The sequence below is a fragment of the Paraburkholderia sp. MM5496-R1 genome, from assembly GCF_050436205.1.
GTDB classification, from domain to species: domain Bacteria; phylum Pseudomonadota; class Gammaproteobacteria; order Burkholderiales; family Burkholderiaceae; genus Paraburkholderia; species Paraburkholderia tuberum.
This window is the reverse complement of sequence record NZ_JBNDLT010000001.1, coordinates 798,788-854,233: the sequence shown is the minus strand read 5'-3', so window position 1 is coordinate 854,233 and position 55,446 is coordinate 798,788. Positions and strand designations below refer to the sequence as shown.

Sequence of the window (55,446 nt, the reverse complement as noted above, 5' to 3'; positions counted from 1 at the left end):
ATTCGGGCAACTCGAGCCCGAAATGACCTTCGCGCGACCATTGCCGCGTGTCCTTGTCGAGCCAGAGAATGGCGAAGGCCATCGGGTTGACACGATCGAACGTGTCGAGATGAACAGTCAAACGCATGACATGTCTCCGCAATGTATACAACTGATTCGCATTGCCGACGCCATCGCGCGTCGGCAGCCGGCCCGCTGCGTGCGCATCGAGTCCTTATTGGCTAAGCGCACGCCGAGCACACGAGCAGACAGTTTCGGATTCGCGCAATCACGGCACGTACTCCGGTATCAGGAATAAGATCAGTGTACGGGCGGCGAAACGCCCCTTATTGACTTCGATCAAACGGTCTGCGGCGCGGGCCGATCGCGCGACACAATGGCGCGCCTACGCTGCTGAGAACGGCGCGCGCCTCGCTGTCTGCCATGACGGCAGCTTGTCGCTACCGAAGCATCTGAAGGAGAACCCGATGCGAGCGATGGTGTTCGACGGCAGCTCGGCGACGCTGACCGAGCGGGAAGTGCCTGATCCGCGGCCCGGTGCCGGGGAGATCCTGATCGACGTTCATGCGTGCGGCGTGTGCCGCACGGACCTGCATCTGGTCGACCGCGAGCTCGAGCATCCAAAGCGGCCGGTGATTCCCGGCCACGAAATCGTCGGCGTGGTGGCCGAATTGGGCGCGGGCGTCAGCGGTTTCACGGTGGGCGAGCGGGTCGGCGTGCCGTGGGTCGGGCGCACCTGCGGCCACTGCCGCTACTGTCTGTCCGCCCGCGAAAATCTCTGCGACGACGCTGGCTTCACCGGCTACACGATCGACGGCGGCTACGCCGAGCGCACGGTCGCCGACAGCCGCTACTGCTTTCATCTGCCGCCGCACTACAGCGATGTCGAGGCCGCGCCGCTGCTGTGCGCGGGTCTGATCGGCTATCGCACGTTGAGCATGGCGGGCGACGCCGAACGGATCGGCATCTACGGTTTCGGCGCGGCCGCGCATCTCGTCGCGCAGGTGGCGCGTCACCAGCAGCGCACCGTCTATGCGTTCACGCGTCCCGGCGACCACGCGGCCCAGCAACTCGCGCTGCGCCTCGGCGCGGCATGGGCCGGCGGCAGCGACGAGGCACCGCCCGGCGAACTCGACGCCGCGCTGCTGTTCGCGCCGGTCGGCGCACTGGTGCCGCTGGCGTTGCAGGCGGTCGCGAAAGGTGGCGTGGTGGTGTGCGGCGGCATTCATATGAGCGACATTCCGTCGTTCCCGTACGCGTTTCTGTGGGGCGAGCGGCGCGTGGTGTCGGTCGCGAATCTGACCCGCGACGATGGGCTTCAGTTCATGCGCAGCGCCGCCGAGACGCAGCTCGCGATCGAGACCACGACTTACGCGTTGCGCGACGCGAACCGCGCGCTCGACGATCTGCGCAACGGCAACCTGACCGGCGCGGCCGTGCTCGCGGTCCGCCCGTGATCCGCTAGCGAGCCGTTGGCGCTTGATACAGATCAAGCCGCGCGCCGCGTCGGCGTTCATCATGTAAGCGCGAACCGTTGGCGTCCCCGTCACGGGCCGAGGTGTGAAGCGACGCGGTTGACGCGCCGCCTCGCGGTGCGACGATCCGAGGAGAGCCGATGAACACTGCTGCCGGGCGCAACACCTTCCACCGCGTGATGATCGCGTCCGCGGGCGGCAGCGGACTGCCGCTCGGCACGCGCGTCGCCCGGCAGTTGGTCGCGGCGGATGCGCGCTTTCGTCTCGTCGATATCGTTTGCAATCCTGCCGCGCTTTATCCGACGCTGATGCTCAGCTATCCGGACTGGTGCGAGGCGCATCGCGCGATGCTGCACGGCGCGCAGGCCGCGCTGCGCGACGCGGTGATCGCGTTGCACGGCGTCGTCGCGGCGACCGACGCCGAGATCGTCGATCTCACCGCGCTGCATCAGGGCGCGGCCGAAGCGCTCGCCCACACGGCGACGCAATGGGACGCGGATCTGGTCGCGGTGGCCGCGCATCCGCGTGAACATCGCTGGGACAGCCGTATCGATCCCGAGGAACTGGTCGCGTCGATCGGGCGTCCGGTGCTGTACATGCCGGCGAGGTCGACCGACGCGAGCGATGCCTCGGCGGTGAGCCGCGTGCTGGTCGCGATCGATGGCAGCGACACCGCGCTCGACGCGCTGCGCACCGCGCTCGCGGTAGCGCCGCCCGACGCGCGCATCAAGGTCGTCTACGCGGCCGACGACCGCTTCGCGTGGTGCGAATGGCTGCCGTTCGAAGTCGTGTCGCAGCATCGAATCGATGTCTTGCGGCGCGGCGCGGCGATGCTCGAACAAAGCCGGCGCGCGGCCGAAACCGCGTTGCTCGAGTTCGACGATGATTGCGGCGATGCGTCGAGCGCGATTCTCGACGAAGCGCAACGCTGGCACGCGGACCTGATCGTGATGGGTTCGCACGGCATGCGCGGCGCGCCGCACCCTTTGCCGGGGCACGTGACGTCGCGCACGCTGCGCGACGCGGCGTGTCCCGTGCTCGTGTGTCCGCGCGGCGCGTCGTCGTTGCGGGCGGACGACGTGCCGCACGGCGAGTGGCGGGAGCCGTATCTGGGCAGTCCGGGCGGGCCCTTTTATCTGTAGCAGGGGCGCGCCACGCGCGTTGACAAATCCAACCTCAGTGGAGAATCGGCATGTACCAACATATCCTCGTCGCGCTAGACGGCAGTACTTTCTCGAAACGCGCGCTGAAAGAAGCGGTGAATCTCGCCGCGTTGACGAAGGGCGTCGTGCATCCAGTTTATGTGGTCGACAAGACGCCGCTCTTTTCCTATGCCGGCTATTACGACCCGCTCACGCTCGTCGAAGCCTTGCGCCAGGACGGCCAATTGGTGCTGGAGGAGGCCGAACAGGCCTGCGCCGCCGCCGATGTGCCTTGCCGCCCTGAAATGATCGAGTCGGAGAGCCTGTCCGACGACGTCGCCGCGATCGTGCTGCGCCACGGCGAGCAGATCCACGCCGATCTGCTTGTGCTGGGCACGCATGGGCGACGCGGCGTGCGGCGCCTCGTGATCGGCAGCGTGGCGGAGCGGGTGCTGCGTTTCTCGACCTGTCCGGTGCTGCTCATGCGCGAGCCAAGCACCGAGGATGCGCCAGCAGAGTAACCCGCGACAGCGGGGCGCGGCAGCGCGTGAGCATTACGCGAGCGCGTCGGCCGGTATCTGGATCGAGATCCTGAAGCCATGGCCCGGCGAGCTGGTGAACGACACGTTGCCGCGCAACTGCCGCACGCGTTCGCGAATGCCGAGCAAACCGAATGAATCTGTTCCCTGCGACCGATCCAGCGCGACACCCACGCCGTCATCCTCGATATCGAGCGATACGATGGGGTCCGCGCAGGTCATGTCGATGCGTACGCGGCTGGCCTTGGCGTGCCGCGCGACGTTCGTCAACGCCTCCTGAACGATGCGAAACAGCGCCGTCGCCGCGAATTCGCCGCACACCGGCTCGGCCGGTTCGAGATGCACGCTCGAGCGCACGTCGTAGCGTTTCGTGAAGTCTTCGGCCAGCCAGTCGAGCGCGGCGGCGAGCCCGAGGTCGTCGAGCAGCGGGGGCCGCAGATCGGCGGCGATACGCCGCAGCGAAGCGGCCATCCAGTCGATCTGCTTTTGCAGTTCATGCGTCTGCGCGGCCAGCGGCTCGGTGTCGGCCTGGCTTTTCAGCTTCGCTTCGAGCAGCGCGACGCTCATTTTCAGCGCGGTCAGCCGTTGGCCGAGATCGTCGTGCAGTTCGCGCGCCATACGTTTCTGCTCGTTTTCGCGGGCGATCTGCACGTGGGTGGATACCTGATCCGCGCGTTCGAGTTCCGCGAGGCGCATACGTTCGGTCAGGTCGCGCGTGATCTTGGCGAAGCCGAGCAGCGCGCCCGACGCGTCGTGCACGGCGGAAACGACCACGTTGGCCCAGAAACGCGAGCCGTCGCGACGTACGCGCCAGCCCTCGTCCTCGGTGCGGCCTACGGCTGCGGCGATTTCCAGTTCGCGGGCGGGCTTGCCGGCCGCGATGTCTTCCGGGGTATAGAACTTCGAGAAATGCTGGCCGATGATTTCTTCGGGCGTGTAGCCCTTGATGCGCTGTGCGCCGGGATTCCAACTGGTCACGCGGCCGGACACGTCGAGCATGAAGATCGCATAGTCCTGAACCGCATCGATCAACATGAAATAGCGATCCTCGACGGGCACGTCCGACACGGACGCCGCACTGGTGAAGCAGGAAGACTCGCCGCTCGACAGACCTATCGCTCCTCCGGGTGGTCACGCAAGGTCGCGCACCGCAACGCACCGAGTTATATCAGTTCGGGAGCGCTTGTTCCACCCCGCACGTCCCGCGAACGAACGTGAGGCGAGCGACGCGTCGGCGTTCAAACCCGAGCCAGTCCTTCCGCGTCTTCGATGCGGATCGTTTTGCCGTTCGCCTTGACGAGGCGCTCGCGCTGGAACTTCGAGAACATCCGGCTCACCGTTTCGAGCTTCATGCCCAGAAAGCAGCCGATTTCCTCGCGGGTCATGCGCAAATGAAACTCCGCCGCGGAAAAGCCGCGCGCCTTGAAGCGCTTCGACAGATTCAGCAGAAACGTCGCGACGCGCTGTTCGGCGCTCATCGTGCCGAGCAGCATCATCTGGCTCGATTCGCGCACGATCTCGCTGCTCATCATCTGGTAGATGTGATGCTGCATCGGCTTCATCTCGCGACAGATCGCCTCGAGCTGCGCGAACGGAATGATGCACACGACGCTGTCTTCGAGCGCGATCGCATCGCAATTCTGCTTGCCCTCGCCGATGCCGTCGAAGCCGAGCGAGTCGCCGGCGATCTGGAAGCCAGTCACGTGCTCGCGGCCGTCGCGATGCATGACCACGGTCTTGAACGATCCGGCACGGATCGCGTAGATGCTTTGAAACGCGTCGCCCGCGCGATACAGCGCATCACCGCGTTTGATCGAGCGCGTCGAGCAGATCAACGTGTCGAGTCGGCTCAGTTCGTCGGATGTCAGCTCGGGCGGCATGCAGATCGCGCGCATCGCGCAGGTGGAGCAGCGCGGCACGGCGTAGCGTGTGGCCGCGGTGCGTGGCACGACGTGGATCGGTACGACGTGCGAACTGCGGGGCGCGTCGTGGCGGGGTTCACAGACTGCGGCAACTTGCATGATCTGCTCCTGGCGGTCAGGCCGGATGCGCACGACGCGCATAGGCAATCGCTTCGATGGCACGGCAGGCGAGTTCGAACTCCGAGGTCTTGTCGAAGCAGAAGTCGGCGCCCGCCGCTTCGCACGCTCGGCGAAACGCCGTCGTGCAATGATTGGTCAACACGATGCTGACGATGGACGGCCGCACCCGCGACAGCGCCGCGAGCAGCAGCAGATTGGTCTTGCCCGAGAAGCACGGGTCCAGCACCGCGACATCGGCGCGACTCGCGACGATGTCGTCGAACGTGTGCTCGACGCCGGCGGACTCGCCGGCGATTTCGATGCCGGGAATCAGCGCGATCAGGCAAGCAAGCCGGCGCCGGACCTCGGTCGCATCGTCGACGAGGAAGACTCTCGATAAGGTGGCTGGCGGAGCGGTGTCCATACCGACCAGTATTGGCGACCTCATCTCAGAAATATATCGGCGGGGATTTAAGCGGCGCTAGGAGTTCGGGTAATGTTGTAGGAATATTCCTAGTGCATGGCTGGCGATGGGGTATGTAGCCGAGTGCGAGTACACGGCTACTTTCGACGTGACGGCTTCGAAGGTCGCAGGCATGCAGTTGATTAAGTAATCACGGAACAAGCCGATAAAGACCCATTGACCTGCGTCAAGCCGCGCGGCGGCGCGCGCTTCACACTGTCGGCGCGGACACGCGACGGCACCGCTTCGGTTCATGCCAGCGCTTTCACAGGGAGTCCAACATGTATGCACGAATTCTGGTTGCGCTCGACGACAGTCCCAGCGCGCAGCGCGCCTTTGCCGAGGCGCTGAAGCTCGCGAAGCTGACGGGCGCCACACTCGAAGCCTGCTGCGTGGTAGGGCACGGCAAGTGGTCGGACAATGCCGATGTGGCTTTCGAGCCGGAACCGGCGGCCGCGGCGCAAGAATTCGCCAGCCGCGCGCTCGATGCGCCGCGCGAGCTGATGCGCGAGGCGCAGGTGCCCGGCGGCGTGCGGGTGATCGACGCGTACGCCGAAAGCGTGTCCGCGGTGCTCGCGCGCGTCGCCGACGAAATCGAAGCCGATCTGATCGTGATGGGCACGCACGGCCGCCACGGCGTGCAGCGCTTTCTGCTCGGCAGCGTCGCGGAGTCGCTCGTGCGTGCGACCGACAAGCCGGTGCTGATCGTGCGGCATGACGAACCCGGGCACGCGCGGCCCTGAAGCGCCGCGTCGCGCAGCCGTGGCGCGATCGCGTGGGAGCGGCCGCGCAGCAGCCTGGTTTTCGCGGCTCAGCTCAGGTGAGTTCGTTTTCGGCGCAGGCCGGGACTGACCGATCGCGCGTCGCGCCGTTCGCGTGCGCGGGAACCATCAGCACCGGGCAGCTGGCGCTGCGCAGCACGCGCTCGGCGACGCTGCCGAGCATCAGTCGTTGAACACCACGGCGGCCGTGCGTGCCCATCACGATCGCGTCGGCGTGCCATTCGAGCGCCGCCTCGACGATGCGATGCGCGACGTCTTCGCCGGTGATCGCGGCTTCGACGGTGCGGGCCGTGCCCTTGATCCCGCGCGCGGTCATCCGGCTCTGGGCATCGGCCGCGATCCGCTTGCCTTCCTCGATGAAGGCGTCCTGGATCACGCAAGGGTCGAAGCCGGGCGCGTCGTAGGCGATGACGGGCACGTCGATCACGTACAGCGGCTGCAGCTCGGCGCCCGATTCGGCGGCAAGGGTCAGCGCGGCGTCGAACGCACGGGAGGCGGTGTCGCTGCCATCGAGCGCGACGAGTAGGCGGTGAAACATGGCGGACTCCTTAAGCGGTCACTTCAGTGCGACAACAGCACCGGCACGGTCATCGACTCGAGCATCGTGCGCGTCGCGCCGCCCAGTACGACTTCGTGCAGACGCGAATGCGCGTAGGCGCCCATCACGATCATGTCGCAGCCGAGGTCGGCCGCCTGCGACAGCAGCGCGTCGCCGACCGGCGTGCCGTCCGCGACGCTCAGTTCGCGCACGTCGATCTTGACGCCGTGACGTGCGACGGTGAGTGCGATGTCGTCGCCCGGAACCGTGTCGCGCGGCGGACGATCGCCCGATGAATGAACCGTCAGCAGCGTCACTTTGGACGCGTGCGCGAGGAACGGCAGCGCGTCGTGGATCGCGCGGGTGGCTTCGCGGCTGCCGTCCCACGCGATCAGCACGTGGCGGCCGGGCGCCGCGAAGGTGCCGCCCGACGGCACCAGCAGCACCGGCCGCCCGGCCGACAGCACGACGTGCTCGACGAACTGTTCGGCGACGAACGCCTCGGGATCGGTCGGATCGGTCTGCCCGAGCACGATCAGATCGGCGAGACGCGCATAGGGCGGCACGACGTCGTTCGCGTAGCCGTTCGCGGCGATCCAATGACCGTCGACGTTCGCGCGCGCGAGTTCCGCACGAAACAGCCGCTCGAGCGCGCTGGCACGCTCGTGCCGCAGACGCTCGTGCTCCGCGTAGTAGTCGGCGGTGCCGGCCATCACGAAGAACGCGTGCCGCGGTGGCACGTACGTCGAAAACAGGCCGGTCAGCGTCGCATGAAAGCGGTGTGCGAGCTGCAATGCGATTTCGAGGCGCGGATGTGCACGAACGCTCGTATCGAGGTGAACGAGAATGCTTTTGTAGCTCATCGCCAAAGCTCCGTGACAGAAACGTGGGGAAACGGGCGCAAGCAGGCTCGAGCCCGTCGTCAAATGGAGTCTAAGGGCCCGGCGGCCGCGGCTGTTGATGCAGATCAAGCGCGGGCCGCCGCGCGCTCAGTACAGTGACGGGCACGCTCGACGGTTTGCAACCGCGCCTGGCAATCCTATGCTGTGCTCTGGAGGGCAGCGATCATGATTTCCGAATCCGATGCGCCGCCCGGGCGCCCCGCTTCACCGTGGACCTCGACGGCGTCCGGACCGCCCGAAGGCTGGCTCGACTACGCGGCGGCGTATCAGACCGCACAGGGCGCGGCACACGAGTACGCCGAGCGGTGCTTCGCCGACTGGAGCAAGTCGATCGCTTTCGTCGCGCAGCGCGAGGCGGACTGGTTCGGCGAGGCCAACCGCGCTTGCGCCGCCTGGTATGCGTGGTGGCAGGCGGGGTACGGCATCGCGCCAGGCGTCGCGCCGCTCGCGGGCGGCCTGAGCGCATGGTGGTGGAGCTCGCAGAACGCGCTGCCGTTCGCGGGCGTCGTTTAGCCGCGCGAGCCGGCAAGGCCGGCGCGCGCACCGTCAATGGCAGACACGGCAAGGAGGAGTTCAGATGGGAACGGATCGCGTGGCATTGGTCACAGGCGGGATGGGCGGTTTGGGCACGGCGGTCAGCCGGGCGCTTCATGACGCGGGCATGACGGTCGCGGTGACGCACTCGACGCACAACGATCACGTGTCGACATGGCTGCAGCACGAGCGCGACACGGGGCGCGACTTTCACGCTTACGAAGCCGACATCGCCGACTTCGATTCATGCGCGCGCTGCGCGCAACGCGTGCTGACCGAACTGGGCGGGGTCGACGTGCTGATCAACAACGCGGGCATCACGCACGACACGAGCTTCGCGAAGATGAGCAAGGAGCACTGGGACGCCGTGCTGCGCACCGATCTCGATGGCCTGTTCAACATGAGCAAGCCGCTGTTGCCCGGCATGCTCGAGCGGCGCCACGGCCGCATCGTCAACGTGGGGTCGGTCAACGGTTCGCGCGGCGCCTACGGGCAAACCAATTATTCAGCGGCCAAAGCGGGCGTGCACGGCTTCACGAAGGCACTTGCGCTCGAAACCGCGAAGCACGGCGTCACGGTGAACACGGTGTCGCCCGGTTATCTCGCGACCGCGATGGTCGAAGCGGTGCCGCGCGAGATCCTCGACACGAAGATCCTGCCGCAGATTCCGCTCGGCCGGCTGGGACGTCCGGACGAGGTGGCGGCGTTGATCTCGTTTCTATGCTCAGAGGAGGCGGCTTTTATCACCGGTGCGGACATTGCGATTAACGGGGGTATGCATATGCATTGAGGGTGCTCGCCTTCACCGCGCTTGACCCACGTCAATGACCGCCTTTCTGGCAAGAACAAGATAAGCCCCATAGCAGGCGCCTGGACCCTGAGTCTGCGCGGAACAGGTTCGATCGACACTCGCAAGGGGAGGCGAAGATGGGCATCGACATGCAGATCGTCTACCTTGGCTTTGCGGGTGCCGCTCCGCTCGAAGCGGAAGCAGGTGCGCAACTGGTGCGTCTCGCGCGGTTTGGCGCGCTCGTGTCGCACTGCCATCTCGCCATCGAGGCGTTGCGTCCGGGATCGGCGCATCCGCTGTATGACGTGAGGCTGGATCTGGTCACGCCCGCGCGCGAGTTCAAGCCCGTCGCGCACTGCACTGACGACGACGCCAAAGCGGCGATCCGTCGCGCGTTCGATGCGGCGGAAATGACCCTCGAAACAGCGATCGGCACCGAGCGTGGGAACTGACGAACTTGCGTCGTGACGTGACGCTCGGCGTTCGTCAGATGCGGACTGCTGACGTTTTCCCGGCCACCTCACGCCGATTTGCGGTTTGCCGAACCTCTGGCCGCGCGGCGCGGCCGGCAAACCTTCAACGCGGCGTGCTCGACATCGCGCCAGAATTCGCAGAGCCCCGGATGAACCGCATCGCGCCAACGCGGCCCGATGAAGAGGTCGTAGTGATTGCACTGCTCGATGGTGAGCTGCCGCGCGGCGCGCATCGGCGATGCATCGCACAGCGCATGCGCGCAATGCGTTTGCCCCGCGCCCGTGATCTCGTCGCTGTCACCCTCGATCGAGCACAGCGGGGTATCGCGCAGCGCGGCGATTCGTACCCGGCGCCCGGCGACCGACCACAGATCGCGCGGCAACAGATGTTCGTGAAACACCACACGAAGCATGTCGAAGAAGTAGCACTCCGCCATGTCGAGCACCGCGGCATATTCGTTTGCCGAGCGCAGCGCCTGCTGCGCACCGGGCATGTCGCCGGCGAGCCATCGGGACCAGTAATCCGCTTCGAGTCGCAACTGCCGCTCCGGATGCGCGGCAAAAATCGCGGTCTGCTGGATGAAGCCCGGATACACGAGACGCCCCGCGCCGCAATAGGGCGGTGGAACGATATCGATCGCATGGTCGTGAAACCACTCGAGCGAATGGGAACTGGCGAAGCGGTCGGTGATGGTCGGGTTCAAACGGGTATCGATCGGGCCGCCGAGTAGCGAGAGGCTCGCGATCGGCGCCGCCTCGTCCATGGCGAGCAGCGCCGCGGCGCCGAGCGCAGGCACGCTCGCCTGACAGATCGCGATCACATGAACCGGCGAACCGAACGCGCGGGCGGCGCCGACGAAGCTTTCGAGCGCCTGCACGTAGTCGTCGAGCGATAGCGGGCCCGCTTCGCGCGGCACGTCGCGCGCGTCGGCCCAATCGGTCACGAACACGTCACGTTCCTCGAGCAGCGTTTCGACGGTCTCGCGCAGCATGACTGAGTGATGTCCGGCGAGGGGCGCGCACAACAGCACCGGCAGTTTTGCGTCGGTAGGGGGTGTAGAGGGGTTGCGCTTGAACCTGAGCAGCGCGCCGAGCGGCAAGGAGGCGACGACGCTTTCGTCGACGGTAACGCGGCTACCGTTGCCGGCAACGGAGTGGATCGCGAATGTCGGCGTTCGTTCGAAAGCGCAGGCGGATCTCAGCAGCCAGTAGCTGAACGCGTCGGCCGCCTGCTCCGGGCCGAGCCAGCCCGCTTGCGGGCGCGGCCCCGACTCCGGTTCGGACAGAACTCCTCCGACCATCGCGCGCGCGAGGCGTTGCTGTGCATCGATGAAGGCGTACCACATGATGAACTCCGACGTTCGTCGATCATGAGGGCAGCGTGGCCGCACCGGCACGAACTCGTGACGCGGATACCGTCGCAAAGCTTACCGCGAAACGTCGCGGCGAGGGGCGCGAAATCGGTGCGCGCGGCGCGCCAAGCACGCCGCGTGCAAGAGGCATTGCGCGTTTTCCCGGCAGGGTTTTCACGCGATGGCGTGCGTCTGAAACGGAGCTGAAAGTATCGGGGAAAGCGAACGACGTCGAGCGTGACTCATGGTTCGTGTCGACGGTTGACGTGGATCAACGAGAGAGGCGTTGCGGGCCATTACGCTGACGATGGCAGTCGCTCGCGACAACCCCGAGGAGCATCCAATGGCCATATCAGCAAACGCGCAGGAAGGAACCTGGTCCGTGAGCGTCGAGACGCGGGAGGCGCAGGAAGGCGGGTTCCTGTCGACGATCCATGTCAAACATGTGTCGCCCGAGGGTGACTTCGAACGCACCTTTCATCAGTCGCAGGTGTTCGCCGTGGAAAGAGAAGCGGTACTCGAAGGCTTGCGCGAAGGCATGACGTGGATCGCGCTGAAGACGACGCGGACCATCGGGGTGTAACAGCGCACCGCGCCTCGCGTGCTCGCCGCAACAGGCAACGCGTGCGAGGTAGCGGTGCTCGAGCGTCGCGATGCGTGTCTTCAGATTCCGCTCGTCGGATCGACACGTGTCGCGGGATCGCTTTCGACGACACTGCGCGTCGCTTCCCAGTACGGTTCGCGATGATAGAACTGATGGACCGACGTCCCCCATGCGTGATCGGCCATTGCCGGCCAATGGTCCTTGTCGAAGCCCGGCGAGCTTTTCACCTGCTCGGCCGTGGCGTCCAGCTGGAAGCACTTGCGGTCCGTGTCGAGCGTCAGCGAACGCCACGGGATCGCGTGCAAGGTCCCGCCGATGCCGAGGAAAGCGCCCTCCGTCAGCACCGCATACGCGATGCGGCCGCTGCGCACGTCGAGCATGATGTCGGAGATTTTGCCGAGGTCCTGGCCATCGGAAGAGATCACCTTGTTGCCGTCGAGCGTCGCGGCGGCCATGACCTCGGGTCCGGGACCGTCGCCGACGCCGCTGCCGGCGATACGTGCGCCGGCGCTGGGCTGTACGGGAGTCGCGGAGGCGTTCGGGTCGAGAGGATCGAGCGGGTTCATGTCGAAACTCCTGATTTCCACGGAATACCTGCCGTTCGCAAGACCCGTACCCGAGACCGGATTCGAAGACTAGAATAAAAACACGCCGTGTCGAGACGGCTGCGCTGCGCCCGGATAGGGGGAGCGATCATGCGTTGTGGAATCGTTGGTCTATGCACTGGCGTGGCGGGCGTATGTGTGTTGTCTGGCTGCGTCTATTACGGTCCTTATTCGTACTATCCGGGAGCCGGTGGCTATTACGCCTGCACCAGCGCCACTGCCACCGGCCCCGCGCAAGCATCGTCTGGCAACGCGCCTGTGCCGGCGAGCGGTACGGCGGCCGCGAATCCGGCGCCAAACGACTTGCCGTTGTCGGGACAGAATTGCACGTACGTCGCGGTACCTGCGCCTGCTTATTACGGCTATCCCGGGTATTACGGTTACGGTTATCCCGGCTATTACGGCTATCCCTATGGCTATTCATGGCCGGGCTACTACGGATGGTGGGGACCGTCAGTGGTGATCGGAGGCTACTGGGGCGGTGGCTATGGCCGTGGCGGCTATTACGGCCGCTGGCACGGAGGACATGGCGGGCACTGGCATTGAGCAGCCATCACGCCAGCGAACTACGAAAACGTCTCCGGATAAAGATCCTCGCTCATGTCGAGATTGCCAGTCTGCGCGTAGATCAGCGGGTCGCCGTCCGCGCCGGCTAGCGCGCCATCGACGACGCGCCCAACTATCAGCCGATGATCTCCCGCCTCGATGTCGCCGGTCACCCGGCAGTCGAAATGCGCGAGCGCATCGAGTAACAGCGGCGCGCCGGTCACGCCGGTACGCCAGCGAGCCACCGCGAGCTTGTCGACGGCTCGGCCCGACTGCGTGCCGAAGTGCTCGGCGAGCCTCTGTTGATCCGCGCGCAACACGCTGATCGCGAACACCGCGCCGCTGCGCAGTAGTTCGTACGACTCATGCTCGGGACTGATGCCGAGCGCGACCAGCAATGGTGAAAACGAAACCTGCATCACCGAGCTTGCGGTGAACGCATTGCGGCGCTCGCCGTCCGCTACGCCGATCACATACACACCCGCAGTCAAATGCCGGAAAAGCTGCGCAATCGAATTGCTCATAGGGCCTCCTGGATAAAATTTCGTCGCGTGTTGCATGCCTGTGCGGCTGCTCCGGAACATGCAAAACTTAAATATTGAATCGATATAAACATATCGAAATAGAATGAATCTCAGCGCGGTTGTTCGTCGATAGAGCGTGCATGTTCGGGGCGACCAAAAGCGTTGCACCAAGCGAGTGCAGCCGGCACCAGCGCGTGCACCGATTGGCACTTTCATCGGCTCAAAATAGACCACTCCTGTTCTCTTATAGGGACGTAAAAAAATCTTCGCGATAATCCCGCCATTCACCTGAAGAATTAGAGCGTATTGCCGATAACCAGTTATGTCCGGTACTGCGTTTCGCGTCGGTATGGCCTTGTGTTATAGCGGGCGCCAAAGCGGTGATGTACCTGCTTATCCGTTCGGGTTCTTACATTCTCAACAAAGCGAACTATGAATTTCGGCAATATGAAACTCGGCGCCAAGCTGATCAGTGCGTTCATCCTGGTTTCGATCATCAGCGCTGTTGTCAGCGGGATCGGCCTGCACAACATGGCGGAGATCAGTGCGAACGCAGACAAGACGTATCGGCAGGACCTTGTCGGGCTCAACCTGATACAGCAGGCTAACGCCGACGTACTGAGAGTCGGCACCTATCTGCGCAACGCGGTTCTGGCCACGACGGCCGCACAGCGGGCTGGCTCGCTCGATCAAGCTGACAAGGCCTTTGCCTCGTCACGTGAGCACCTCAATCAGGCGGAGCCGCTCATCTATACCGACAAAGGCAAGGCTACGTTCGCCGACCTCGATCAAGGTTGGCAGGCCTACATCCAGGCCTTCAATGAAATGAAAGGCAAGATCAACGCGGCGGCGTTAGGGGACCGGGACAGCCTGACCGAATACATGCTGGGCGAGTACCACGACAAAGGCTTCAAGACCCTCGTGCTGATGGGCAATCTGGTTGCCCTGAAACAGGCCGACGCGCAACGGACAGCTCAAGCCAACGATGCCGTGTACGAGGAAGGTCGAACTTTGATGCTGGTCTTCGTGGCGATGTCCGTGTCGATCGGCGTGGGAATCGGCATATGGATGATGCGTAGCGTAACGCGGCAACTGGGTACGGAGCCGGCGACGGCTGCTGCTGTGGCCAGAAGCGTGGCGGCCGGCGACCTGAACATCAGTATCGCCCTGCGGCCCGGCGACACGAACAGCCTGATGGCGTCGCTCAAAGCCATGTGCGACGCCCTGGTGCAGGTCGTATCAGAGGTGCGCGAGAACGCCGAAGGTGTCGCGACTGCGAGTGCGCAGATCGCACAAGGCAATCTGGATCTGTCGAGTCGCACGGAGCAACAGGCGGCGTCGCTCGAAGAAACGGCTTCCAGCATGGAGGAACTGACTGCGGCGGTCCGCCACAACACGGACAATGCAACCCAGGCTGCCACGCTCGCGGGTACCGCCTCGAGCGTCGCGCAACATGGCGGCGAGATCGTCGGGCGCGTGGTCGACACAATGCGTGACATCTCCACCAGCTCGGCCACGATGTCCGAGATTATCGGCGTCATCGAAGGCATCGCCTTCCAGACCAACATCCTCGCGCTGAACGCAGCGGTCGAAGCGGCCCGCGCGGGAGAACAGGGGCGGGGCTTCGCTGTCGTTGCGGGTGAAGTCCGCACGCTCGCGCAGCGCAGTGCGACTGCCGCGAAGGAAATCAAGGAGTTGATCTCGGACTCTCTCAGCCGGGTGGAGGCAGGCTCGATGCTCGTCGAAGAAGCGGGCGGTGCGATCAAGGAAATCGTGCAGTCAGTGAAGCGCGTGACCGACATCGTGGGCGAAATCTCGTCGGCATCGAGCGAGCAAAGCACCGGTATCGAACAGGTCAATCAGGCAGTCAACCAGATGGACCAGGTCACACAGCAAAACGCTGCGCTTGTCGAAGAGGCGTCGGCGGCAGCCCAGACAATGGCCCGGCAAGCGGAAAGCCTGCGCAAGACGGTCGCTTTTTTCAAGGTCGATGGCCAGAAGGCTGCTTCATCGCGAGCGACGACGCAAGCGGCAGTACCGCAACGCACGGCCCTGAACCGCGCCCCGTCCTCTGCTGTAACACCGGCAAAGGTTGCGAGGAGACCAATCCCCTCTTCAGAAGGTCCGGTAGTCGTCGCCGCCGCGACTGAGACGGACTGGCAGAAATTCTGAGCGATTCCGACCGGTTCCGGGTGCTGGATGACGTCGATTCATACCGTCGGCGCGTGCCAGCCCCGCGGGAGTCGAGCGGGCGAAGATCCGCGATACACGTGCGCCGGATGGCTATCAATGCGGCGCGGCGACTGCCTCAGGCACGCAGGCAGCGTGGATGATCAACAGTGCAGCCAGGGCGTGTGATTGTGGACGGAGACACCCGGGCCCGCCGGTCAAGCGGGTTCGAGGAAATAGCGCGATGCGCGACTGCACTCGACGTGCAGCGCCTTGAATGTCGTCTCGCCGTCTCCGCGCACTGGCCATCGCTGATCTCGTCTCGCGCCGCTCCGACATGCAGCGCGTGACGGGCAGATGCGCAGCGGTGAGATTCGATTAACGGTAACTCGTGAGATCGTAATCAAAACTATGGGATCAAACGCTCCGCTCAATGTCTCGACAATGGTTGTGAACTCGTTGGAGTCCGCCGGAATAGACCACGTGTTCCTGGTCCCGGGAAAACTGATCTATCCGCTGCTGGACGCAATCGACAACTCCCCTTTGATTCGCGGAATCGTAGGCGCTCATGAGACTGGCAGTGCTTTCATGGCCGATGGCTATGCCCGCGCCAGCCGGAAATTCGGCGTTTGCGCAGGGATTTCCGGCCCAGGCACGATGAATTTCGTTCCCGGCATGGCGGCCGCTCACGCAGACCGGATTCCGATGCTCTATATTGCCGGCGGGATCTCGTCGCACGCGGAAGGCAAAGGGGCGTTCCAGGATGCCACGCCCGGAGGCATTTTTGAAAGCGGCGTGGTCAGAAGTCTGGTGACGGATATCGTCGAGCTAAAGAACAAGGAAAATACTCAGGCCGAGATGCGTCGTGCGATCGAAGGGTTGAACTGGATGCGTCGAGCGCAGTCATTCATCAGTATCCCCGTAGACGTTCAAAAGCAGGATGTCCTGCCCGGTCAGGAGGTGGCACGGCAACCCTACGCTCACCGCGAATTTAACGCATGCGAAGTGCCCGCGAACCGCGCCGCTCTCGATGCCCTGTGCGATCAGTATCTGTTTCAGTCGAAGAGAGTCGCGTTTCTGGTCGGAAGTCGCGGCAATGATGCGGAAACTGCAAAGCTTCTTCTCGAGGTTGCCGAAGGCTTTCACATTCCAGTCGCAACGACACTATCGGGAAAAGGTGCATTTCCTGAGCAACATGCCCTTGCACTGGGTGTGTACGGATTTTCAAGTCATTCGCGCGCTGCACGGGTGATCAACTCCGACGAACTTGACGTACTAGTCGTGTTTGGTAGCGACCTGAACCAGCGAGACAGCATGAACTGGAGCAGGAGGCTGACAGGGGGGAAGGAGCTATTCATCTTTGATGACAGCTTCGATTCACCGGCGATGGGGCACATTTCGCGTCAAGGAATCTTCTCCGGAATTTCCGCGAGCTTCCGGTTGCTGGCCCAGAAAGCCGCGGACAACCCTCCCGGGCTGCCGCAAGCACTGCAAAGAAGAAAGGGGTGGATTGCCGAGATCAACGAGACTCCCCTGTACGACCACCGGTTCGAGCAGTTAGGAGACCGAGTTTCCAGCGGTGACGAAGCGCTATATCCTGGAGACGTAGTTAAGCACTTGTGCCGGATTCTGCCGAAGGACAGCAACGTCGTGGTGGATTCCGGAGCCCACCGCATCTTCATGGCCCATTACTGGCTGTCGTCAGGTAAGGGCAACTACTTTTCGTCGAGCTCGCTCGCCCCGATGGGCTGGGCCATCGCAGCCGGAATCGGCGTCAAGCTTGCGGCCCCGGAACGCCCGTGTGTCGTGGTGACCGGCGATGGGTGCATGATGATGCACGGCATGGAGATTCAGACCGCGGCTCGATACCGAGTCAAGGTGATCTATGTGGTTCTGAACAACGCCGCACATGGCGCAATCCATATCGACGCTATCAGGAGTGGTTCGATTTCAGAGCAGTTCTCCAAATTGCCCTGTCATAGCTGGTCGGCTTTTGCATCGTCGATCGGTGTGGCCGCGCGCGCGGTTGAGCGCATCGACGAGCTTGATGGTGTACTGAGTGAAGCTTGTCAATATGACGGCCCCTTTCTGATCGAAGTCATCACCGGAGTTTTTCCCGCGCCGAACCGGTACTATGCAGAAGCCGAAGCCTGTCCGTGAGATTCCATCCTTCAACGCGGCAAAGCCAACCGCATTGCTGAACGACGCCGCAATCAGACCGTCTGAACGCCGCGCCGCAGTTGTCAACAAAATGTCATTCGAACCGCCTAAGTTTAGACGTTCGAGCCGATGGCAAGGCTCGACGCGGCGATGGGCACGCCGGGCCTGCGGAATGCGCAAGAGAGGGATCGCGGCGCGTAGCTTGCTGCAACCATTGAACCGGTCAGTCAATCTCGTGGAGGCAAACCATGCTGTTCAAACGAGGAATTGCAGTTCTTGCCGTTGCTCTACCGCTCGCGGCCGCGCAAGCGCAAACCGTCAACATCACCGGCGCGGGCAGCACTTTTGCGGCCCCGATCTATAACAAGTGGGCTGACGCCTACCAAAAGGCGGGAGGCGGCAAGGTCAACTACCAAGGCATCGGTTCAGCGGGCGGCATCAAGCAGATCATCGCGAAGACCGTTGATTTCGCAGGTTCCGATGCGCCGATGAAGGAGGACGAACTGGCGAAGACTGGCCTGTTCCAATTCCCGACCGTGGTCGGCGGCGTCGTGCCGGTTGTGAACCTGCCCGGTGTGAAGCCGGGTCAACTCATTCTGTCGGGTGCCGTGCTTGGCGACATCTATCTGAACAAGATCAAGAAATGGAACGATCCGGCGATCGCCGCGCTGAATCCGGGTATGAAGCTGCCAGATACGGACATCGCCGTGGTGCGCCGCGCCGACGGTTCGGGCACGAGCTTCATCTGGACGAACTTTCTGTCGAAGGTGAACCCGGAGTGGAAGTCGAAGGTCGGCGAAGGCACGACGGTGAACTGGCCGACCGGTACGGGCGGCAAGGGCAATGACGGCGTTGCCGCGTTCGTGCAACGCCTGCCGGGCGCGGTCGGTTACGTCGAGTGGGCATATGCGAAGCAAAACAACATGATCTACACCAGCCTGAAGAATTCGGCCGGTATCGTGGTTGCGCCGAAGACCGAAACCTTCAAGGCGGCCGCCTCGGGCGCGGACTGGAAGACGACCTTCTACCAGATCCTGACGAACGAGCCCGGCAAGGACGCGTGGCCAGTCGTCGGCGCGACCTTCGTGCTGCTGCATGCGACGCAGGACAAGCCGGCGCAAGGCGCGGCAACGCTGAAGTTCTTCGACTGGGCGTTCAAGAACGGCGGGCAGGCTGCCAGCGATCTCGACTACATTTCGCTGCCGGATTCGGTCGTGGCGGAAATCCGCGCGCAATGGAAGACCAAGGTCAAGGACGCGTCGGGAAAACCGGTGTTTCAGTGAAGGCCTCGATGCCACCCGCCTCAAACAGCTTGTAATCGATCATGGACGAAGTCAATTGACGCAGGTCCAATTGACTGACGCATAGAGGCGGGTAACGTGTGTGACGGTCCTTTATCACCGCACGCTCATCACACGCCACGGCACGCTCGCGATGTACCATGTCTGCGTGAAATCTCGCGCTGGATATCGTGGAGTACATCATGGGAAGCGCATGGAAACGCCGCTTCAAACTGTTTATCCAGCGTTTCTGGCAGCCAACCAGCGCGTGCATGACCTGTATGCCGGGGAGCTGGGGCAACATCATGAGCCTCACGCACTGGGCGATCGCATTCAAAACCGGGCTGCTCACCGGTGTGCTCGCCCTGCTGCTCACCTTCACGCCGGCGGCGAAGTGGTACGGGAATCGCTATAGCAACGCACTGCTCGTCGGTTGCCTGACCGCTATCGGCGATGCCTACTCTCATTTGAGCCAGTACCGCTTTCATGTTCTCGAACACGTCGCGACGGGGGTCATGTCAGGCCTGTTCGCGCTCGCTGCGTCGTACCTGTTCGAGGACCGCGCGCGCCGCATACGCGCGGCGTGGTCGCGCTTGTTCGGATAATAAGACTTCGATCTCGAACATCGTGAGACCTCACGATGAGTGTTGCGCGTGACAGGTTCGTGCCCGGATACATCGCGGTGAATTGTTCGCGTCAGTGCGGTGACGAAAGCAGTTTGAAGCGCTTCCACAGCTTCTTCAATGTCTGATGATCGGCAGCGACGCGTGACGCGAGGAAGCCGCGTGCGAAGGCCGCGCCCGAGGCTGCTTCCGGCGACGTTTTCAACAACGACTTCAGAAGCTGATCGGCGACGACGGCATCGTTGCGCCAGCCGAGATCATCCTGAAGCGCGGTGAGCGCGTCGACATAATGGCGAACGGCCTGCTTCGGGCATAGCGACGCAAAGAACTCGGTGGCGTATCGAACTTTTTTCGCCGCGATGCGGGCGCGGTGACGACGGTGATCGTCCAGATCGGCCAAACCCTTGCCACGTTTGATCAGTTTCTTGTGCCGACGACGCAGGACATCGGCGGCGAATGACTTCACCGGGCCGCTGATTGCGTTGCGCTGTTCGTCGGACATCTCATCTCGCCAACCTTTGCGGTTCATCCAGAGCGCGAACTGGAGCGCGAGCCGCGTGTAGCGAACCGACTCGACCGCGGCAGCCGCGCGCTGCCGGTTGTTGACGGCAATCTGCTCGCACGCCTGTCTGACGGGCCGGATCTCGTCCGCATTGCCGTCGGCGCCGGCATGGTCGAGCGTCGATCCCGCAAGCACTTCCCAGTCGCGCGCGCCACCGAGTTCCGAGGCAATCCAGCGCAACTCCTCGTCGAATCCGGACGAGGCGGGGATGACCTTCGCAAACAGGTCGAGAGCCGAACGCAAGCGACGAAGTCCCACGCGCATCTGATGGACGCTCGATGGAGCGTGGCCCGACACGACGCCCCGTTCATTCGCGTGGACCTGGTCCAGACAGTTGCGCACAATCACGCAGAACGCATCCTCGACCGAGTCGCGTTTGTTCAGTCGCACTGGTTGCGCTTTCACCGCCTCGCTGTGCTCGTCAATGAGCAGTGCATACCCGACATCTGCCTTGCTGCGATGATCGATACGCAGCGGCACAGTTTCGAGCATTTCCAGCGCGACGCGGTACAGCACATCCGGATTGCCCTGTTTCAGTTCCAGTTCCACCGCGGCGATCTGCACTGATCCCGAATCCGCTTCGACGCTTCCTTCGTCGAGAGCAAGCTCGAGTTCGTCTCCGGACGGCTGGCGCAGCACAAACGCTGACCGGTTGATCCGCGTGACGAACACCGGCTTCAGTTGGGCCGCAACGGTCTCGTCGCGAATCAGCTTTCCGCAGTCGCTGTCGTCGGGGATCTGGTCGTACAGCAGCGTTAGATCGGGCGCGTCGCTATTCACGGGCATCTCGAACTCGTCCCGGTCGAACAACCCCGCCTTGGCCGATCCTTCGCGCTTCAGCGTCTGGATTTTCTCGTTGCCGACGGTGCGCACGCGCAGCGAAGCCCCGCACCAGTGAAATGAAAAATCGGGCGTATCGAAATAGGTGCTCGTCAGCAGGTGAGGCGTTCCCGCCGTGGCTTCTGATTGCGCAAGCATCGACGCGTTACGCAATTTGACGAGATCTTCGTTTGCAACGCGCAGCTTCAGCTCCCGTTCCATGCCGCCTCCGAAATGAGCACCGGACTGTCAGACTACACCGGATTGGCTGGACCGCGTCACGGCAGAACGTCCCCAGTGGCCTCAGATAAAAGTCGTACACGGAAAAAGTGGATGAGACGGTGGACGAGCCTGGCGCGAATGCCTGTACACGTTGGGACATCTTGATTAGGAAATGATCATTTCCTATAATCGCCGTATGACTACACGCAACCATGCTGCCAGACAGCCACGTGCTCCAGGTCGTCCACGCGAATTCGACATGGACGTCGCGCTAAACGGCGCAATCCAGATTTTTCGTGAGCGCGGTTATCAAGGGACGTCTCTTGGCGACCTTGGGTCCGCGATGGGGCTCACGGCCGGCAGTATCTACAAGGCGTTCGCCGATAAGCGAGCGGTATTCCTTGCCGCGCTCGAGCGCTACATCCATCTACGAAATGGCCAGTTGCAGCGCCTGCTCGACGCGGAGCAGACCGGCCGCGACAAGGTACGGGCCATTCTGCGGTTTTATGCTGAGTCTGCAATTGGCGATGAGGGCAAGCGAGGTTGTCTCGTAGTCGGAAGTGCAGTCGACCTGCTGGCCTTCGATGATGAGATCGCGAGTCATGTGGTCGCATCTTTGCAGCGAACGGAGCGTCTGTTGTGTCGTTTGATCCGAGCGGGCCAGACAGACGGTTCGATCGCGTCCGCCGTGGATCCGGACGCTACCGGCCTCGCACTGCTGAGTCTGACGCAAGGTTTGAGAGTCGTCGGCAAAGTCGGGCGATCCCGGGCACACATGATGGCGGCGGCGGATCAGGCCATGCGTCTGTTGGACTAAGCACATCAAGACATAGCATCGCATGACCTCCGCGTGCCGGTCACCCTATTAGGAAACGTACATTTCCTAACATCATCCGCCAATGAGAAAAGCCGCTCAACGGTGTCATCCCCCAACCCAGAGGAGTTTCGTTCGTGAAAACACATCACTCGCCGGTGCCATCAGGGAGTTCCGGATTCGTAAGCACGTTGCCAGTAGCAAGGCCCGTTGCGGGGCTAGCAGGATTCGAGCACAAGTTCGCGACAGTCGACGGACTGAGGCTGCACTACGTCACCGGTGGAAACCCACAGGGCGACGTGGTCGTGTTGCTCGCGGGCTTTCCCGAGAGCTGGTTCGCCTGGCGCAAAGTGATGGGACTGCTCGCAAAGACCTACCGAGTCGTCGCACCGGACCTTCCCGGACAAGGTGATTCGGATCGTCCGATGGACGGCTACGACACACAAGCCCTTGCGAGCCATGTTCACGGTTTGCTCCAGCAACGGGGGATGACCCGGTACTTTCTTGCTGCACACGACATTGGAGCGTGGGTGGCTTTTCCTTACGCCGTAATGTTCGGCGACGAAGTCCGGCGACTCGCGCTGCTGGATGCGGGGATCCCCGGCGTGACGTTGCCTGATGCGTTGCCGAGCGCGCCCGAGCGTGCATGGCGCACCTGGCATTTCGCATTTCACGGGCTACCGGACCTGCCGGAAGTGCTGCTCGCCGGCAAGGAACGTGAATACCTCGACTGGTTCTTGCGGCGAAAGGCGGCCAATAGGCCGCACCATCAGTCACTGCGGGCACTTCATTCCAGAAGAACAACCGCGCGCGGTCGCCGGCGAACTCACTGCGTTCTTTGGAAGCGCAGAGGGGTAACGGGGCTACGTGGGCGCAAGATGCCGCGCATGGCTCAGGCGATGCGGGCGTGCTGTAGGACGATCCATGCGGACCACACAAGCAACGCAATGCCGAGCGGCTTGCCGATGGACCTGCCCCAGCTGAAATTCTTCTCGGCCGACATGATCGCGCCGAGCGCCAGCATCCAGCCGACGCTGCCAGTGCCGACCGCGAACATCAGCAGCATCAGGGCCCAACAGCAGCCGATGCAGAAAGCGCCGTGACTGATGCCGAGCGCAAAGCTTTCGCGGCGCGCGCTCCTGCCGCGCCAATGCTCGGTGATGAACATCAGCGGCGAGCGGCATTTGTCGAGACATCGGTGCTTGAGGCTGCTGAACTGATAAAGGCCCGCGAGCGCGACGATCGCGGCGCCGATCAGCCAGCCGTTTGCAAGCAAGCTCGCAGACTGGTCCGCGACCAGATGGAGCGCCGCGTCGAAGCCGTGCGCGAGCACGCCGAACAGCGCCCACATCGTCGCATAACCGACGATCAGAAGCGCCATCAGCGTGCGCCGGTTTGAGTGCGCGACGGTCATCCGCCGGAAGGTGTCGAAGAGCGGGAAGGCGGTCGGCAGCATCATCGCCGCGATCATCAGCAGCCATGCGACGCTGTGCAGCAATGCCGCAATCGTGAGGCTCGCGCCGGGCACCTCACGGCATATCGGGCCGACGAGCGGCAGTTCGGTCCAACTCGCATGATGCAGAAAACGCGCATAGGGCCCCGCGTCCCATATCCATAACGCGATCCACGCGCTGCCCGTCAATGCGACGAAGAGCGGCGCGAACAGCCGCGAGCGTGCGAGCATCTTCACGACGCGAAGCTGAACGATCCCTGAATGGCGTTATGTCCGGTCAAGGCGAGGTCGAGATCGAGCTTTTCGTGCCGCAGTCGGAATGCGTTCGCCTTGCCGACGAAAGCAGGGGAGCCGGGTATCGTCGAAAAGATGCTTTCGACCAGTTTGGTCGGCTCGCCGGTCGGGCCGCGATAGGGCTCCAACTCGGCCTCGATGGCTTCGCCGACTTTCATCCTGCCCTTGCCGTCGACGACCGCGTATTCGATCGGCGCGCGTTCCACGGACACGACTTCGCCGATCAACTGCACGAGATCCGCGATGGGGCCACCGCGCTCGCCACGGTGCACGCTAACCAGGGCGTCGAATTGCGCGTCGCTCGCGCGCTCGTCGACGAACATCGCGACGCGCCAGCCGCCTTTGAGCACGTTGCCGGGAATGAACGCCGCGAACGCGATCGTCAGGCCCGATACATCGACGCCGTCGATCATGCCTTGCTCGTAGTGGTATGCAAGCGCGCTGCGGCAAATGCCGTTATCGGGATCTTCTCCGATCCAGCACGGACACAGCACCTTGCATTCACACACTTCGAGGATGCTGCCCATCAGTTGATAGCTCATTCACGCCTCCGCTGCCGGTTGGCTCCGGCCGGGAAGAACATCGCCGGACATCCTCTGTTGTAGCCGCTAAGCGGGCAGGAATCAAAGTGTTCGGGGCACTGCGAATGATTGAAGCGGCTTACACAGTCGGTGCTTTTGCGGTGCAGGAGGGGCGCAACTCTTATATAAGACATAAGACATTTGACCTTGCATGGGTATTGCAATTAAAATCGCGATCGAAGCAGTGCCCGGCACAGCTTGGAGTGCCTTAAAAGCCTTTCCCTGAAACGCAAATACCAGCAGGTCCCCCATGCTTGAAAATTTTCGTGCTCACGTGGCCGCACGCGCCGCGCTCGGCATTCCTCCCCTGCCGCTGACGGCTCAGCAGACCGCCGAGCTGGTTGAACTCCTGACGAACCCGCCCGCTGGCGAAGAGCAGACGCTGCTCGACCTGATCACCAACCGCGTGCCCGCCGGTGTGGACGAAGCCGCCCGCGTGAAGGCAGGCTTCCTCGCCGCCGTGGCCAACGGCCAGACCGCCTGCGCGCTGATCTCGCGCGCCCGTGCGACGGAACTGCTCGGCACGATGCTGGGCGGCTACAACATCCAGCCGCTGATCGAACTGCTGTCCGACGCCGAAGTGGGCACCGTGGCCGCCGACGCGCTGAAGAAAACCCTGCTGATGTTCGACCAGTTCCACGACGTCAAGGAACTGGCCGACAAGGGCAACGCCAACGCGAAGGCCGTGATGCAAAGCTGGGCCGACGCCGAATGGTTCACGAGCCGTCCGGAAGTGCCGCAAAGCCTGACCATCACCGTCTTCAAGGTGACGGGCGAAACCAACACCGACGACCTGTCGCCGGCCCCGGATGCGACCACCCGTCCGGACATCCCGCTGCACGCACTGGCAATGCTGAAGAACGCGCGTCCCGGTATCACCCCGGAAGAAGACGGCAAGCGCGGCCCGGTCAAGTTCATCGAGTCGCTGAAGGAAAAGGGCCACCTGGTCGCGTACGTGGGCGACGTGGTCGGCACCCGGCTCCTCGCGCAAGTCGGCCACCAACTCGGTGCTGTGGTTCACGGGCGAAGACATCCCGTTCATCCCGAACAAGCGCTTCGGCGGCGTGTGCCTCGGCGGCAAGATCGCCCCGATCTTCTACAACACGATGGAAGACGCCGGCGCTCTGCCGATCGAACTCGACGTGTCGCAGATGGAAATGGGCGACGTGGTCGAACTGCGCCCGTACGAAGGCAAAGCCCTGAAGAACGGCGCAGTGATCGCCGAGTTCCAGGTCAAGTCCGACGTGCTGTTCGATGAAGTGCGCGCCGGCGGCCGCATTCCGCTGATCATCGGCCGCGGCCTGACCGCCAAGGCACGCGAAGCGCTGGGCCTCGCCCCGTCGACGCTGTTCCGCCTGCCGCAGCAGCCCGCCAATAGCGGCAAGGGCTTCTCGCTGGCGCAGAAGATGGTCGGCCGCGCTTGCGGTCTGCCGGAAGGCCAGGGCGTCCGTCCGGGCACGTACTGCGAACCGAAGATGACCTCGGTCGGCTCGCAGGACACCACGGGCCCGATGACCCGCGACGAACTGAAGGACCTGGCGTGCCTCGGCTTCTCGGCCGATCTCGTCATGCAGTCGTTCTGCCACACTGCCGCTTATCCGAAGCCGGTGGACGTCAAGACCCACCAGACGCTGCCGAACTTCATCAGCAACCGTGGCGGCATCGCGCTGCGCCCGGGCGACGGCGTGATCCACTCGTGGCTGAACCGCATGCTGTTGCCCGACACCGTGGGCACCGGCGGCGACTCGCACACGCGCTTCCCGATCGGCATCAGCTTCCCGGCCGGTTCGGGTCTGGTCGCCTTCGCGGCCGCCACCGGCACGATGCCGCTGGACATGCCGGAATCGGTGCTGGTCCGCTTCAAGGGCAAGATGCAGCCGGGCGTGACCCTGCGTGACCTCGTCAACGCAATCCCGCTGTACGCGATCAAGCAAGGCACGCTGACGGTTGCCAAGCAAGGCAAGAAGAACATCTTCTCCGGCCGCATTCTCGAAATCGAAGGCCTGCCCGATCTGAAGGTCGAGCAAGCGTTCGAACTGTCGGATGCTTCCGCCGAGCGCTCGGCCGCCGGTTGCACGGTGCACCTGAACAAGGAACCGATCATCGAATACCTGAACAGCAACGTCACGCTGCTGAAGTGGATGATCGCCCAGGGCTACCAGGATCCGCGCAGCCTGCAGCGCCGCATCAAGGCGATGGAGCAGTGGCTGGCCGACCCGCAACTGCTGTCGCCGGATGCCGACGCCGAATACGCAGCCGTCATCGAGATCGATCTCGCCGACATCCACGAGCCGATCGTGGCCTGCCCGAACGATCCGGACGACGTGAAGACGCTGTCCGACGTAGCCGGCGCGAAGATCGACGAAGTGTTCATCGGCTCGTGCATGACCAACATCGGTCACTTCCGCGCCGCGTCGAAGCTGCTGGAAGGTAAGCGCGACATCCCGGTCAAGCTGTGGGTGGCCCCGCCGACCAAGATGGACCAGAAGCAACTGACCGAGGAAGGCCATTACGGCGTCTTCGGCACGGCTGGTGCGCGTACCGAAATGCCGGGCTGCTCGCTGTGCATGGGCAATCAGGCACAGGTGCGCGAAGGCGCGACGGTCATGTCGACGTCGACCCGTAACTTCCCGAACCGTCTCGGCAAGAACACGAACGTGTACCTCGGCTCGGCGGAACTGGCGGCGATCTGCTCGCGCCTCGGCAAGATCCCGACCAAGGAAGAGTACATGGCCGACATGAGCGTGCTCAACGCCAACGGCGACAAGATCTATCAATACATGAACTTCGACCAGATCGAGGACTTCAAGGAAGTCGCCGACGCCGTGACGATGTAAGTGTGCTGCCGGGCTACGGCGTGTGGTTCGCGTCGTAGCGCCACGAAATGGCGCCGTGGGCTGAATGCCTGCGGCGCCATTTTTTTTGCGGCGTTCGAGTCGAGGTCCGCGCGGGCCAGCCTCGCCGGGATCGCAGCGGAATCTCAGGGCCTGGCGATAGCCGATCCGCATCGCAAGACAAACCCCGCGACCTGGTCCAACGCGTATCGGGCGCTTGCAAGCTCGTCGGTCGAGCGCTGGAACGCGTGATGGAGTCCCTCGTAGATTTCCAACTGCACCGTGTTTCCCCGCTGGGCAGCGGCAGCCGCGTAGCGACCGAGACGGGACAATCGGTCTATGAAGCGGGTTTGCGCATCATTGGAGATTTCACGGAGCTCGAATCGTCCGTCGGGCGCGGTCAGGTTTCGCTGGCGGGGATGGTCCGGGTCACCGTGGCGCCGGTTTTTGGCCGGCTGTATGTGGTGCCGCGCCTGCCGGCATTTTTCGCCAGGTATCCGAACGTGTCCGTGGACCTGTCGGCCACGGAGCGAACCGTCAATCTGGTCGAGGAGGGCTTCGACCTTCGCCCATATGGGACTGGTTCAAGCGCCGGCGTGGCTCTTTGCGCCGGAGATCGCGAGCGGTGCGGTCGTCAGCCTGTTGCCGGATTTCGCGCCGGCGCCGATGCCCATCCACGCCGTTCATCCTGCCGGCCGACGATTGCCGACCAAGACTCGCGTATTTATCGATTTCGTTTCGGAAATTTTGACGTCTGATCCCGGTCCGGCCTTTGTCCCGGTCAGGACCTGGCGAGTGTTCCGCCGACACCGGATCATGCCGAACAGGGATCGCGGTCCGGCCTTACCGCGCCGCAGCCAATCCCCGGTCGACAAGGCACTTGACCCGCCCGACAATGCTTGGCGAAACACGGTCGAACGGGCTGCGATCCAGGCGTCTTTTTCCAATGCGGCGTGGGTCCCAGGCGGTCGTCCGCGATTTTTTTGACGCCCCCTGTCCGTCAGCATGCGGCCCGCGCGTCATTGTGATGGCGGCCGATGCAATTCATCCGCCTCAACCCCATGACGGAGGCTCAAATGGAATACCTGTTGATGATCTACTCGGAAGAAAACGGCTGGAACAAGATGACCGACAGCGAGCGGCAGCAAGGCGTTGCCGCCTATCACGCGTACACCGAATCGTTGAAGAAAGCGGGGGCTCTGGTGGGGGCCAACCGGCTGCAGCACACGAACACGGCCACCACGGTGCGGCTCGTCGACGGCAAGCCGCAGGTGCTCGATGGACCGTATTCCGATTCGAAGGAGCAACTCGCCGGCTACTACCTGATCGACGTGCCGAACCTCGACGCGGCGATGTCGTGGGCGTCGCGTTGTCCCGGCGCGGCGCACGGCGTCATGGAGGTGCGCCCGGTCTGGACCGCCCCTTACGAGGCACCCACTGCATGAGTGCGTCCGGCGGCGCCCTGGGCGATGACGGCGCCGCGCGGTCGATTGCCGAGGCGGTCGCTCGCCGCAGCTACGGCAAGCTCGTCGCGCTGCTGGCGATGCGCACGCGCGACGTCGCCGCAGCCGAGGACGCGCTCGCCGACGCATTCGCGGCCGCGCTCGCGGACTGGCCGGAGCACGGCTGTCCCGCGAGTCCTGAAGCGTGGTTGATGACGGTCGCGCGCCGCCGGGCGATCGATGGCGCGCGTCATCGCCAGGTTGGCGACGACGTGGCGAACCAGTTGATGATCCTCGCCGACGAGATCGACGAGAGTGAGGCAGGCGCGTTGCCCGACCGGCGGCTTGCGCTGCTGTTCGCGTGCACGCACCCTGCGCTCGAGGCCGCGATTCGGACGCCGCTGATGCTGCAAGTGGTGTTGGGGCTGGAAGCGAAGACGATTGCGTCGGCGTTCCTGATGTCGCCCGCCGCGATGAGCAAACGCCTCGTGCGGGCGAAGACGAAGATCCGCGAAGCGGGCATTCCGTTCAGCGTGCCCGAGCGCGAGGAGCTGCCCGGCCGGCTCGACGCGGTGCTCGAAGCGGTCTATGCGGCGTATGCGGAAGGTTGGACGGACCCGGTCGGCGGCGATACCGAGCGGCGCGACCTCGCCGACGAGGCGCTGTATCTCGCGCAACTGCTCGTCGAATTGCTTCCCGACGAACCGGAAACGTTGGGCCTGCTCGCGCTGATGCTGTTTGCACAGGCGCGGCGTGATGCGCGACGCGATGCGGCTGGCGACTACGTGCCGCTGTCGGCCCAGGACCCTGCAACGTGGAACGCGCCGATGATCGACGCGGCGAACGCACTGCTGCGGCGCGCGAACGCGCTCAACGCAATCGGGCGCTTTCAGCTCGAGGCCGCGCTGCAGTCGGCGCATGTGGATCGCTGCCGGACGCGTCGCCCGAACTGGGACGAGATCGTGCAGCTCTACGATGGGCTGCTCGCCATTGCAGCGTCGCCGGTGGTCGCCGTGAACCGTGCGCTTGCCGTGGCCGAACGCGACGGCCCGCAGGCGGCGCTCGACGCGCTTGCGCCGTATGCGGACGACCCGCGGCTGGCCGACTACCAGCCCTACTGGGCCGCACGCGCCAATCTGCTCGCGCGTACCGGCGCGACTGCGCAAGCACTCGACGCGTACGATCTGGCAATCGGCCTTGAGCGCGATCCGGCCGTGCGCCGGTTCCTGCAGCGCAAGCGAATGGAGCTTGCATCGACGAGCAGTTAGCGGAGTGGGTTGCGTTTGCCTGCTTCGTCAGGTCGGGCGTGGCGGCTTTGCCCCGACAGGCCTGCGCCTGAACCTCACCGCTCCGGCTGCAACAGCCCCCAGCTCACGAGAATCGCCTGGATGCTGCGCGCGTAGGCGTCGCGCTCGTGCGGCGATTCCGAGTGATACGCTCCGATTGCGCGCCATGTGTTGCCGTATCGCACCATCTTCTGCTTGAGCAGCCACGCGGCTACGAAAATATTCACGCACGGGTCCGTGAGCGCGCGGTGCGGAATGCCCCGGCTCTCGAGTTCAGGAAAGTGGATCGAATTGATCTGCAATTGCCCCACGTCGATCGAACCGTTGGCGTTGCGGTTGATGGCGCTCGCGTCGCCTTTCGATTCGCGCCATGCCACGGCGCGCAGCACGTGCGGATTGACGCCCTGGTAAGCGCCGGCCTTGTCGAAGCAATCGTCGGCGGACGGGGCGGCTTGCGCGGCCGAACTGCCGAGCGCCAGCAGCGCCGCCCAGGCGCATAGGGCCCACGACCGCAAAGGGCGGAAGGCGTTGGTCTTGTGCTGGTCCATGGATCGGGGCTCCAGGTCCTGCTTTACTGCGCCAGCGCGGAATCGAGCTGCCGCTCGATGTCCTTGAGATAGGTGCGCGACGCATCGGAGACGACGAGGCGCGGCGTGGGCATCGCGCAGCGGCAATCGTGCTGGTGCGTCTTTTTCTTGTTGTGCGACGTCGAGCGCGGCGCGGGAAGATCGTCGTCGTCGCCGGTGGAGGGCGGCAGCATGGAGAGCGTGGGCAGCGGCGGGTAGACCTTGTCCGCAGAGGCTGTGGTGGCAGCGGTGGCAGTGTCGGCCGCAGTTGCAGGCGCGCTGGTAGCCGGCTGGGCCGCCCACGTGGCCGAACTTAAGCATAGCGATGCCGCGGCGAAAGCAATCAGGCGCATCGTGTCAGCTCCCCGCATGTAGCGGCTGGATCGAGACGCTGTACGTCTGGTTCGTGCCGCTCGTCAGGTTTTCGAGCGTGGGTTTGAGCCCCTGCTGCGGCACGCCCCGCCAGATCGCCTGGTTGATGTACTTGAAGTCCTGGCCCAGCGCCGTTACGCGGATCACAGTGGGCTGCTTCTGCGCGGCGGCGAGCGCACCTGCCTTGGCGAGCACCGTAGTCAGTTGCGGATCGCGCGCGCCGAGTGCATCGGCGGGAATGTCGAACTTCATGATCACGTCCGACACCGCAGGTTTCTCGGCTTGAGCCGTATTGGGCTGCTGCAGTTGTGCGCAGCCTGTTACAAACATTACGGCAAGTAAGAGCACAGCGCGCGTCACGTCGGGGTCTCCAAAGTTTCGTAGCGATGTACGCGTTTTCGGCTTGGGATGCCGAGACTTGATACCTGGGGGCAAACGTTTGCGAAAAAAGAAAGAGTTCGCTCTCGCGGCGCCGCTTCCCGGAAGGTTGCTGCGTGCACCTCCGCCTTCGAGCAGAGAACTTCTTGCCCTGTCGGGTAAAGCCACAACGATTGCTACGCGTACGCTCGTCGGAACGCGATCGACCTGACGCCCCAGTCCGGCAAACCGACTCACGCATACCGCGCGAGAAACATATCCGCCGCCGCTTCCGCGATGCGCTTCTGCTCCTTGGCATCGAGCGGCACTTGCCCCATCGCCACTTGCGGCCAGAAGGCAAAAGCCTTCACGAGCCCCTGCAACTGCAGTGCCGCGAAGACGGGGTCATCGGTCTTGATGCGGCCGTCCGCGGCGGCCGCCCGGACCCACGCCGTCAGATCTTCCTCGCGTTCGCCCATGCGAGCGACCATGTCCCGCGCGCGCTCCGGCGAATGGATGCCAGCCGCGATCGCCACCCGTGCAAGCGACAAAAAGGACTCGTCGTGAAGCAGCCGCAGCTTGCGCTCCAGCAGATCGAGCAACTGCGCGCGCAACGGTTGGTCAGCACGATAAGAGGGTGCATCGCCGTCATGGCTCGCGTCCCACAGTTGATGGAGAATCGCCGCGAAAAGTGCTTCCTTGCTCGGGAAATGGTTATAGACCGTGCGCTTCGAGACATTCGCGCGGGCGGCGATACGGTCCATGCTGGTAGCGTCGTAGCCGGCCGCGAGGAATTCCTCGATCGCGGCAGCGACGATCGCGACGCGCTTTCGGTCAGTCAGACGTTGGGGGCGGGCACAGGATTCCATCCAACGATTTTACACTGAGCAGTTTACTTTTCTTTAAGATAATCTACACTGCCGAGTGTACATTTTCTTCGGAAGATCAACTTCATGACGTCGCTTCCCGCCTTTGTCCGCCGAATGCTCGGCGTGAACGCCGCACAGCGCAGCCGCGCGAGGTTCAGCCTGTCGCCGCAGCATGACGGCGAGCGCTTTCGCAACGTCAAGCCGCGTCCGGCGGAAAGCCTGCGCAAAACGCTCGGCCTCGCGTGGACGGTGCTGTTCAACAAGCCGCGCGGCACCGTGCCGGCCGACGCGTTGCCGGTCGAAACGCTGACGCGCGCGCAACTCGACGCGGCGCCCGACCGCAGCCTGTACCGGCTCGGTCATTCGACGATGCTGCTGAAGTTGCGCGGCAAGTTCTGGCTGACCGATCCCGTGTTCGCCGAGCGGGCGTCTCCGTTCCGCAATCTCGGTCCGAAGCGCTTCCATGCGCCGCCGATCTCGCTCGACGATTTGCCGCCGCTGCGCGGCGTGATCCTGTCGCACGATCACTACGACCATCTCGACCGCGAAACCGTGCTGATACTGGCGCAGCGTACCGAGGTGTTTTTGACGCCGCTTGGGGTCGGCGACCGGCTCATCGAATGGGGTATCGACGCGGCAAAGGTCCGGCAGTTCGACTGGTGGCAGGGCACGGAGGTCGAGGGCATCGAGTTCACCGCGACGCCCGCGCAGCACTTCTCCGGGCGCAGCCTGTTCGACGGCAACCGGACGTTGTGGGCGTCGTGGGTGATCGTCGATCACGATTTGCGCGTATTTTTCAGCGGCGACACCGGTTACTTCGAGGGTTTCAGCGCGATCGGCGAGCGCCTCGGACCATTCGACGTCACGTTGATCGAAACCGGCGCGTACGACGCGATGTGGCCATACGTCCATATGCAGCCCGAAGAAACCGTGCAGGCACATATCGACCTGCGCGGCCGCTGGCTCGTGCCGATCCATAACGGCACCTTCGACCTCGCGATGCATCGCTGGCAGGAGCCGTTCGAAAGGGTGACGGGGCTGGCGCTCGCGCGCGGCGTCGCGCTGTCGACACCGCGCATGGGCGAGCGGCTCGATCTGACCGCGGTGCATCGCGGCGAACGCTGGTGGCGCGACGTTGCGCAAACCGCTGCCGTGCCGAAGGCTTCGTGGCGGATGTGCGCGTCGCGCGGGGTCCAGGAGGGGGAGTCGTCCTGAGGTCGTTGGCACCGCCACGTCTTTGCGGCGCACGAGAGCGCCCGAGCGGACTGTTTCTCGGCGGCGCGCGGGTGCGGCGCGCGCACGTTGCCGTTCCCGCCGAAGCGCTCGCGACCTCGAAGTACGCTCCGTCGGAACTGTCCGTCGCGGCGTGATACGCAACCGTCGATCTGCGGGTTAATTCTTCAGGTCGGCGAGAATGCGTTCCGCGAGAAAATCGCACACAGGCCGTTTCGAAGCGGCACTTCGCGCCAGCACGACTTCAAGTGTGCCGATTTCCGGCAGGCCATTCGCGGTTCCCAGCAGCGAGAAGTGAGCCGGTACCGCGCACTTGGCCAAAGGAGTCACTGCGAGTCCGGCCTCGGCCATCGTCAGCAGACCCAGCAGACTCGGACTTTCATACGAGGTTCGATACGTGATGCGCGCGCGCTCCAGGCTCCGGATGGCTTTCTCCCGCGCGACGCTGCCGGGCAAAAACACGGCGATCGGCAAGGGCCTTTCACGCCAGATCTCGGTCGCGCCTGGCGCGGCGGCCCAGACCATCGGTTCGTGACGCAGGAACTCGCCGTGCAATCCTTTCACGCGCGTGGCGCAGACGAGATCGACCGTGCCGTCTTTCAACATGGGCTCGAGAGCGACGCTTGGCAGGCCCACTACCTGAATCTCCACCTTCGGATAGGTCGCCGAAAATTTCTTGAGGATCGGCGGGAACAGTGACGTCGCATAGTCGTCAGGCACGCCGATCACCACGCGTCCGGTCACGTCGGGCCGTACCACCGCTGCCCACGCTTCGTCGCGCAGGGCGATCATCCGCCGCGCGTAGGTCAACAGCATTTCGCCGTCCTGCGTCGGCACCACGCTGCGAGGCTTGCGCACGAAAAGCGCCTTGCCGAGCGCCGTCTCGAGCGTCTTGATCTGCATGCTCACCGCCGATTGCGAACGATGCACGACCTGCGCCGCGCGACTGATCGTGCCGGCGTCCGCGACCGCGATGATCATGGACAGCACGTCCAGATCGAGCGCTTTCATTTCCGTTGCCATGATGGTTGATATCAGAAAAGTAGATCGATTCCATCAATATTATGCGATTTTCTTTTGCGAGCACACCCTCGATAGTGGCGACAAAGGAGCCCTGTGATGAATGCACGTATCAGCCCATCGATTCTGGCCTCGGCCGTTGGCGCGTCCGCGCCATCGTTTGTGACCACCGCATCGAGTCTTGCGATACCGTATGTCGAGTCCGGGCGCGGCGAGCCGATGGTGTTCGTGCACGGCTCGCTTTGCGACTATCGCTATTGGGACGCCCAGATGGCCTCCCTGTCGGGCGGGTTTCGCTGCTTCGCGCCGAGCTTGAGCCATTACTGGCCCGAGATCGATGCATTTGGACACAGCGACTTCAGTTGGGAGGCGCACGTCGAGGAAATTGCCGGATTCATCACGGCGCTCGACCTCGCTCCCGTTCATCTGGTCGGTCACTCGCGGGGTGGGTGCGTGGCTTTCCATCTCGCGCGCGAATTTCCGCGCCTCGTGAAAACGCTGACGCTAGCCGATCCCGGCGGCCCGCTGCAAACCGAACCGAGGGGGCAGCCCGTGTTCATGCCGCCAGCGACCAACGTGTTGCGCGCACGGGTCGCGGAACTGATCGAGCGGGGCGAGTTCGACGCCGGCTTGTCGATGTTCGTCGACTCGGTGAGCATGCCGGGGTTCTGGAACAAAAGCCCGGAGAGCTTTCGTCGCATGGCGCTCGACAACGCGCTCACGCTGCCAAAGCAGTTGCTCGATCCGCTTCCCGCCTATACGCCGGAAGCCGCGCGCGATATCAAGTGCCGTACGTTGTTGATCGACGGCCAGAAAAGTCCCCGTATGTTCCGCAATACGGTCGACAAGCTCGAACAGTGGATCGAGTTTGCCGAACGCGAAACGATCGACGGTGCGTCGCATGGGATGAATGTCGCGAGACCGGATGCGTTCAACAGGGCGGTTGCGACTTTCGCGGCGTAGCCCGGTTGACGGGAGAGTGCTCCGGCGTGCACGCTGGTTTTCCCGGCCAGCAAGGTATCGATCTTGTGATCCTGGGCCAGCAACTCGGCCGCCGTACTCGAATGAACGACCGATTCGCGCTCGAACACCACGGCGTTGTGCGTGATGCCCAGCGCCTTGCGCGCGTTCTGCTCGACCAGAATCACTGAGAGGCCTTCGCGGATGATCTCCGAGAGGATGCGCATCAAGTCCTGCACGATAATCGGCGCGAGGCCCTCGAGCAGTTCGTCGAGCAGCAGCACCTTGGGATTGAGCATCAGCGCGCGGCCGATGGCCAACATCTGCTGCTCGCCGCCGGAGAGCTGGTTGCCCATATCGGCGCGGCGCTCCTGCAGGCGCGGGAACATCCGGTAGATGCGAGCCAGATCCCACGGACCGGACACGGCGATCGCCGTCAGGTTCTCTTCGACCGTCAGCGACTTGAAGATATTGCGTTCCTGCGGCACCCAGCCGATGCCGGCCAGCGCGCGCTGGCACGGTCGTAGTCCGCGCTTTGCTTCACGAGCCGCGCACCCACTTCGGGACGCGCCAGCGATTTCGACGGCTTCAGCCGAAGCGCGCTGCCTCTTCATTGGGCGGCCAGCGGCAGCCGGACACAGTTCTTGCTCGCGTATTCATCGATTCATCAATTCGGCGGGGCCAGGCGCAAAGCCGGCACGCATAGTGCTGACACGCGAGCGCCGTCGTGCCAGCGGGCGACTCGGGCGCAGCGTCGAGCGAACCCGCGGTCACGACAATGCCCGAGGCCACGCAACCGGGCCCTCGACCACAAGGAGGACTTTCAATGAAAGACATCGATCTGAACCAGCGCGTAGAAGAAATCGAACTGGCTCTTTCCACCCTATTCGAGTCGCCGAAGGCGCCCGCGATCAGCAGCTACGACGACGGCCGGACGTTCTTCATCCAGGCCTCCTGGGTCGTCGAGTCACATGGCGACACGACGCTGGATGCGCGATGCGTGCTCACACTCCACTTTTCGGATTCGCAGATTCAGCGTTACGCGCAGATGGACACGGCACAACGTATCCTCGTGCGCGAACGCCTCTGCCAAATGGTCCGCGATCGACCCCGACCGGAAGGCGGTGAGTTGCCCTTGCGAGGAGAGTGCGCCGAAGACCTGCAGGTGGAGGATCGGCTGCTGGATGTCGACGATCAGCTCTAATCCATCGCGGACGGCGTGCGACCGCGGCCTGGCGATTGGCTGTCCGAGCCGGCAGCCGCCTGCCAATCGAGTTGCGCCCGAATCTCCACGATGTAGCGAGGTCGAAAAGTGACTAGCACGATTCTTCGCTCGGGACCGGGGGCGGGAGCGACTCGAGCAACTTCACGAGCCTTGCCTGCTGCTGCGGAGTCAGTCCTTGAGTAGCGCTCACCTGCTGAACACGCGCGCGCCAGTAGGTCCGGCTGAACAACGAATCCGCGCCATCGGAGGACAGGATCCGTTCGAGATGGGAAATCGCATCTCCAGCGGTCAGGGGTGTATAGGGGCTCTCCCTGTCCGGGGGCCCTTTCTTGATTGTTGTTTTCATCCACTTCTCTCAGGTGGTGACCGGCCGGGTCCGGTCGTATACGTCCGGCTTCAATTGGCCGGTTCGTGCCAAACAACCCATGCGGGGCGCGGGGCGCGCGTGGCGACGCGACCCATTGCTAGCGGCACGGCCCCGGTGTTCAGCAAAGCTCCGCGGCGGCCACCCACGGCATCGTCTCGAACTGCCTGAGAACGGTGTGCAGCGATCCGGAGAGCCTGTCGGCAAACGCGATCGTCATGTCTTCGACGTCACGTTTACGGTTGCTCGTAATCCGTACGTCCTCGATGGCATCCGCGACCGGCATCAATACCTGCCACACTGCGGCGACCCGCATGCAGCCGCGCCTCGCACGAACCGTAATCTGATGGCCTGTGGCCTTTAGTTGTCCGGGGGTTTCCGGTGTCATTCTTCAGCCCTCTCGATGTATCTGATTTGTTATTGGCACGGACGATGCATCTACATTCGCCCGCGCGGTTGATGCCACCACTCATGATGATCCAGATGTCGTAGCAGTCGTGCCCGTCTGCGCTCACGGCGATAGTGATCAATCACCATCAGCATTGCGATGCTGAGGGCCGAGCCCCCAATGATCAGGCCCATCCAGGTCTCACTCATGACACGTTCCTCTCATGGAAGCACAGGGGTGTTGCGTGAATGGTTCACGCCGCTTCGTCCGATGTTCCGGCGCATACCGGCGCGGTGTGTCGCGTTACTGCATGTGCTGGCCACCGTTGATCGCGATGTTGGAGCCGGTCACGAAGCCGGCATCATCCGAGCAGAGATAGAGCACGAGCGCCGCGACTTCCTCGGGCTTGCCGAGACGGCCCATCGGGATATGCGGCAGGACCTTCGTATCGAGAATCTCCTGCGGAATCGCGGTGACCATCCTGGTGGCCAGGTAGCCCGGCGAAATCGTGTTGACGGTGACCCCTTTGCGCGCCACTTCCAGTGCCAGCGACTTGGTGAAGCCGTGCATGCCGGCCTTGGCCGCGGCGTAGTTGGTCTGGCCGACCGAGCCTTTTGAACCGTTGACGGACGAAATATTGACGATGCGCCCCCAGCCTCGTGCGACCATCTCTTCGCACAGCGGCTTGGTCATGTTGAAGACCGAATCGAGGTTCGTGCGAATGACCGCATCCCAGTTCACCTTGTCCATCTTCCTGAGGGTCATGTCCTGGGTGATCCCCGCGTTGTTGATCAGGATGTCGACCGGGCCGACCTCCGCCCGAACCTTGTCCGCGCAACGCTGGCATGAGTCGTAGTCGGCCACATCGACCGGGTAAGCGCGGAAGCTCCGGCCCTGAGTTTCCATGTCAGCCAGCCATTTGTCCGCACCGGTGTTGTTCGGCGAGTGCGTGACTACCACCGCATACCCTGCGTCGTGCAGTTTCGTACTGATCGCTTCTCCCAGGCCGCCCATGCCGCCCGTTACTACTACGATTCGTTCCGTCATCCTTTCCATCCGTGATCGTAATGTCTGCGAGGATCGTGAATACCCAATGGCCGTCTCGCATACCCGCCATCGCTTTGCCACAATGCGCTGCCGCCTCCAGCGTCAAGGGAGGAACGGCTGCGGCATTGATTGAACTGCGCGGGTTTTTATAGGCTTGTGGTATTGCGCGAATGGAGCCGGGTGCGTCAGCTCGCGGCGATATGCCGCGCCGGCGCACTGCTCAAAGATTCCAGATGCCCCGAATGGTGTTTCTCGCCTGCCGGTTCAGGGCGGCGAGTTTCTGCGCCCTTCAAACGCTTCGCTGGCGAGCGAAAGAAAAATCGACGCATTCGTTCGGCAGAATTTCAGCAAAACTTCGGACGAAAGGTCTCTCATTGCTTCTCCCTCGATTGATTTCGAACCCGCTTGCCCCGGAGACGACATGCGCAATGAATGTGCTGAATGTCGGTCGCAGAGGATTCCGGAGCAAAAGTGTTATAAGTAAGACTAAATAAACACCACAAAACCAGTTCGGCCCGGATCGCACTTCTGATCGTCGGTATTCAACAGTCGAATGACGACACGTGTCCATAATCGGGTCGCGGCCAATCGATTGGCCATAACCCTCGTCAATCCTGCCGTGCCACTGACCGGATGCTTCGCCCGCTACTTCAACTGTCATGAAATGACATAACAATCGATTTTAGAAGGTTAATTCTAACTTCGAAATGTTAAATTTTTGAGAAGAAAGGCTAGGTGAATACCCTATCCAGAAAGGTCGGCTGTCAGGGGCGTAGTCGAGCTAAGTCGACGTTTGAACGTCCGAACGAAGGACGCGAATGGCCAGCGATGATGAGTGCGCTCTCCGATTGCTTCGCAGAGCACCCCAACAATGTCACGAAAATGACCGAAATGACAGGACACTGCAGTGAGCACCACCCGGATGCATCATTGCATGTTATGCAAGAAAATGACAATTCAGCCGACCCTGTCAGACACTTCTGCCTGGGCCCGGCCGGCTCGCTCTGCACGAGGGGGCGGCTGCCCAGGGAGCGTCGCTCGTCCGCGGCGCGTGCTGTAGAGAATGACGAACGCTGCGGCGCGGCACGCATAGCGAATGCGTGTCGGCAGCGGTGAACGGGACCGGGTTTCGAAGGGCAACGCAGGCGCACCTAGAACACCGTTCGCACGCGAGCGTAAGATGGAAGCGATTGATCGATGAGTTTCAAGGAGGCGCCATGAAGGCGGTGTGCCCGCTGCACGGGCCAACGACCATCGTCGGCACGAACGCGTATGGGTTTCCGATCTATGCCTGTTGCCGCGACGACGTTCCTTATGTCACGCCGCCGGACGCCTGTACGCGTGAACCGGCGCAACGCGGACAAGAATCGAAGCCGCCACCGCGGCAGCCTCAGGCAAACAAGGAACCACGCTGATGTTCGCGGGCAACGTCATACCCGCAGCGAAACCTTATCGGCTCCAGTTGCAGTCGATCAACGCATCAACGAGGCGCCAGTCCTGCCAGTCGCAAAAGTCGAGCATCAGCGTGCCGCGTGGTTCCGGACGAGCCGCGAGTCGCTCCGCAAGTTGCTCGTGAATGCCGCGATGCCGTGTATCGCCACACGCCACGACGACCGGCGCCGCCGCCATCCCCGTGCCGCTGCAAAAGTTGATGACCCACCGCTCGTCGCACAGAGCGGGGGCGAGGTTCAACAGTGAATCGATGGCGCGCCATTTGTAAGCGATCGATGTCGGCACCGGCACGCGAAACTCGTCCTGAATGGTGAATGGCGCCGGCGCGACGTCGATATCGAACGTCGCGTTCTCGGGCCAAACTGTCAGGTCGATGCCGAGCGGCGCTTCACTCGCGAAGCGCCGCAGTAGCACGATGCTCCCGCGTACCGCCTCCAGCCGCGGCCGCCCGGAAGCAAGGTGCCAGCGCACATCCGCATGTCTTTCCACATACCATTCGAAGGTCGCGGCAAATGCGCGGGCGCAGTCGCGCGCGGGCCATTCGTCCTTGACGGACATGACGATACATTCGCCGCGGTGAAGCGCGAGAAACTGCGCGCATGTCCGCACCACATCGTCGAAAGTCAGATCCAGCGAGATGCCGCCATGATGAATCGCGAAGCGATCACGCACATGGCGGCAGCGGATGTCGAGGACCCGCACGCCATGGTGCAACTGATCGTCGAGCGTGGCATGCTGCGTGCGCGCGAGCCGGTCATCGACCGTGTAGGCGCAGGTGTCATGGCTGCCCGGCAAGGTCAGTGCGGACAGCAAGCGGCTGCTATCGATGGCCGACATCCAGTCAGCCGGCGAAACGGTGTGATCAGTCAGGGCAGGGCGCAAGAGAACCTCTGGATAAGCAAAGCGTCTGCTGCAACGGCGGCGTGAAGTCGGAGCCCCTACTTCAACCCGCCCGAAAAGCCCTGCAGCAGATAGCGCTGCACATAGCCCGCGAGCAGAAGCGTCGGCACCGACGAAATCAGCCCCGCGCTCATCAGTTCACCCCAGTCGATGCCGTTCTCGGTCACATAACCCGCCATGGCGAGCGGCAGCGTGAAATGACTCGGCGACGAGACGAACAACAGCGCCAGCAGAAACTCGTTCCACGCGATGATGAACACGAAGATGGCGGTGGCAACGAGACCTGGCGCGCACAGCGGCACGACGATGAAGACGATGCGCTGCGCGAGGTTCGCGCCGTCGAGCGCCGCGGCCTCCTCGAATTCGATCGGCACGTCGCGCACGAACGGCAGCAACATCCAGATCGCCATCGGCAGCGCGTACAGCTGATAGGCGAGTATCAGCCCAAACAGCGAATCGAGCAGATGGAGCCACTTGGCCAGCGAAAACAGCGGTACGGCCACCGTAATCGGCGGCATCAGCTTCAGTGCCAGCACGAGCAGCAGGAACAGCAGATCGAGGCGCGCGGGAAATGCAAGCCGCGCGAGGGCATAAGCGGCCGGAAAAGCCAGCGCGAGCGCGAGCAACGTGGCGCCTGGCGCGACCCACACGGAGTTCAGCACCGACTGGGCCATGCCGCTTTCCCACACCGCCGCGAAATGCTCGAACGTGGGCGCCGAAGGCCACAACGCGAGCGGATGGGCGAGGCGTTCCAGCGTCGGCGTGAAGGCCGCGCCAGCCATCCATATGCACGGCAGCAGCAACACCGCCAGCGCAGCGATCCGCAACAGCCCTCGCACCGCGGCAGCGGACGAGCGTCGCGCGAAACCCTGTAAGCGTGCGGGAGGCATCAACGGTCGCGCTTGACGGCCGATTTCCATATGTATCCCGAGACCAGCACCGCGCACGTGAGCAGCATCAGTACCGAAGCCGCGCTGGCGGGTCCTACGTTGAAGAACCGGAAACCCGTGTCGTAGATGTACGTCGACAGCGTTTGCGTGGCATTGCCCGGACCGCCGCCCGTCAATGCGTACACCTTGTCGAACAGCTTGAAGGTGTCGATCGAGCGCAGCAGCATCGCGAGGGCGACGTGGGGTGCAACGAGCGGCAGCGTGATGTATCGCAGGCACTGCCATTCGTTCGCGCCGTCAATGCGGGCCGCCTCGGCGATTTCCGGCGGAATCGACTGCAGCCCCGCGAGAATGATCAGGAATGCCATCGGCGTCCATTGCCAGACATCGACCAACATCAGCGACCAGAGCGCGAGGTGCGGATCGGATAACCAGGGCACCGCCGGCAGACCTGCCGCCGTGAGCAGCGCATTCAGGAAGCCGCGGTAATTGAGCCAATTGCGCCAGATGGCGGAGCACACGAGCGTGGAGAGCATCATCGGCAGCACGGCGAGCGGCAAGGCGATGCGCCGGCCCGGAAACGCGCGCACGAACAGCAGCGCGAGCGCGAGGCCGAACAGGACTTCAGCGAGCGAGGCCACGCTCATGAACTGGATCGTATTGACGAAACTCGTGCCGAACTCGCCGTCCGCAATGACCGATCGATAGTTGGCGAGCCCGATGAACGAGCGATGCCCCGACGCGTAATTCACCGAGAAAAACGAATCGATCAGCACGCGCGCCATCGGGTAGAGCGCCAGCACGCCGAGCACGAGCGCGGCTGGGCTCATCAGGACGATCAGCGGCAGATAACGTCGCAACCCGCTCATCGACTCTTTCCCACGCTTGTCTGCGCTGTCACCGCCGCTTTCACTGCAATGCGGCGTTGGCCTGGGCGATCTTCTGCGCCGCCTGATGCAAGGCTGCGTCGGGCGCGGCCTGCCCCGTCAGCGCAAGTTGCAACGCGTCGCCGAGAATCGCCTCGATCTGCTGCCAGTCTTTCACGCGAGGCCGCGCACGGCCCGCTTCGAGCGTCTTCAGCTGGTCCGGGTACCAGCGATACTGTTTGACGAGCGTCGGATTGACGAAGACGCTCTTGCGCGTCGGCGGAATGCCGAGCACGGCCAGTTGTGTTTGCGTGGCCGACGAAGTCAGATAGGCGAGGAAATCCGCCGCCACTTTCGCATGTGCCGCATCTTTCGCAATACCCATTTGCCAGATGCCGAGCATCGGCGCCGGCCCCTTGACCTGACCGGGCGGCGGTTGCAGCGCGACCTGGCCGACGACGCGCGACTTCGCCTGATCGTCGAGCGCGGGCAGCCAGGCGGGCCACACTTCGATGGCCTGCGCGGCCGTGCCGCCTTGCAGGGCGTCTCGCACTTCACCGGCGCCATATACGTCGACGTCCTTCGGCGCCCACTTCTTCAGGGCGAGCAGCATCTTCAGCGCGGCCAGCGCTTCGGGCGAATCGATCGTGACCTTGCCGTTGGTGTCGACGACATCTCCGCCATAGGCCCAAAGGATCGGCAGAAAACCGGTGACGATGGGGTTACCCTTCACGCCGCGAAACACGACACCCGAGACGTCCTTGTCGGCAGTGCCGATGGTCTGCGCGATCTTCAGCACGTCGTCCCAACTGCGCGGCGGCTGCAGGCCGCGACTCGCGAGCAGATCCTTGCGATAAGCGAACATCTCGACATTGCCGACGATCGGCATCGCGTACAAGGTTCCCGCCGACGTGCGTCCGAGGGAGATCGTGGACGTCACCATGTCGGCATCCGCGAGCGTGGCGGGCAGCGGCTGAAGCCATCCGTTGGCGATGAATTCGGGGGACCAGGTGTCGTCCATCATCACCAGGTCATAGGCGCGCGTGTTTTCGCGTAATGACAGCTTCAGTTTCTGATACAGGTCGTTGTTCGGCAGCTTCAGCAACTCGATATCGACGCCCGGGTGCTGTTTCTTGTAGCCGTCCACCGCCTGCGCGAGTCCGCGGCCGTAGATGTCGTCCCGGCCTGCGATCACGAGATCCGCGGCATGGGCACCAAGGGCGGCGATGGACAGGCAAGCCGCGACGCAAGCCGCGCGCAGGCAGGCGAACAGGGTCGTCCGCTGGATCATTGAAGCCATGGCTCTTGAATTCCTCCAGGGGAAAGGCGTATGCGTACGATGAGTCCAGAGCAACCCACCCCGTTTTCTTTGATCGCGCGCAGCGTTGCGAAAAATAGATGCCAGATGCGGCAGCGGGAATTGCAGCAACCTAGCATGACGTACATGTGTCAGCAAGCAGGGTTGCCGCGCAGTGTTCGGACCCGCACGCAGGCACGCTTGCCGCGTGGTCCGTTTCCGCGCCGCGACCGCCCTCGGCTGATCATGGCGCGGATTGGTCCATTGAACCGCCGCACCAACCCCGCAAAGCGATGCGGCCACAATGCTTCGGATCACGAATGAGCGAGAGGACGAAGGCCGCTAATCTCGCGGTCCATAGCCATTCGCTCTCACTATGGACAAACGACAAACCGCGTCCGGCGGCGCGGGCGGCAAAATTTTTTCCGCTCTGCACCATGAAATCCGTAGGGACCCGGTCATCGTTTGTACCGATTGAGCGCTGCGAGTCCCGTGAATATTGTTGTGTGCGCATTCTTCAAATGCTGCGATGTGGCGGGCAAATGTTGCTCAACGATCCTTTCGAATCGGAGATGCATGATGTCCAGTAACAGTGTGTGGCGAAACTTTCATTGCGTCGTCGCGACGGGGATGGTAGCGGCGGGCCTGGGTCTGCCGGCAGGCGCCCATGCGGCGGCAGAGCCGATCAAGATCGGCGTGATCAGCGAAGAATCCTCGGTGGCGGGCGCTTCGATCAGCAAGGCGGCGCAACTCGCCGCGGACCAGATCAACGCCAGCGGTGGCGTCGATGGCCGGCCCATCCAGATCGTCGCGTACGACGACCATTCATCGGCTTCGGACGGCGTGCGCGCCTTCCAGCGCGCGGCGACCCAGGACAAGGTAGTCGCTGTGATCGGCAGCTACATCAGCGAAGTGGCGCTCGCGATGGAGCCGTGGTCGGGACGCCTGAAGATGCCCTTCATTACGCCCGGCGCGGCTAGCAACGACATTTCGAAGCACGTTCACGACGACTACGACCACTACAAGTACACGTTCCACGGCTGGATGACGTCGGCGTTCATCGCACAGTCCATCTGCGACTTCTCACACGACGTTCTGGTCGGCCAGTTCAAGATGAAAACGACGGTCGTCATGAGCGAGGACGCGGCGTGGACCAAGCCGCTCGACGAACGCTACCTCGAATGCCTGCCCAAAGCGGGGCTTCAGGTGCTCGATCACATCCGCTTCAATCCTGACACTTCCGACTTCACGCCGATCTTCAACCAGATCGAGGCGAAGCACCCCGATACGATCACCACCGGCATCAGCCACGTTGGCGTGCAGCCGACCGTGCAATGGCACGACCAGCAGGTGCCGATCCCGATGTCGGGCCAAAGCTCGCAGGCCACGACCACGAGCTTCTGGAAGGACACGAACGGCGCGACGGAAGGCGTGATCACGGCCTCGGCCGCGGCGCCGGGCGTGGCGATCACGCCGAAAACGATACCTTTTACGGATGAGTATCAGAAGAAGTTCGGCGTTTCTCCGGCGTATTGCGGCTTCACGAGCTACGACCTCGTCTACATCCTCGCGGACGCGATCAAGCGCAACAAGGGCTCGACCGATCCGGACCGGATGGTCGACGCACTCGAGAAAACCGACTACGTGGGCACGATCGGACGCTGGCAGTTCTACGGCAAGAGCGATCAGTTCACGCACGCGCTGAAGTACGGGCCCGGCTATATCACGGGCATCGACCTGCAATGGCAAAACGGCAAGCAGGTTGCGATCTGGCCCAAGTCGATTGCCAACGGCGTGGTCAAATTCCCGACCTTCATGAAGGTGCAGCAGGCAAGCGCGAACTAGCAGCGCGACGATCGCGACTGTCCGGACCCGCGCGTAGCGAAGGCCCGGACAGCGCACGCATCGACACCTTAACCAACATGAAAGGCCGGGCATGTTGCTACTGCAGATTCTCGTCGACGGCTTTGCGATCAGTTCCCTCTACGCGCTGGGCGCGATCGGTTTCACGTTGATCTTCGGCGTCTCCGGCATCTTGAATCTCGCGCACGGCGGCGTGATGCTGGTCGCGGCGCTGATGGGCTGGATGCTCGCGGGCGAGGCGGGACTTGGCACCTATCTCGGCACGCTGCTCGGCGTGTTGGCGGGTCTCGTGACGGCCTTCGTCACCTACCTGATGGTGGTGCGGCCCATTCAACGCTCGGCCGCGATTCCCGGCGAAGAGAAGGAAATCTTCGTGCTCACCGGCACGCTGCTGTGGGGCATCATGATCCAGCAGGGCATGGCGTGGCTCTTCACCGACAACCCGGTGACGATGCGCCCGCTGATCAGCGGTGTGGCGATGGTCGGCAGCGTGCGCGTGCCGTTCAACGAAATCATGATCGCGGCGGTCTGCTGGGCCGTGATCGCCATGTTGTGGCTGTTCGTGAACCGCACGCGCGCGGGCAAGGCGCTGCTCGCGGCTTCGATGAACCCTCGTGGTCTCACGCTGCTCGGTTTCGAACTCTCCCGAATCTATCTTCTCGCGTGGAGCATCTATGGGGTGCTGGCCGGTATCGCGGGCGTGCTGCTCGCTTCGTTCCTCGGCGTGAGCACCAACAATGCGGGGCAGCTCACGGCCAGCGCATTCTCCATTGTGGTGCTGGGCGGGCTCGGCAGCGTGTCCGGTTCGCTGATGGCCGCGTATGTCGTCGGTTATCTGGAAACCATTACGGCCTATCTGATCGCGCCGACCCTGCGGCCGCTGCCCGCGTTGCTGCTGCTGGTGCTCGTGGTGTATGTAAGACCCCAGGGCTTCCTGGGACGCCGCTAACAGTGCGAATGGAGCGTACCCCCATGTCCGTTCTTCTCCGTTCGCGTGGCGCATGGATCGCCGTTGCGCTCGTCGCGATGGCGGCGACGTTGCCATGGTGGCTTTCGGGCTACATCCTCGGCGTGCTCACGGTTGCGTATTACTTCGGCGTGTTCGCCATGTCGTGGGACCTGTTGTTCGGCTTTGCCGGCGAGGTCAACTTCGGGCCGACGTTCCTGATCGGACTCGGCGCCTATTCGGCCGCGATCCTCGACGCCAGATGGGGTCTGCCCATACCCGTTTGCGTGCTCGCTGGCGGCGGCGTCGCGCTGGTGGGCGGCCTGCTGCTGGCGGTGCCCGCGCTGCGGTTGCGCGGTCCTTACTTCGGGCTGGTTACGCTCGTGGCCGTGCTGCTGCTGCAGAACGCCATCGTGATCTTTGCGGGCATAACTGGCGGCGAGATCGGCATGATGGTGCCGGACGTGATGTCGGTCGATGCGAACCATAACTACTGGATCGCGCTCGCGTTCCTGATCGTTTGCGCCGTCCTGCTGTTCGGCCTGTCGCGTTCGGCAGTCGGTCTGATCCTGCAGGCAAGCGGCCAGGACGCGACCGGCGCGCAGGCGCTGGGTTTCAACGTCACGCGACACAAGCTCGTGGCCTTTTGCATCAGCGCCGTTTTCTCCGGCGTGGCCGGCGCGATGCTGGTGTTCTACCAGGGCACGGCCTCCGTGAGCACGGTGGTGGATCTCAGCGTGGGAGTACAGATCATCATCGCGGCCGTGCTCGGCGGACGCCGCACGATACTCGGCGCGGTGCTCGGCTCGATCTTCCTGATCGTCGCCGGCGAATTTCTGCGCCCGCTCGGCCAGCTCAACACATTCGTCGTCGCGGCGGTCGCACTGGCGGCGCTGCTGTTCTTTCCAGACGGTCTGCTCGGCAATCTGCTGCGTGCGAGGGAGCGCCAATGAACGACACGCCGCTGCTCTGCGTACGCGGACTGACCAAGCGCTTCGGCGGTCTCGTCGCCGTGAAGGATATCGGCTTCGACATCCGGCCCGGCGAGATTCTTGGCCTGATCGGACCAAACGGCTCGGGCAAGTCCACCGTCATGAAGCTGATCATGGGCATCGAGCGGCCCAACGCGGGGTCGGTCAAGGTGAATGGCGTGGAGATGGCCGGCTGGGCGCCGCACCGGATCGCGCGCGCGGGCGTGGGCATCGTGTTTCAGCATTCGCGGCCGCTCCATCGGCAGACGGTGCTGGAACACATCAAGCTCGCGCTGCTTCCTGATTCGCTCGTCAAGCTGGCCGCCGAACCGCACGTGCACCGGCGCGCGCAGGAAATTGCCTCGCGTGTGGGCCTTGCCGCCGTCATGCATCGGCATCCCGCGACACTGCCATTTGCGGATCTGCGCCGCATGGAGATGGCCAAAGCGATTGCGCGCGACCCGCAGGTCGTGCTGGTGGACGAGCCGTTCGCGGGACTGACGGTGGCGGAATCGGAGGCGTTTTCCGAGCTGATTCGCGGCTTTCGCGCCGAAGGCCGCGCGGTGCTGCTGGTCGATCACAACGTCAAAAGTCTGTCCGCGCTCGCCGACCGCGTGCTCGCGATGTACCTTGGCGAGCATGTCGCCGAGGGCACCGCCGAACAAGTGATGCAGAACGAGACGGTGCGCCGGGTCTATCTGGGCAGCAAGCTGGAGTTGCGCCAGCGCACCGGAGCCGCGGGCATTGCCAGGCCCACGATCCTCGAGGTGACCGGTGTGCGTGTGCTTTACGACAAGGCGTGCGCACTCGACGACGTCAGTCTGCAGGTGCGCGAGGGTGAGTTCGTATCGGTTGTCGGTCTGAACGGCGCGGGCAAGACGACGCTTTTCAACGCGCTCTCGGGCCTCGTGCCGTACAAAGGGACGATTCGCTTCGACGGGCGCGATCTGCGCGGCAGCAGCGGAGCCGCGATCGCGCGCGCCGGCCTCGTGCAATGCCCGGAAACGCGCGAGCTATTCGGCGACATGACGGTACGCGAGAATCTCGAACTCGGCGGATATCATCTCGCCGATACGGTGCGCGTCAAACAGCTGTCGTGGCTGTTCGATCTCTTTCCGATCCTCAAATCGCGCCAGGGCCAAACCGCGCGCACGCTTTCCGGCGGCGAGCAGCAAATGCTCGCGATCGCGCGCGCGCTGATGACCCAGCCGAAGCTGCTGATTCTCGACGAACCGACACTGGGGCTCGCGCCCGTGATTCTCGAGCAATTGTCGAAAGCGCTGGATTCGCTGCAAAAGTCCACGCCCATTACCGTACTGCTGGGCGAGCAGAACGTCAGGTTTGCGCTGCCGCAGGCGGACCGTGTCTACGTGCTCGAACATGCACGCATCATCTGGGAGGGCAGCGCTTCGCGCTTCGAGGCTGAGATGGGGCGCGGCTTTCTCGAGGCAGCGCCTGCCGGTGAGCCCGACGCCACGACCTCAGGCGACGCGCGCAGCTAAGGCCAGCAGCGGCAGGCGAGCCCATAGCGCGGCATCAGGACAGCGACGCAAAGCGAAATCGACCCGCCGCCTTCGTCAACAGACCGGTCTGCTCGGTCAGCGAAATGATCTCGCCCATCCTCTTCGCACCGTCGTGAATGTCGGTCATCGCGGCGATGACCTGACGCACCACGTCCGCACCCGCACCGGCCGTCGCCTTCGTCGCGTCGGCCAGTTCGCGCGCTTCACGCGCGTGCGCGGCGTTCTCCGTGACGGCATTGGTGAGTTGCTCCATGCTCGCCGCCGTTTCCTCGATGGACGCCGCCTGCGTCTCGGTGCGCGCCGACAGGTCCGCGTTGCCGGCCGAGATCTGCTGGGTCGCGGATGCGATCGACTCGCTGCCGCGCGCGATCTGTTCGATCATCGTGCCGATGTCCTTCTGCATCTGCCCGACGCTTCTGACGAGGCGACCCATTTCGTCATCACTGTCCAGGCGCAATTGCTGCGACATGTCACCCTGAGCGAGTCGCTCGACATGGCGCACCGTCATATCGATCGGGCGCGCGATTGCGCGAAGCAGCGTGAAACCGCAGGTGACGCAGGTCAGAAGACCGACGGCGATCGCGATTCCGGTAATTGTCACGAGGGTGTCATACCGGTCCTGTGCCGTCTTGTAACGCACATTGCCCTGCTCGTTGCGAAACTTGTCCAGATCCGCGGTTTTCTGCGTGAGAGCCGCCGACAGCGGTGGCATCACGACCATCGCATCGTGGTCGGCGGCTTCATGGTCGCCACGGCTCATCGCGTCCATCATCGGCTCGAGTGCGCCATGCAGCATCGCTTCCCGGGCGTCGGCCACGGCCTTCGACAAGGCCGCCTCGGCCTCGGAAACGGGAGAGATATCTCTGCATTAACGGCACCCACCCGGAAAAGTTCAGTTCTATTGATGATTCGGCGAGCCGTCGAGAACCGCGGCGGCTTCGGTCGTCGGTGCCGGCGGGATCACCGGTTGCGCGGCAGGACCAGGTGTGCGGAAGTGAGGCGTATTGTCGCGATCCAGCACCGCGCGCGCCAGGTTCCTGTCGAGTTGCCCCTCCCAGCGAGCGACGACGACGGTGGCAACGCCATTACCGATCAGGTTCGTGACTGCGCGCGCCTCGTTGAGAAAGCGGTCCACGCCGAGCAGCAGCACGAGGCCTTCCACGGGAATCTTGTGCATCGAGGCGAGCGTCGCGGCCAGTGCGACGAATCCCGCCCCGGCCACCCCCGCAGAGCCCTTCGACGTGAGCAGCAGTACGCCGAGCACGAGCAACTGGTCCCAGATGCTCAGGTGGACGTTCATCGCCTGGGCGATGAACAAGGCCGCCATCGTCAGATAAATCGCCGTTCCATCGGCATTGAACGTGTAGCCGGTGGGCAAGACCATGCCGACCACTGGGCGAGCGCAGCCCATCGCCTCCATCTTGATCAGCATTTGCGGCAACACCGCTTCCGTCGACGCCGTGCCGAGCGTAATCAGAATCTCGTCCCTGATGTAGCGGAGAAACTTCCACAGCGATAGCCCGCACATTTTCATGACGAGGCCGAGCACGACGAACACGAAGAAGAACGAAGTCAGATACAGACAAAGCATCAACTCGCCGAACGATGCCAAGGTGCCGATGCCGTATTTGCCGATGGTGAAGGCCATGCCCCCGAACGCGCCGATCGGAGCAACGTACATGACGATTCGCACGACGCCGAACATTCCTTGAAGGAACATGTCGAGCATGTCGACGAATGGTGCGGCACGAGGTCCGAGCTTTGCCAGCGAGATGGCGAGCAGGACTGAAAAGAAAATGATGGGAAGCATCTCGCCTTTGGCGAATGCCCCGACGATGCTATTCGGAACGATGCTCATGAAGAAGTCGAGCATGCCGTGTTGCTGCGCCGCGTGCGTGTAGGTCGAAATCGCAGCGGCATCGATCTGCGAGGGATCGATGTTCATTCCGCTGCCGGGTTTGATGACATTGACGACCACCATTCCCGCTATGAGCGCAATGGTCGAGGCCAGTTCGAAATACAGGAGGGCTTTCACGCCTACCCGGCCCGCTTGATGAAGGTCGTTCATGCGCGCAATCCCGACCACGACCGATGCAAAGATGATCGGTGCAAGCAGCATCCGGATCAGCTTGATGAACAGGTCGCCCAGCGGTTTCATCTGCGAGGCGAGCTCGGGGTAGAAGTGGCCGAGCAGGACACCGGCCACGATGCCGATGAGGACCTGAACGTACAGCTTGGAAAGTGCTCTTCTTACTTTCGATACTGGCATGTCTGTCTCCTGTGCGTGGCGTCTTCAAAGGGAAAATGCGGCCCTCCCACGCAGCAGCGTGGAAAGGCCGCATTGAGCCGGCTTCGTTCCGTCTTTATATGAGCCATTCAACCGGGAATACTGGTCGGTGCCGTTGCGCGCGCGCGTTATTCAGCCAACTTGCGCATCTCGGCGATGAGGTCGGATTTGCCTTCGAAGCCGATGCCGGGCAGCTCCGGCATCGTGATGTATCCGTTATCGACACGAACGCCGTCGGGGAAGCCGCCGTATGGCTGGAACAGGTCCGGGTACGATTCGTTGCCGCCAAGTCCGAGGCCCGCCGCGATGTTCAGCGACATCTGGTGCCCGCCGTGGGGAATACAACGGCTGCGCGACCAGCCATGCTGGTGCAGCATGTCGAGCGTTCGCAGATATTCAACGAGGCCGTAGCTCAACGCGCAATCGAATTGCAGCCAGTCGCGATCGGGGCGCATGCCGCCGTAGCGGATCAGGTTGCGAGCATCCTGCATCGAGAACAGGTTTTCGCCAGTTGCCATCGGCTTGTCATAGTAGTTGCGCAGCGTCGCCTGCAACTCGAAGTCGAGCGGGTCGCCCGCCTCTTCGTACCAGAACAGGTCGTACTGCGACAGGGCCTTCGCATACCTGATCGCCGTATCGAGGTCGAAGCGGCCATTGGCATCGACCGCGAGCTTCTGGCCGTCCTGCAGCACGCTGAGGATCGAGTCGATGCGTCGCAGGTCTTCGTCGAGCGAGGCACCGCCGATTTTCTTCTTCACGACCGTGTAGCCTCGGTCGATGTAGCTGCGCATCTCATCCTTGAGCTTTTCGTGGTCCTGGCCCGGATAGTAGTAGCCGCCCGCCGCGTAGACGAAGATCTTGCGGTTGGCCTCGCCATTGCCGTACCGTTGCGCGAGGAGCTGAAACAGCGGTTTGCCCGCGATCTTCGCCACCGCGTCCCAGACGGCCATGTCGATCGTGCCGATGGCGACGGACCGCTCACCGTGGCCACCGGGCTTCTCGTTGATGAACATCGTCGCCCAGATCTTGTGGGGATCGAGGTTGTCGCCGGAGTCGTCGACCAGCGAGGCAGGGGCGGCCTCGAGCAGGCGCGGGATGAAGCGCTCGCGCATCAGCTTGCCCTGACCGTAACGGCCGTTCGAGTTGAAGCCGTAGCCGATCACCGGCTTGCCGTCGCGAATGACGTCCGTGACGACCGCGACGAGACTCAAGGTCATTTTGCTGAAGTCGATGTAGGCGTTCCGGATCGGGGAACTGATCGGAACGGTTTTTTCGCGGATTTCAACGATTCTCACGCCACTGTCTCCAGAGAGTTGAACAGTTATTGAGCCACACCGGCTTCAATGTGGTGCTTAGCTTAGCCGCGAAAGAGCTTGCTAGAATTCACTTACGTTCACTACATATTTCACCAAAAGTGAGTACTGCTCCCGCATCCGACTTTGAGTTCTTCATTCTCCTGGCGAAACTCAGGAGCATGTCCGGCGCCGCCCGGGCGCTCGATCTGAGTCCGCCAGCGGCGACCAAGCGGCTGGGGATCATCGAGCAGCGGCTCGGCGCGCGTCTGGTCAACCGGACCACGCGCAGCGTCAGCCTGACACCCGAGGGCGAGACCTATCTGCGCTACGCGTCCCAGATCGTCGGGCAGGTCCGCGAGATGGAGGAGGCCATATCCGGCGCCAGACGCGATCCGCATGGGCCGTTGCGCATCAACGCGACGCTCGGTTTTGGCAGGACCACCATCGCGCCGCTCGTCTCCGACTTCGCAAAGCGTTTTCCGAATGTCGAAGTTCAGTTCGAGGTGACAGACCGGCCGGTCGATCTCGTCGAAGGGGCCTTCGACATGGCGATACGGTTCGGCGAGCTACCCGACAGTCGCCTGAGCGCGAGGCGCATCATGAGCAATCGCCGTTTTCTTTGCGCGTCCCCGAAATATCTGGAACGTTCTGGAACGCCCGAGCGGGTGGAGGACCTGCACCAGCATCGCTGCATCATTCATCGGCAGAACGATGACGCTTATGGCGTGTGGCGCTACATCGTGAACGACCACATCGAGGCGATCAAGGTGAAAGGCGCGCTATCGAGCAATGACGGCGACATTGTCCTTCGGTGGGCGCTCGACGGTCATGGGATTCTGATTCGCTCTGAATGGGATCTGGCCAAGTATGTACAGAGCGGGCGCCTTAAGCTGGTGCTGCCGAATACCGTGCTGCCGTCCGCGGACCTGTTCGTCTATTACCCCAGGCAGCGCAATCAGACCGCGCGGGCGCGCGCCTTCATCGACTTCCTCGTTGATCATTTTCACGCACCGTTCACACCGGTCGGCGCCACCGTCGAAGTTCCGGAAAGGAAGAAGTGGGTCTCGCGAAAGTGACGTTCATGTCGCGAGGACAGCGCTCGTCAAAAACCGCCGCAAGAATGGCGACCATTACTGGGTATGCGCGAACGTCACACCGGTGATTGAAAGCGGCAAGACCGTCGGCTATCTGAGCGTTCGTACCAAGCCTTCGCGCGACGAAGTGAAGGTTGAAGCGTGAGTCGTCGCTTACGGTCGCTCGATGATCGTTCCCTTTCGGGGCGGACCGCTCGGATCGTAGTGGAGGTCTGGCGCATCACCGCCGGTTTTTTCCAGCGGCTCGATCTTTGCAGTCAACCTAGTTCGAACGAACTCACCCCGAACACGCGTTGCACGGGAATGGCTGGCGGGGCGCGAGTGTACATTCGCGCCGTTTCGAACGCGCTAACCATGCCGTAGCGTTCAGCGAGCGCTACGGCTGCCGTGTTGACCTCCGGCACGTCGAACGCGATGACTTCGCCTGCGACGCTCGCGACCAGTCCGTCGAACAGATCGTTGGCGATCCGTGCGTCGTCGGCAAAGAGCGGACCGATCTTGTAGCCGGTCCCGCAACGGCGCAGCACGCCGTACCCCCTTATCTGAGCATTGCGCACAGCCGCCAGGGCCAGCGCCTGTGGTTGCGCGATCCAGTCCGCCAGGAAGCGGGGACGGGCGGTCGAAAAACATGCGCTGTCGTAGGCAACCAGTTGCGCGAAGGGTACCTCCCGCGCGTTCGTCAGGTTTGGCGTCGACGCAGCTTGCACGACGCCCTGGAAGCGGATGTTGCGATAGGTGAGCTGGAAGCCGGATTTTTTATAGTTCTGCTGCTGGGCAACGACACCATCGAGGCCGATCGTACGATCTCCCAGATAGCGCATCGCGTGCTGCCAGGTGCGCAGACCGAAACCCCTGGCGCGAAACGCCGGCTTGACGATGTAGAGGCCAATGAAACCGAAGCGCTCATCGTAGGCGACCGCCGAGATACATGCCACCGGCTCCCCGCGCCAGGTACCGACGAAAAAGCCGTTGGGGTCCGCATTCCAGAAGCACCTCGCGTCGTCGAGGCCGGGATTCCAGCCCTCTGCCGCAGCCCATTCGACCGCCAGATCGACCTCGCGGAACGACATGTTGCGCACAAGGAAATCGTCACGATCATCCATGATCAAACGCATCAACTTGATTGGCTGCAACGTCTACGCAGGTGTGAAGACGACAGCGCCCTGCTCGGCAACTTGCGCGAAGGTCCGAGCGAAGCGGTAGGCCTGTCCTTCAATGACCAATTGGTTCAATCCTGACCGCGTGGTCTCCAGAAGCGCGTGGACCAGCTTGTTCGGAATGGCCGCGCAGCTTGTCCAGTCCGCGTCTGGCTCGCCAGGATCACCAAGGTAGACTTCGCAATTTTCGCCTTGAGAGAGCACAAAAATCAGGCTCTTTCCCTTGTCTAGCGAAAGCTCCAGGTACTCTGAAAGCGTAGATGCGGGGTCACGAGAGGAAGAGTTCATAAGTGGCCTTTTGTGGGTCGGGCGTGGCATCCAAATAGGTAACAGGACATGGCACACCTCGAAGACGATCAGACCGGCAACTGGCCGGGCGCACCATCGAGAATGCGAAGCTTGTCGTCGATGTCGGGAAGCTGATGGCCAGCCGCGCGAAGCTCGTTCACAAGCCGATGCGCAGTTGCACAACACTGCGCAAGCGTCTCATGCAGTCGCGGTTCGCCCCGCAGACCGGTCACCACCTTTTCCAGCTCGGAGGGGGGCTCGCTTAGCAGGGCGGGAACCACCTCTTCCGCCGGGATCAGCGACCCGTGGCTCAAAAGCTGGGCCGTCCATTCGCATCCATACAGCAGCGTCCGTCGCTCAGCCCGTTTCGCTTCTTCCTGCTCCAGA

At 63.1% G+C, this 55,446-nt stretch carries 55 protein-coding genes and 5 pseudogenes (2 of these 60 only partly in view); 28 read left to right on the top strand and 32 right to left on the bottom strand.

Features of this window, described 5'->3' with window-relative positions:
- On the bottom strand, positions 1-127 hold the 5' portion of the coding sequence (locus tag OKW38_RS04325; protein WP_429360144.1) for a DUF3564 domain-containing protein. 248 nt of this gene lie to the left of the window's left edge; 127 of the gene's 375 nt are visible here — the first part of the coding sequence; its start codon is at positions 125-127; its stop codon lies beyond the left edge, outside the window.
- A gap of 340 nt (positions 128-467) precedes the next feature.
- Here OKW38_RS04325 and OKW38_RS04320 point away from each other — a divergent pair, with 340 nt between their 5' ends.
- The 3 genes from OKW38_RS04320 (at position 468) to OKW38_RS04310 (ending at position 3,138) form a co-directional block, all read left to right on the top strand.
- Positions 468-1,457, top strand: coding sequence for a zinc-dependent alcohol dehydrogenase family protein (locus tag OKW38_RS04320; RefSeq protein ID WP_429332662.1), 990 nt, complete (start codon positions 468-470; stop codon positions 1,455-1,457).
- A 158-nt stretch (positions 1,458-1,615) separates the two neighbouring features.
- A complete protein-coding gene (locus OKW38_RS04315; protein ID WP_429360142.1) occupies positions 1,616-2,617 on the top strand; it encodes a universal stress protein in 1,002 nt (333 codons plus the stop codon).
- Between the two features lie 50 nt (positions 2,618-2,667).
- Complete coding sequence (locus tag OKW38_RS04310; protein WP_429360140.1) at positions 2,668-3,138, top strand: universal stress protein; 471 nt, start codon at positions 2,668-2,670, stop codon at positions 3,136-3,138.
- Here OKW38_RS04310 and OKW38_RS04305 read toward each other — a convergent pair.
- From OKW38_RS04305 to OKW38_RS04290, 4 genes and pseudogenes are all read right to left on the bottom strand, one after another.
- Positions 3,098-3,238: pseudogene (locus OKW38_RS04305) on the bottom strand (hypothetical protein); the annotation flags it as partial. The gene OKW38_RS04310 and the pseudogene OKW38_RS04305 overlap by 41 nt on opposite strands.
- The gene (locus tag OKW38_RS04300) at positions 3,172-4,272 is read right to left on the bottom strand and encodes a PAS domain-containing sensor histidine kinase (RefSeq protein WP_429360687.1); all 1,101 of its coding nucleotides are present in this window, start codon (positions 4,270-4,272) and stop codon (positions 3,172-3,174) included. The gene OKW38_RS04300 and the pseudogene OKW38_RS04305, both read right to left, overlap by 67 nt.
- A 122-nt stretch (positions 4,273-4,394) precedes the next feature.
- A complete protein-coding gene (gene fnr, locus OKW38_RS04295) occupies positions 4,395-5,177 on the bottom strand; it encodes a fumarate/nitrate reduction transcriptional regulator Fnr (RefSeq protein WP_167368790.1) in 783 nt (260 codons plus the stop codon).
- Positions 5,178-5,193: 16 nt separating this feature from the next.
- Complete coding sequence (locus tag OKW38_RS04290; protein ID WP_090810865.1) at positions 5,194-5,601, bottom strand: response regulator transcription factor; 408 nt, start codon at positions 5,599-5,601, stop codon at positions 5,194-5,196.
- 320 nt (positions 5,602-5,921) lie between these two features.
- Between OKW38_RS04290 and OKW38_RS04285 the strand changes: the two genes are divergently transcribed.
- The gene (locus OKW38_RS04285) at positions 5,922-6,383 is read left to right on the top strand and encodes a universal stress protein (protein ID WP_429360139.1); all 462 of its coding nucleotides are present in this window, start codon (positions 5,922-5,924) and stop codon (positions 6,381-6,383) included.
- Between the two features lie 73 nt (positions 6,384-6,456).
- On the opposite strand, the gene OKW38_RS04280 is transcribed toward OKW38_RS04285, so the two are convergent.
- On the bottom strand, positions 6,457-6,960 hold the full coding sequence (locus OKW38_RS04280; RefSeq protein ID WP_090810869.1) for a universal stress protein: 504 nt from the start codon (positions 6,958-6,960) through the stop codon (positions 6,457-6,459).
- Positions 6,961-6,983: 23 nt separating this feature from the next.
- The gene (locus tag OKW38_RS04275; RefSeq protein ID WP_184069548.1) at positions 6,984-7,823 is read right to left on the bottom strand and encodes a universal stress protein; all 840 of its coding nucleotides are present in this window, start codon (positions 7,821-7,823) and stop codon (positions 6,984-6,986) included.
- 204 nt (positions 7,824-8,027) lie between these two features.
- On the opposite strand from OKW38_RS04275, the gene OKW38_RS04270 reads away from it, so the two are divergent.
- From OKW38_RS04270 to OKW38_RS04260, 3 genes are all read left to right on the top strand, one after another.
- Positions 8,028-8,375: a polyketide synthase gene (locus OKW38_RS04270; RefSeq protein WP_429332669.1), complete on the top strand. Its 348-nt coding sequence runs from the start codon at positions 8,028-8,030 to the stop codon at positions 8,373-8,375.
- Between the two features lie 64 nt (positions 8,376-8,439).
- Positions 8,440-9,186, top strand: coding sequence for an acetoacetyl-CoA reductase (phbB, locus tag OKW38_RS04265; RefSeq protein ID WP_429360137.1), 747 nt, complete (start codon positions 8,440-8,442; stop codon positions 9,184-9,186).
- 137 nt (positions 9,187-9,323) lie between these two features.
- A complete protein-coding gene (locus tag OKW38_RS04260) occupies positions 9,324-9,638 on the top strand; it encodes a hypothetical protein (protein WP_429332670.1) in 315 nt (104 codons plus the stop codon).
- A gap of 68 nt (positions 9,639-9,706) precedes the next feature.
- On the opposite strand, the gene phaZ is transcribed toward OKW38_RS04260, so the two are convergent.
- Complete coding sequence (phaZ, locus tag OKW38_RS04255) at positions 9,707-11,005, bottom strand: polyhydroxyalkanoate depolymerase (protein ID WP_429360135.1); 1,299 nt, start codon at positions 11,003-11,005, stop codon at positions 9,707-9,709.
- Between the two features lie 349 nt (positions 11,006-11,354).
- On the opposite strand from phaZ, the gene OKW38_RS04250 reads away from it, so the two are divergent.
- Positions 11,355-11,594: a hypothetical protein gene (locus tag OKW38_RS04250; protein WP_090811852.1), complete on the top strand. Its 240-nt coding sequence runs from the start codon at positions 11,355-11,357 to the stop codon at positions 11,592-11,594.
- An 80-nt stretch (positions 11,595-11,674) separates the two neighbouring features.
- Here OKW38_RS04250 and OKW38_RS04245 read toward each other — a convergent pair whose 3' ends face one another.
- Positions 11,675-12,181, bottom strand: coding sequence for a PRC-barrel domain-containing protein (locus OKW38_RS04245; protein ID WP_429360133.1), 507 nt, complete (start codon positions 12,179-12,181; stop codon positions 11,675-11,677).
- Between the two features lie 129 nt (positions 12,182-12,310).
- On the opposite strand from OKW38_RS04245, the gene OKW38_RS04240 reads away from it, so the two are divergent.
- The gene (locus OKW38_RS04240; protein ID WP_429360131.1) at positions 12,311-12,766 is read left to right on the top strand and encodes a hypothetical protein; all 456 of its coding nucleotides are present in this window, start codon (positions 12,311-12,313) and stop codon (positions 12,764-12,766) included.
- A 20-nt stretch (positions 12,767-12,786) separates the two neighbouring features.
- Here OKW38_RS04240 and OKW38_RS04235 read toward each other — a convergent pair whose 3' ends face one another.
- Positions 12,787-13,290, bottom strand: coding sequence for a flavin reductase family protein (locus OKW38_RS04235; RefSeq protein ID WP_429360129.1), 504 nt, complete (start codon positions 13,288-13,290; stop codon positions 12,787-12,789).
- Positions 13,291-13,722: 432 nt separating this feature from the next.
- Between OKW38_RS04235 and OKW38_RS04230 the strand changes: the two genes are divergently transcribed.
- The 4 genes from OKW38_RS04230 (at position 13,723) to OKW38_RS04215 (ending at position 19,504) form a co-directional block, all read left to right on the top strand.
- Complete coding sequence (locus OKW38_RS04230) at positions 13,723-15,462, top strand: methyl-accepting chemotaxis protein (RefSeq protein WP_429360128.1); 1,740 nt, start codon at positions 13,723-13,725, stop codon at positions 15,460-15,462.
- Between the two features lie 354 nt (positions 15,463-15,816).
- Positions 15,817-17,619, top strand: coding sequence for a thiamine pyrophosphate-binding protein (locus tag OKW38_RS04225; RefSeq protein ID WP_429360127.1), 1,803 nt, complete (start codon positions 15,817-15,819; stop codon positions 17,617-17,619).
- A gap of 248 nt (positions 17,620-17,867) precedes the next feature.
- On the top strand, positions 17,868-18,902 hold the full coding sequence (gene pstS, locus OKW38_RS04220; RefSeq protein WP_090810888.1) for a phosphate ABC transporter substrate-binding protein PstS: 1,035 nt from the start codon (positions 17,868-17,870) through the stop codon (positions 18,900-18,902).
- 200 nt (positions 18,903-19,102) lie between these two features.
- On the top strand, positions 19,103-19,504 hold the full coding sequence (locus OKW38_RS04215) for a hypothetical protein (RefSeq protein WP_090810890.1): 402 nt from the start codon (positions 19,103-19,105) through the stop codon (positions 19,502-19,504).
- A gap of 91 nt (positions 19,505-19,595) precedes the next feature.
- Here OKW38_RS04215 and OKW38_RS04210 read toward each other — a convergent pair whose 3' ends face one another.
- Positions 19,596-21,125: a CHAD domain-containing protein gene (locus OKW38_RS04210; RefSeq protein WP_429360125.1), complete on the bottom strand. Its 1,530-nt coding sequence runs from the start codon at positions 21,123-21,125 to the stop codon at positions 19,596-19,598.
- A 259-nt stretch (positions 21,126-21,384) separates the two neighbouring features.
- Here OKW38_RS04210 and OKW38_RS04205 point away from each other — a divergent pair, with 259 nt between their 5' ends.
- Positions 21,385-21,942, top strand: coding sequence for a TetR/AcrR family transcriptional regulator (locus OKW38_RS04205; protein ID WP_429360124.1), 558 nt, complete (start codon positions 21,385-21,387; stop codon positions 21,940-21,942).
- A gap of 350 nt (positions 21,943-22,292) precedes the next feature.
- Positions 22,293-22,778, top strand: a pseudogene (locus OKW38_RS04200) (alpha/beta fold hydrolase); the annotation flags it as partial.
- Positions 22,779-22,831: 53 nt separating this feature from the next.
- On the opposite strand, the gene OKW38_RS04195 reads toward OKW38_RS04200, so the two are convergent.
- Positions 22,832-23,623, bottom strand: a complete 792-nt coding sequence (locus tag OKW38_RS04195; protein WP_090810896.1) for a DUF2182 domain-containing protein — start codon at positions 23,621-23,623, stop codon at positions 22,832-22,834.
- A 2-nt stretch (positions 23,624-23,625) separates the two neighbouring features.
- Positions 23,626-24,228, bottom strand: coding sequence for a DUF1326 domain-containing protein (locus tag OKW38_RS04190; protein ID WP_090810898.1), 603 nt, complete (start codon positions 24,226-24,228; stop codon positions 23,626-23,628).
- A 289-nt stretch (positions 24,229-24,517) separates the two neighbouring features.
- Between OKW38_RS04190 and acnB the strand changes: the two are divergent.
- The 5 genes and pseudogenes from acnB (at position 24,518) to OKW38_RS04165 (ending at position 29,811) form a co-directional block, all read left to right on the top strand.
- Positions 24,518-27,104: pseudogene (gene acnB / locus OKW38_RS04185) on the top strand (bifunctional aconitate hydratase 2/2-methylisocitrate dehydratase).
- A 47-nt stretch (positions 27,105-27,151) separates the two neighbouring features.
- Positions 27,152-27,607 (top strand): annotated as a pseudogene (locus tag OKW38_RS04180) (hypothetical protein); the annotation flags it as partial.
- Positions 27,561-28,088 carry a LysR substrate-binding domain-containing protein gene (locus tag OKW38_RS04175; RefSeq protein WP_429360685.1) on the top strand — a complete coding sequence of 176 codons (528 nt, stop codon included), beginning with the start codon at positions 27,561-27,563 and terminating at the stop codon, positions 28,086-28,088. The pseudogene OKW38_RS04180 and the gene OKW38_RS04175, both read left to right, overlap by 47 nt.
- A gap of 89 nt (positions 28,089-28,177) precedes the next feature.
- The gene (locus OKW38_RS04170; protein WP_018422516.1) at positions 28,178-28,546 is read left to right on the top strand and encodes a YciI family protein; all 369 of its coding nucleotides are present in this window, start codon (positions 28,178-28,180) and stop codon (positions 28,544-28,546) included.
- Positions 28,543-29,811, top strand: coding sequence for an RNA polymerase sigma factor (locus OKW38_RS04165; protein WP_429360123.1), 1,269 nt, complete (start codon positions 28,543-28,545; stop codon positions 29,809-29,811). The genes OKW38_RS04170 and OKW38_RS04165 overlap by 4 nt, the downstream gene beginning before the upstream one ends.
- A gap of 74 nt (positions 29,812-29,885) precedes the next feature.
- Here OKW38_RS04165 and OKW38_RS04160 read toward each other — a convergent pair whose 3' ends face one another.
- From OKW38_RS04160 to OKW38_RS04145, 4 genes are all read right to left on the bottom strand, one after another.
- Positions 29,886-30,377, bottom strand: a complete 492-nt coding sequence (locus OKW38_RS04160) for a lytic transglycosylase domain-containing protein (RefSeq protein WP_429354337.1) — start codon at positions 30,375-30,377, stop codon at positions 29,886-29,888.
- Between the two features lie 23 nt (positions 30,378-30,400).
- The gene (locus tag OKW38_RS04155; RefSeq protein ID WP_429360121.1) at positions 30,401-30,748 is read right to left on the bottom strand and encodes a hypothetical protein; all 348 of its coding nucleotides are present in this window, start codon (positions 30,746-30,748) and stop codon (positions 30,401-30,403) included.
- Between the two features lie 4 nt (positions 30,749-30,752).
- The gene (locus OKW38_RS04150) at positions 30,753-31,127 is read right to left on the bottom strand and encodes a hypothetical protein (protein WP_429360119.1); all 375 of its coding nucleotides are present in this window, start codon (positions 31,125-31,127) and stop codon (positions 30,753-30,755) included.
- A 251-nt stretch (positions 31,128-31,378) separates the two neighbouring features.
- Entirely contained in the window at positions 31,379-31,993 is a 615-nt protein-coding gene (locus tag OKW38_RS04145; protein WP_429332682.1) for a TetR/AcrR family transcriptional regulator, read from the bottom strand.
- 84 nt (positions 31,994-32,077) lie between these two features.
- Here OKW38_RS04145 and OKW38_RS04140 point away from each other — a divergent pair, with 84 nt between their 5' ends.
- Positions 32,078-33,208, top strand: a complete 1,131-nt coding sequence (locus OKW38_RS04140) for an MBL fold metallo-hydrolase (protein ID WP_187615619.1) — start codon at positions 32,078-32,080, stop codon at positions 33,206-33,208.
- A gap of 177 nt (positions 33,209-33,385) precedes the next feature.
- Here the strand turns inward: OKW38_RS04140 and OKW38_RS04135 are convergent, their stop codons facing one another.
- The gene (locus OKW38_RS04135) at positions 33,386-34,237 is read right to left on the bottom strand and encodes a LysR substrate-binding domain-containing protein (RefSeq protein WP_184069590.1); all 852 of its coding nucleotides are present in this window, start codon (positions 34,235-34,237) and stop codon (positions 33,386-33,388) included.
- 108 nt (positions 34,238-34,345) lie between these two features.
- On the opposite strand from OKW38_RS04135, the gene OKW38_RS04130 reads away from it, so the two are divergent.
- Complete coding sequence (locus OKW38_RS04130) at positions 34,346-35,209, top strand: alpha/beta fold hydrolase (protein ID WP_429360118.1); 864 nt, start codon at positions 34,346-34,348, stop codon at positions 35,207-35,209.
- Between the two features lie 44 nt (positions 35,210-35,253).
- On the opposite strand, the pseudogene OKW38_RS04125 reads toward OKW38_RS04130, so the two are convergent.
- Positions 35,254-35,730, bottom strand: a pseudogene (locus OKW38_RS04125) (ATP-binding cassette domain-containing protein); the annotation flags it as partial.
- A gap of 302 nt (positions 35,731-36,032) precedes the next feature.
- On the opposite strand from OKW38_RS04125, the gene OKW38_RS04120 reads away from it, so the two are divergent.
- The gene (locus OKW38_RS04120; RefSeq protein WP_090810917.1) at positions 36,033-36,410 is read left to right on the top strand and encodes a DUF3022 domain-containing protein; all 378 of its coding nucleotides are present in this window, start codon (positions 36,033-36,035) and stop codon (positions 36,408-36,410) included.
- 112 nt (positions 36,411-36,522) lie between these two features.
- On the opposite strand, the gene OKW38_RS04115 is transcribed toward OKW38_RS04120, so the two are convergent.
- The 7 genes from OKW38_RS04115 to OKW38_RS04085 form a co-directional block, all read right to left on the bottom strand.
- Entirely contained in the window at positions 36,523-36,777 is a 255-nt protein-coding gene (locus tag OKW38_RS04115; RefSeq protein ID WP_090810919.1) for a hypothetical protein, read from the bottom strand.
- A gap of 139 nt (positions 36,778-36,916) precedes the next feature.
- Positions 36,917-37,111, bottom strand: a complete 195-nt coding sequence (locus tag OKW38_RS04110) for a hypothetical protein (RefSeq protein ID WP_244144728.1) — start codon at positions 37,109-37,111, stop codon at positions 36,917-36,919.
- 375 nt (positions 37,112-37,486) lie between these two features.
- Entirely contained in the window at positions 37,487-38,230 is a 744-nt protein-coding gene (gene phbB, locus OKW38_RS04105; protein WP_429332685.1) for an acetoacetyl-CoA reductase, read from the bottom strand.
- 1,449 nt (positions 38,231-39,679) lie between these two features.
- Positions 39,680-40,564 carry a phosphatidylinositol-specific phospholipase C gene (locus OKW38_RS04100; RefSeq protein ID WP_429360116.1) on the bottom strand — a complete coding sequence of 295 codons (885 nt, stop codon included), beginning with the start codon at positions 40,562-40,564 and terminating at the stop codon, positions 39,680-39,682.
- Between the two features lie 56 nt (positions 40,565-40,620).
- On the bottom strand, positions 40,621-41,472 hold the full coding sequence (locus OKW38_RS04095) for a carbohydrate ABC transporter permease (RefSeq protein ID WP_429360114.1): 852 nt from the start codon (positions 41,470-41,472) through the stop codon (positions 40,621-40,623).
- The gene (locus tag OKW38_RS04090; protein WP_090810929.1) at positions 41,472-42,341 is read right to left on the bottom strand and encodes a carbohydrate ABC transporter permease; all 870 of its coding nucleotides are present in this window, start codon (positions 42,339-42,341) and stop codon (positions 41,472-41,474) included. The genes OKW38_RS04095 and OKW38_RS04090 overlap by 1 nt, the downstream gene beginning before the upstream one ends.
- A 40-nt stretch (positions 42,342-42,381) precedes the next feature.
- Positions 42,382-43,638: an ABC transporter substrate-binding protein gene (locus OKW38_RS04085; protein ID WP_429360112.1), complete on the bottom strand. Its 1,257-nt coding sequence runs from the start codon at positions 43,636-43,638 to the stop codon at positions 42,382-42,384.
- 576 nt (positions 43,639-44,214) lie between these two features.
- On the opposite strand from OKW38_RS04085, the gene OKW38_RS04080 reads away from it, so the two are divergent.
- From OKW38_RS04080 to OKW38_RS04065, 4 genes are all read left to right on the top strand, one after another.
- Positions 44,215-45,480 (top strand): ABC transporter substrate-binding protein, encoded by a 1,266-nt coding sequence (locus tag OKW38_RS04080; RefSeq protein ID WP_187613386.1) that lies wholly within the window; start codon positions 44,215-44,217, stop codon positions 45,478-45,480.
- 91 nt (positions 45,481-45,571) lie between these two features.
- Complete coding sequence (locus tag OKW38_RS04075; protein WP_187613387.1) at positions 45,572-46,447, top strand: branched-chain amino acid ABC transporter permease; 876 nt, start codon at positions 45,572-45,574, stop codon at positions 46,445-46,447.
- Between the two features lie 23 nt (positions 46,448-46,470).
- On the top strand, positions 46,471-47,397 hold the full coding sequence (locus OKW38_RS04070; protein WP_187613388.1) for a branched-chain amino acid ABC transporter permease: 927 nt from the start codon (positions 46,471-46,473) through the stop codon (positions 47,395-47,397).
- Entirely contained in the window at positions 47,394-48,917 is a 1,524-nt protein-coding gene (locus OKW38_RS04065) for an ATP-binding cassette domain-containing protein (RefSeq protein ID WP_429360111.1), read from the top strand. Before OKW38_RS04070 ends, OKW38_RS04065 begins: the two co-directional genes overlap by 4 nt.
- 34 nt (positions 48,918-48,951) lie before the next feature.
- Here OKW38_RS04065 and OKW38_RS04060 read toward each other — a convergent pair whose 3' ends face one another.
- From OKW38_RS04060 to OKW38_RS04050, 3 genes are all read right to left on the bottom strand, one after another.
- On the bottom strand, positions 48,952-49,797 hold the full coding sequence (locus OKW38_RS04060) for a Tar ligand binding domain-containing protein (protein WP_429360683.1): 846 nt from the start codon (positions 49,795-49,797) through the stop codon (positions 48,952-48,954).
- 39 nt (positions 49,798-49,836) lie between these two features.
- On the bottom strand, positions 49,837-51,207 hold the full coding sequence (locus tag OKW38_RS04055) for a dicarboxylate/amino acid:cation symporter (RefSeq protein WP_429360110.1): 1,371 nt from the start codon (positions 51,205-51,207) through the stop codon (positions 49,837-49,839).
- Positions 51,208-51,353: 146 nt separating this feature from the next.
- Complete coding sequence (locus tag OKW38_RS04050; protein WP_184068557.1) at positions 51,354-52,520, bottom strand: mandelate racemase/muconate lactonizing enzyme family protein; 1,167 nt, start codon at positions 52,518-52,520, stop codon at positions 51,354-51,356.
- Between the two features lie 179 nt (positions 52,521-52,699).
- On the opposite strand from OKW38_RS04050, the gene OKW38_RS04045 reads away from it, so the two are divergent.
- Complete coding sequence (locus tag OKW38_RS04045; protein ID WP_244144729.1) at positions 52,700-53,596, top strand: LysR substrate-binding domain-containing protein; 897 nt, start codon at positions 52,700-52,702, stop codon at positions 53,594-53,596.
- Positions 53,597-53,871: 275 nt separating this feature from the next.
- Here OKW38_RS04045 and OKW38_RS04040 read toward each other — a convergent pair whose 3' ends face one another.
- From OKW38_RS04040 to OKW38_RS04030, 3 genes are all read right to left on the bottom strand, one after another.
- On the bottom strand, positions 53,872-54,717 hold the full coding sequence (locus tag OKW38_RS04040) for a GNAT family N-acetyltransferase (protein ID WP_429360108.1): 846 nt from the start codon (positions 54,715-54,717) through the stop codon (positions 53,872-53,874).
- Positions 54,718-54,750: 33 nt separating this feature from the next.
- Entirely contained in the window at positions 54,751-55,059 is a 309-nt protein-coding gene (locus OKW38_RS04035; RefSeq protein WP_429332693.1) for a hypothetical protein, read from the bottom strand.
- A 68-nt stretch (positions 55,060-55,127) separates the two neighbouring features.
- A protein-coding gene (locus OKW38_RS04030; RefSeq protein ID WP_429360107.1) for a tryptophan leader peptide crosses the window boundary here: on the bottom strand, positions 55,128-55,446 show its final stretch. It continues 989 nt past the right edge of the window; the window shows 319 of its 1,308 coding nt (coding positions 990-1,308); its start codon lies off the right edge, out of view; the stop codon is at positions 55,128-55,130.

Coding starts and splice junctions, on each gene's coding strand:
- OKW38_RS04320 (WP_429332662.1), top strand. CDS start 468: ATGCGAGCGATGGTGTTCGACGGCAGCTCGGCGACGCTGACCGAGCGG.
- OKW38_RS04315 (WP_429360142.1), top strand. CDS start 1,616: ATGAACACTGCTGCCGGGCGCAACACCTTCCACCGCGTGATGATCGCG.
- OKW38_RS04310 (WP_429360140.1), top strand. CDS start 2,668: ATGTACCAACATATCCTCGTCGCGCTAGACGGCAGTACTTTCTCGAAA.
- fnr (WP_167368790.1), bottom strand. CDS start 5,177: ATGCAAGTTGCCGCAGTCTGTGAACCCCGCCACGACGCGCCCCGCAGT.
- OKW38_RS04290 (WP_090810865.1), bottom strand. CDS start 5,601: ATGGACACCGCTCCGCCAGCCACCTTATCGAGAGTCTTCCTCGTCGAC.
- OKW38_RS04285 (WP_429360139.1), top strand. CDS start 5,922: ATGTATGCACGAATTCTGGTTGCGCTCGACGACAGTCCCAGCGCGCAG.
- OKW38_RS04280 (WP_090810869.1), bottom strand. CDS start 6,960: ATGTTTCACCGCCTACTCGTCGCGCTCGATGGCAGCGACACCGCCTCC.
- OKW38_RS04275 (WP_184069548.1), bottom strand. CDS start 7,823: ATGAGCTACAAAAGCATTCTCGTTCACCTCGATACGAGCGTTCGTGCA.
- OKW38_RS04270 (WP_429332669.1), top strand. CDS start 8,028: ATGATTTCCGAATCCGATGCGCCGCCCGGGCGCCCCGCTTCACCGTGG.
- phbB (WP_429360137.1), top strand. CDS start 8,440: ATGGGAACGGATCGCGTGGCATTGGTCACAGGCGGGATGGGCGGTTTG.
- OKW38_RS04260 (WP_429332670.1), top strand. CDS start 9,324: ATGGGCATCGACATGCAGATCGTCTACCTTGGCTTTGCGGGTGCCGCT.
- phaZ (WP_429360135.1), bottom strand. CDS start 11,005: ATGTGGTACGCCTTCATCGATGCACAGCAACGCCTCGCGCGCGCGATG.
- OKW38_RS04250 (WP_090811852.1), top strand. CDS start 11,355: ATGGCCATATCAGCAAACGCGCAGGAAGGAACCTGGTCCGTGAGCGTC.
- OKW38_RS04245 (WP_429360133.1), bottom strand. CDS start 12,181: ATGAACCCGCTCGATCCTCTCGACCCGAACGCCTCCGCGACTCCCGTA.
- OKW38_RS04240 (WP_429360131.1), top strand. CDS start 12,311: ATGCGTTGTGGAATCGTTGGTCTATGCACTGGCGTGGCGGGCGTATGT.
- OKW38_RS04235 (WP_429360129.1), bottom strand. CDS start 13,290: ATGAGCAATTCGATTGCGCAGCTTTTCCGGCATTTGACTGCGGGTGTG.
- OKW38_RS04230 (WP_429360128.1), top strand. CDS start 13,723: ATGAATTTCGGCAATATGAAACTCGGCGCCAAGCTGATCAGTGCGTTC.
- OKW38_RS04225 (WP_429360127.1), top strand. CDS start 15,817: ATGCGCAGCGGTGAGATTCGATTAACGGTAACTCGTGAGATCGTAATC.
- pstS (WP_090810888.1), top strand. CDS start 17,868: ATGCTGTTCAAACGAGGAATTGCAGTTCTTGCCGTTGCTCTACCGCTC.
- OKW38_RS04215 (WP_090810890.1), top strand. CDS start 19,103: ATGGGAAGCGCATGGAAACGCCGCTTCAAACTGTTTATCCAGCGTTTC.
- OKW38_RS04210 (WP_429360125.1), bottom strand. CDS start 21,125: ATGGAACGGGAGCTGAAGCTGCGCGTTGCAAACGAAGATCTCGTCAAA.
- OKW38_RS04205 (WP_429360124.1), top strand. CDS start 21,385: ATGGACGTCGCGCTAAACGGCGCAATCCAGATTTTTCGTGAGCGCGGT.
- OKW38_RS04195 (WP_090810896.1), bottom strand. CDS start 23,623: ATGCTCGCACGCTCGCGGCTGTTCGCGCCGCTCTTCGTCGCATTGACG.
- OKW38_RS04190 (WP_090810898.1), bottom strand. CDS start 24,228: ATGAGCTATCAACTGATGGGCAGCATCCTCGAAGTGTGTGAATGCAAG.
- OKW38_RS04175 (WP_429360685.1), top strand. CDS start 27,561: ATGTGGTGCCGCGCCTGCCGGCATTTTTCGCCAGGTATCCGAACGTGT.
- OKW38_RS04170 (WP_018422516.1), top strand. CDS start 28,178: ATGGAATACCTGTTGATGATCTACTCGGAAGAAAACGGCTGGAACAAG.
- OKW38_RS04165 (WP_429360123.1), top strand. CDS start 28,543: ATGAGTGCGTCCGGCGGCGCCCTGGGCGATGACGGCGCCGCGCGGTCG.
- OKW38_RS04160 (WP_429354337.1), bottom strand. CDS start 30,377: ATGGACCAGCACAAGACCAACGCCTTCCGCCCTTTGCGGTCGTGGGCC.
- OKW38_RS04155 (WP_429360121.1), bottom strand. CDS start 30,748: ATGCGCCTGATTGCTTTCGCCGCGGCATCGCTATGCTTAAGTTCGGCC.
- OKW38_RS04145 (WP_429332682.1), bottom strand. CDS start 31,993: ATGGAATCCTGTGCCCGCCCCCAACGTCTGACTGACCGAAAGCGCGTC.
- OKW38_RS04140 (WP_187615619.1), top strand. CDS start 32,078: ATGACGTCGCTTCCCGCCTTTGTCCGCCGAATGCTCGGCGTGAACGCC.
- OKW38_RS04135 (WP_184069590.1), bottom strand. CDS start 34,237: ATGAAAGCGCTCGATCTGGACGTGCTGTCCATGATCATCGCGGTCGCG.
- OKW38_RS04130 (WP_429360118.1), top strand. CDS start 34,346: ATGAATGCACGTATCAGCCCATCGATTCTGGCCTCGGCCGTTGGCGCG.
- OKW38_RS04120 (WP_090810917.1), top strand. CDS start 36,033: ATGAAAGACATCGATCTGAACCAGCGCGTAGAAGAAATCGAACTGGCT.
- OKW38_RS04115 (WP_090810919.1), bottom strand. CDS start 36,777: ATGAAAACAACAATCAAGAAAGGGCCCCCGGACAGGGAGAGCCCCTAT.
- OKW38_RS04110 (WP_244144728.1), bottom strand. CDS start 37,111: ATGCGGGTCGCCGCAGTGTGGCAGGTATTGATGCCGGTCGCGGATGCC.
- phbB (WP_429332685.1), bottom strand. CDS start 38,230: ATGACGGAACGAATCGTAGTAGTAACGGGCGGCATGGGCGGCCTGGGA.
- OKW38_RS04095 (WP_429360114.1), bottom strand. CDS start 41,472: ATGCCTCCCGCACGCTTACAGGGTTTCGCGCGACGCTCGTCCGCTGCC.
- OKW38_RS04090 (WP_090810929.1), bottom strand. CDS start 42,341: ATGAGCGGGTTGCGACGTTATCTGCCGCTGATCGTCCTGATGAGCCCA.
- OKW38_RS04085 (WP_429360112.1), bottom strand. CDS start 43,638: ATGGCTTCAATGATCCAGCGGACGACCCTGTTCGCCTGCCTGCGCGCG.
- OKW38_RS04080 (WP_187613386.1), top strand. CDS start 44,215: ATGTCCAGTAACAGTGTGTGGCGAAACTTTCATTGCGTCGTCGCGACG.
- OKW38_RS04075 (WP_187613387.1), top strand. CDS start 45,572: ATGTTGCTACTGCAGATTCTCGTCGACGGCTTTGCGATCAGTTCCCTC.
- OKW38_RS04070 (WP_187613388.1), top strand. CDS start 46,471: ATGTCCGTTCTTCTCCGTTCGCGTGGCGCATGGATCGCCGTTGCGCTC.
- OKW38_RS04065 (WP_429360111.1), top strand. CDS start 47,394: ATGAACGACACGCCGCTGCTCTGCGTACGCGGACTGACCAAGCGCTTC.
- OKW38_RS04055 (WP_429360110.1), bottom strand. CDS start 51,207: ATGCCAGTATCGAAAGTAAGAAGAGCACTTTCCAAGCTGTACGTTCAG.
- OKW38_RS04045 (WP_244144729.1), top strand. CDS start 52,700: ATGTCCGGCGCCGCCCGGGCGCTCGATCTGAGTCCGCCAGCGGCGACC.
- OKW38_RS04040 (WP_429360108.1), bottom strand. CDS start 54,717: ATGGATGATCGTGACGATTTCCTTGTGCGCAACATGTCGTTCCGCGAG.
- OKW38_RS04035 (WP_429332693.1), bottom strand. CDS start 55,059: ATGAACTCTTCCTCTCGTGACCCCGCATCTACGCTTTCAGAGTACCTG.